The organism is Mesorhizobium sp. LNHC229A00 (assembly GCF_000502415.1).
Taxonomy (GTDB): domain Bacteria; phylum Pseudomonadota; class Alphaproteobacteria; order Rhizobiales; family Rhizobiaceae; genus Mesorhizobium.
Map to the genome: position 1 here is coordinate 115,344 of NZ_AYWQ01000001.1, position 56,257 is coordinate 171,600.

A 56,257-nucleotide genomic window follows, 5' to 3' on the forward strand; every position below is an offset into this window, starting at 1 on the left:
CCGGCTGTCGATCCTTGGCAAGCGGCTGACCTTCACCGAAGGCACGGTCGGGTTCTCAGGTTCGTTGGTGCCTTATCTCAACCTGACGGCGACAACGACGACAACCGGCGCGACCGTCACCATCGTCGTGTCGGGCGAGGCGACCAATCCCAAATTCAACTTCAGTTCGGTGCCGGCGCTGCCGGAGGACGAGGTGCTGGCGCAACTCATCTTCGGGCGGTCGATGTCGAACCTGTCGCCGCTGCAGATCGCGCAGCTGGCCGAGGCCGCCGGACAATTGGCCGGCGTCGGCGGTTCGACGTCTCTTCTGGAAAACCTGCGCAGCGCCATCGGCGTCGACGACCTCGACGTGACCACCGACGACAAGGGCGGCACGGCGGTCTCGGCCGGCAAGTACCTGAACGACCGCACCTATGTGACCATCCAGAAGGGGGACAAGCCGGGTTCCGGCAAGGCGACCATCGACCTCAATGTCGGGCGCGGCGTCAAATTGCGCGGCGAGGCGACGGACGCCGGTGAAGCCAAGGGCGGCATCTTCTACGAGAAGGAATATTGAGGCCCTGGCCTTCATCCTGGCCATAACTGGCGCTGTCGTAACCAGTGCGAATGTCTCAATTTAATTGCTCGAAGAGATTTTGGCGAAATCTGGGCGCACTAGCAATTTTGCGCCAAGACTGTCGCTATCACGCGAACTGCCCCCCTTTCAAAGTTGCACATTCGCTAACATGTTCCCAATCCATGCCGTCTTTGACATCATGGCCCGGATGCGGAATGTTAATCGGCGGAAAGCCAACAATGGGAGTTAGTCATGACAATCTATAAGAGCAACGGCGACAGCGTTCCGGATCACATCCTGGCGATGGCCGAAGAAGCCAAGTCGGGCAAAGTCGATCGCCGCGAATTCCTCGCGCTCGCCAGCGTCTTCGGTGCCTCGACCGCCATGGCCTACGGCCTGCTCGGCCTTGCCGCTCCGACCCCGGCCAAGGCCGAGGACGTCCAGGGCAAGAAGGGCGGCGTGCTGAAAGTGGCGATGTCGGTCAAGGATCCCAAGGATCCGCGTACCGCCGACTGGTCCGAGATTTCCAACGCCCAGCGCCAGGCGCTCGAGCCGCTGGTGAAATACACCAAGGAGTACACATTCGCTCCATATCTGCTGGCAAGCTGGGACATCAACGACGACGCCACCGAGTACACGCTGCATGTGCGGCCTGGCGTCGAATGGAACAATGGCGACAAGTTCACGGCCGATGACGTGATCTACAATTTCACACGCTGGGCCGACAAATCAGCCGAAGGCAACTCGATGCCGGGACGTCTCGGCAGCCTCGTCGACGAAAAGACCAAGAAGTTGCGCGAAGGGTCGATCGTCAAGGTCGACGACATGACCGTGAAACTGAAGCTGTCGAAGCCCGACATCGCCATCATCCCGAACCTGTGCGACTATCCCGGCCTCGTCGTCCACAAGAGCTTCGACGAGAAGGGCGCCAACTTCAAGAACTGCCCGATCGGCACTGGTCCGTTCGAGCTCGTCTCCTATGATGTCGGCCAGAAGGTGGTCTACAAGCGCCGCACGACCGGCAAGTGGTGGCAGGGCGAAGCCTTCCTCGACGGCGTCGAGTTCATCGACTACGGCACCGATCCGGCCGCGACCGTTTCGGCCTTCGAATCGGGCGAAGTGCAGACCAACCACGAAACGACCGCCGACTACGTAAAGATCATCGCGGACGTCGGCGCGCCGCCTTCGGAAGTGGTGACCGCGGCTACCGTGGTGTCGCGCTTCAACGTCAACGCCAAGCCTTACGGCGACCAGAAGGTGCGTCAGGCGATGTGCCTGGCCGTCGACAATTCGGTGGTCCTGCAACTCGGCTACGGCAATGCCGGCACGCCGGCCGAAAACCACCATGTCGCGCCGATCCATCCGGAATATGTCGAACTGCCGAAGATCAAGCGCGACGTCGCCAAGGCCAAGCAGATGCTGACGGAAGCCGGCGTGATCGATTTCGAACACGAGCTGATCAGCAACGACGAGGACTACCACAAGAACACCACGGACGCGATCGCGGCCCAGTTGCGCGAAGCCGGCATCAAGGTGAAGCGCACCGTGCTGCCGAGCTCGACCTTCTGGAACGACTGGACGAAGTATCCATTCTCGGAGACCAACTGGAACATGCGTCCGCTTGGCATCCAGGTCATCGCCATCGCCTACCGTTCGGGCGAAGCCTGGAACGAGACGGCCTATGCCAATCCGGACTTCGACAAGAAAGTCAACGAGGCGCTCGGCGTCGCTGATGCGGAGAAGCGCAAGGTGGTGATGAAGGATATCGAGCAGATGCTGCAGGATTCCGGCATCATCATCCAGCCTTACTGGCGCAAGCTCTACATCAACATCAAGCCCGAGGTGAAGAACCACTCGATGCACCCCACCTACGAGCACGATTTCGGCAAGGTCTGGCTCGACAAGGCGTGACCGCTGCTTGATGAATATGAGGGGCGCGTGTCCCTCGTATTCTCAGGATCGTTGCCGTTGCATTGGATGCAGCGGCGGCGTGACGTCACAAGGTTTTCGTCACAGGGTTGACCATATCTGACCCCAACCCGGCCGGCAGGGGGGCACAATGTTCTCATTCATCATCAGACGCATCGGCACGATACTGCTCACGATGCTGTGCCTGACGCTGGTCGTCTTCTTCCTCGTCAATCTCGAACCCAATCTGAAGAAGCTGGCGATCAGCCAGACCGAAATGCACACATCGGCCGAGCAGCTTGAAAGCTGGCTGGTTAACCACGGCTATCGCCAGAACTTCTTCGTTCGCTATGGCCAGTGGCTCGGCGTCGTGCCCAAGCAGCCGATCACGGATTCGGCGACCGGAAAGACCACGCAGCGCTTCTCCTTCTGCAATGACCCGGCCGTGCCGACATTCTCCGGCGTGATCGAGGGTGATTTCGGCTGTTCGACCAAGTTCAAGACCACGGTCGCGGCCAAGCTATTCCCTGCGCTGGGCGCTACCGGCATTCTGATGCTCTGCGTGCTGGGCGTAATGGTGCCGGTGTCGCTGCTGGTTGGCATCCTTGCCGGCATGCGGGAGGGGTCGCGCACCGATCGCGTTCTGTCGATCGCCTCGATCGCCTCGACGGCGACACCTGAATATGTGTCGGGCGTCATCTTCACCGTCGTCTTCGCCTCCTGGCTCGGCTGGCTGAACGGGTCGGCCGCCTCCGCGAGCCAGGGCATCACATTCTATAATTTCACCCTGCCGGTGATCACGCTGGCGATCTACGGCATCGGCTATATCGCGCGCATGACACGCGCCTCCATGGTCGAGGTGATGACGCAGCAATATATCCGCACGGCACGCCTGAAGGGGCTTTCCTTCAAAAGCGTCGTGGTCAAGCACGCGCTGCGCAACGCGTTGATCGCACCGTTCACGGTCATCATGCTGCAGTTTCCCTGGCTGCTCACCGGCGTCGTCATCGTCGAGGTGATGTTCCGCTACCAGGGCTTCGGCTACACGCTGGTCGAGGCCGCCGGCAACAACGACATCGATCTTCTGCTCGGCTGTTCGCTGGTCTCGGTGTTCATCGTGCTGATCACCCAGCTCATTTCCGACGTCGGCTACGCATTCCTCAATCCGCGCATCCGCGTTCAGTAGGGAGAAGGCGCATGCAAGCTCAATATATCGGCGCCTCCACCATCATCCTCGAAGTGCTCTGGCGCTTCTGGCCGGTCTGGGTCGCCCTCGCCATCGTCATGGGTGCGAGCTTTCTCTACAAGAAGAAGCTGGCGCTCTACGGCCAGTTGTTCGATAGCGGCGTCGGCGTAGCGGGCGTCTTTATCTGCCTGTTCTGGCTGTTCACGGCGATCTTCGCCTCGACCATCTCGCCTTTCGATCCGCTCGGCCAGATCCCGATGATGAAGGACACGCTGCCGGGCGCCATCGAACCGCAATCGGGGCTCGCCTATCTGTTCGGCGGCGACAAGCTGGCGCGCGATGTGTTCTCGCGCATGGTCTATGGGAGCCAGATCGTGCTGATCATCGCACCCGCCGCGACCGGTTTCGCGCTGATGGTCGGCATCACGCTTGGCCTGCCGGCCGGCTACTACGGCGGCAAGATCGATTCCATCCTGTCGTTCCTGGCGAACCTCGTACTGGCCTTCCCGGTGATCCTCTTGTTCTACCTGCTGGTAACGCCCGGCATCATGGACACGCCGATCCCCTATGCGCTGGCCGGCGTCTTCTTCCTGTTTCCGATCATTTTCTTCAGCGTGCTGTTCTGGACGCGCTACAAGAACCGGCCCGACCGGATCTATATCCTGCTTGGCCTGACACTGATCATAGGCGGCTGGATCTACCTCGGCCTTGTCTTCGACAGGGACCCGCTGCACATCGTCCACATCGATCCCAACCAGCTCAACATCTTCGTGGCGGTGGTGTTCGCCTCCAGCCCGGGCGTGTTCCGCATCGTGCGTGGCCTGGTGATGGACATCAAGACGCGCGACTATGTGGCGGCGGCGCAGACGCGCGGTGAATCGCCTTGGTACATCATGCTGTGGGAGATCCTGCCCAATGCGCGCGGGCCGCTGATCGTCGATGCCTGCCTGCGCATCGGCTACACAACCATATTGCTTGGCACGCTGGGTTACTTCGGCCTGGGCCTTGCGCCCGAGAGCCCGGACTGGGGTACGGCGATCAAGGATGCCAGCCGATTGCTGCGTTCCTTCATTCACCCGGCGCTGCCGCCGACGATCGCGTTGATGTCGTTCGTTCTGGGTCTCAACCTGCTCGCCGACTCACTGCGTGAGCAATCGATGAAGGATTGATGGCGGGGTCCCAGATCCCACTTGGCCAAGAATTAGGATTGGAGCGACCCATGAACGAGGCAGTTCGAAATCCGGCACAGCCGATCATCGAGATCGAAAACCTTTCGATCTCCTTCTTCACCCGCAAGGGCGAGATACCGGCCGTCATGGACTTTTCCTGCACGGTGATGCCGGGCGAGGCAATGGGCATCGTCGGCGAATCCGGTTGCGGCAAGTCGACCGTGTCGCTCGGCATCATGCGCGACCTCTCCAACATCGGAAAGATCGTCGGCGGCAAGATCAAGTTCCAGGGCAAGGACATGGGCGAGCTCTCCGACGAGGAGCTGCGCGGCATCCGCGGCAACAAGATCGCCATGATCTACCAGGAGCCGATGGCCAGCCTCAATCCGGCGATGAAGATCGGCCAGCAGCTGATGGAAGTGCCGTTGATCCACGACAAGGTGTCGACGAAAGAGGCCTACTCCAGGGCGCTCGAAATGGTGCGCTCGGTCAAGCTTCCCGATCCCGAGCGCATGATGCGCTCTTATCCGCACCAGCTTTCCGGCGGCCAGCAGCAGCGCATCGTTATCGCGATGGCGCTGCTGTCGAAGCCGGCGCTGCTTCTGCTCGACGAGCCGACGACGGCGCTCGATGTGACCGTGGAAGCGGGCATTGTCGATCTGGTCAAGGGGTTGGGCGAGAAGTTCGGCACCTCGATGATCTTCGTCTCGCACAACCTCGGCCTCATCCTGGAAACCTGCGACCGCATCACTGTGATGTATTCGGGCGAGGCGGTCGAGACCGGCAAGATCAAGGACGTCTTCGACCGGATGCGCCACCCCTATACGCAGGGGCTGTTCCGTTCGATCCCGCTGCCTGGCGCGGACAAGAACTCGCGGCCGCTGATCTCGATCCCGGGGCAATTGCCACTGCCGCATGAACGGCCAAAAGGCTGCAATTTCGGCCCGCGCTGCCACCATTTCGTCGAGGGCGTCTGCAACGCCGCCGAAATCCCGATGATAGAAGTCGCCGGACACGAGGGTCATTTCTCGCGCTGCGTGCGCTTCAACGAGATCGATTGGGAGGCATTGCCGCCGGGCGCCAAGAAGGTGAATGAGCGCGTCGTGCCGGGCGCGCCAGTACTCAAGATCGAGGACCTGCGGAAATACTACAAGGTCGGCGGCAGCGAGGTGTTCGGCTCGAGCGAAGGCCGCGTCGTCAAGGCCAACGAGACGATCTCGTTCATGGCACGCGAATCCGAGACAGTCGCCATCGTCGGCGAATCCGGCTGCGGGAAGTCGACGCTGGCCAAGGTGCTGCTCGGACTGGAAACCGCCAGCTCCGGCAGCGTCACGCTCGGCAACAAGGAAATCCAGTCGACCGGCATCGAGAAGCGCAGCGTCGACACCGTGTCGTCGATCCAGATGGTGTTCCAGAACCCGTTCGACACACTCAACCCCAGCCATTCGGTCGGGTCGCAGATCATCCGGACGCTGGAAAAATTCAACGTCGGCAGGACCGTCGCCGACCGGCGCAAGCGCATGCTGGAACTGCTCGACCTGGTGAAACTGCCGCGGGCGTTCGAAACCCGCAAGCCGCGTCAGCTTTCCGGCGGCCAGAAGCAGCGTATCGGCGTGGCGCGAGCCTTCGCCGGCGATGCCAAGGTGGTGGTGGCCGACGAGCCGGTTTCGGCGCTCGACGTCTCGGTGCAGGCGGCGGTGACGGAACTGCTGATGGATATCCAGCGCAAGAACAAGACGACGATGCTGTTCATCAGCCACGATCTCTCCGTCGTGCGCTACATAGCCGACCGCGTCGTCGTCATGTATCTCGGCTATATCGTCGAGCAAGGCACGACCGACCAGATCTTCGCGCCGCCCTATCATCCCTATACCGAGGCGTTGCTCTCGGCGATCCCGATTGCCGATACCAGCGTGGTCAAGAAGCACATCGTGCTGGAAGGTGACATCCCCTCGGCGATGAACCCGCCGTCCGGCTGTCCGTTCCAGACACGCTGCGGCTACAAGAAGCTGGTGCCTGACAATCTGTGCGAGACCAAGGTGCCGCCGGTCAAGAACCTCGGCGATGGCCATATGAGCCTGTGCTGGCTCTCCGACGACGTGCTCAAGACCATGGAGCCGGTGATCAAGTTCGACAAGGAACATGCTGCCCATGAAGGCGTGCCTGACGACGCGCCCCATGGCGAAGGTCCGGGCTTTGCCGGCGAGCCGCCGAAGCGGCCACATGGCAAGAAGCCGATTTGATATGCATTAAAGCCGGGCCGTCAGGGCGGCGCATTGCCTCTCGAAGCGGCCGGGATATCTTACATGCGTTTGGAGGGCGGACCATATTCCCCCCATCGCCTTGAGTATTTCTCCTTGTTGTCCTATGTGATGCGTGATGCTTGATGCGCGCAAGGAGATAAGTTGTGAGAACGACACTTGCCATCGACGATGATGTCCTCCTTGCCGCCAAAGCCATGGCGCGGCAGCAGGATCGCAGCGTTGGGGAGGTCATTTCCGATCTTGTTCGCCGCTCGCTGCATCGGCCTCAGGCGGGCGATGAGCGCAATGGCATTCCCTTGCTGTCGTCCCAGCCTGGCAGCACGATGGTTGATCTCGAGACGGTCAACAGGCTTCGCGACGAACTGCCGTGACCTTCCTGCTCGACGTGAATGTCTTGATCGCGCTGATCGATCCCAGCCATGTCGCGCATGACGATGCCCATCGATGGTTCGAATCCGTCGGACGCACCTCATGGGCCACAAGCCCTATCACCGAGAATGGTGTCATCAGGATCGTGGGCAATTCCAAATACCCCAATTCTCCCGGCTCGCCTGCGGTCGTTGCGCGGATTGTTGGTAAAATGCACGCACTTCCAGGACATCAATTCTGGCCGGACGACATCAGTCTGGTCGGTTCTGCCGATATCGATACCGGCAAGATCCTGACCTCGGCGCAAGTCACGGATAGTTACCTACTGGCGCTAGCCAGTGCGCGTGACGGCAAGTTGGCGACCTTTGATCGAAAATTGTCGACGGCGGCGGTAAAGGGAGGAAAGTTGGTTCTCCACCTCATACCGACCGAGTGAAATCCGGACTCAGGCCCGGCTCTGACATAGCATCAAAGATGCCGAGTGATTTCGCTGACCCCGGCGGATCAGTTGTTGCACTGCCTTAGCTGAGCGTCATAGTCGCGGGCCATCTTGTCGGTGGCCCGTGCGTAGCCCTGGACGCCGGCATCGCCGCGATTGCCGCGGCCATAGGCGGTCCAGCCGAGATAATAGGCGAGGTAGAGGTTGTAGGTGTCGTTGGGGGCGACGCCGTAGCTGTCCGATGTCTTGGAATGGTACCAGCCGACGAAGTCGACGGCGTCGGCGAATCTCGTGCGCCGCGCCGCCCAGTTGCCGGTTTCGCGCTGATATTGCGACCAGGTGCCGTCCAGCGCCTGCGAGAAACCGGTGGCCGAGGAGACATGTTTCCACGGAATGAAGCCGAGGAGTTTGGTGCGTGGCGGGCGGGCGTTGCTCTTGAAACCGGATTCCTTGCGCACGGTCGCCATCAGCACCGGCACCGGCACACCGTATTTCTGTGAGGCGCGCTCTGCAGCCGACTGCCAATTGTCGAACCAGCCATCGTTCTGATCGAAGACGGCGCAGACATTGTTGATGTGACTGGGTGCCGTCGCGCAGGCCGAAAGTGCCAGCAGCACGCCAACCGCTACAATTTTACTAAAACTCGACCTACGCATTGGATGAGCAATAGGCCGAAATCATAAAAGGAATCTTGCTGTCGCCGTTAACGCCTTGTCGGCACGAGCGGGCAAGAAAATGCCATATAGGTATTCCGACGCTATTTGTCGCCTTTTCTAAAGGGACATCGCATATATGGCGCCTTGGCTAAAATCGCGTCGACAAATGGCGTATTTCCGACAGCTTGACCGCCCTGCCGAAGCTTTGATGCCGACATGAGCGAACCTAGACGAAAGCGCGGCGCCGAGCGCACCAGCAACCGGGGGCCAGCGCCCATCACGCAACTGCCGCCCAGGCGGGTGATCAATCCCTATCCGCCGATGGCGTTGTTGTCACCAGAACAGGTCGAGGCGATCCATCAGGCGTCGATGCACATATTGGAGAATTTCGGCATCGAGGTAATGAGTCCGCGTGCGCTGTCGCTGTTCGAGCAGGCCGGCGCGAAGGTTGATCACGCCTCGGCGAATGTGCGCGTCGATCGCGGCATGATCGACGAGGCGCTGAAGACGACGCGGTCCGGCTATACGCTGACCCCACGCAATGCGGCCAACACAATCCATCTCGGCGGCAACACCATTAATTTCACGCTGGTTGCCGGTCCTCCCAATGTGCATGACATGGAGCGGGGCCGCCGTGCCGGCAATCTGCGCGACTATGCGGATCTGACCAGGCTGGCGCAGCATTTCAACTGCGTCCACATGCTTGGCAACCAGGTCTGCGCGCCGGTCGAACTGCCGGCCAACTCACGCCATCTCGATACATACTTCACCAATCTGACGCTGACCGACAAGAGTTTTCATGTCTCGGCGATCGGCCGCGGCAGGGCGCTGGACGGCATCGAGATGATGGCGATCGCGCGTGGGATGACGCTGGCCCAGATGGCTGATGATCCCGGCATTGCCACCATCATCTCGGTCAACTCGCCGCGTCGCTTCGACGAGATGATGGCCGAGGGGCTGATGACCATGGCCGAGTACGGCCAGTCGGTTGCGGTGACACCGTTCACGTTGATGGGAGCGATGAGCCCGGTGACGCTGGCCGGGGCGCTGGCGCAGCAGAATGCCGAGGCGCTGTTCGGCGTGGTGCTGACGCAACTGGTGCGGCCAGGCGCGCCTGTGATGTACGGCGCCTTCACCTCCAATGTCGACATGAAGTCGGGCGCGCCGGCCTTCGGCACGCCTGAAAACACCAAGGCCAACATTGCTTCGGGACAATTGGCGCGCCGCTATGGCCTGCCATACCGGACGACGCCCGGCTCGGCTTCCAATGCCGCCGACGCGCAAGGCGCCTATGAGACGCTGATGGCGTTGTGGGGCGCGGTGCTTGGCCATGGCAATCTCGTCTACCACGCCGCCGGCTGGCAGGAGGGCGGGCTGACGGCGTCGTTCGAGAAATTCATCATCGACGTGGAGATGATCCAGCACATGATGGAGTTTCTGCGCCCGATCGTGGTCGATGAGGCGGAGCTTGCCGTGGAGGCGCTGGGGGCTGTGCCGACCGGCGGCCATTTCTTCGGCGAGCCGCACACGCTGGAGCGCTACGCCACCGCCTTCTACCAGCCGATGCTCTCCAACTGGCAAAATTACGAAGCCTGGCAGGAGGCCGGCGGCCTCGACGCGACCGCGCGCGCGACGCGGCTGTGGAAGAAGGCGCTGGAGGATTATGTCGAGCCGGTGATGGACATCGCCGTGCGCGAAGCGCTCGAGGCCTATGTGGCCAAGCGCAAGGAAGCGATCGGGCAGGGCGAGCCGTGAATTTCGCGGTGTTGGCGCGCGGCAGGGGAGCCGGGCGCTGTCCTTTCGCATCACTTTCTCTCCCAACTCACTGATATCAGGGAAAAATCGATGAAATCGCATGCAAAGGTCGTAGTCATCGGCGGTGGCGTCGTCGGATGTTCCGTGCTGTTCCATCTTGCCCGTCATGGCTGGACCGACGTCGTGCTGCTGGAGCGCGACGAGCTGACTTCAGGCTCGACCTGGCACGCGGCCGGCGGCATGCACACGATCAATGGCGATCCCAACGTCGCCAAGCTGCAGAAATACACCATCAATCTCTACAAGGAGATCGAGGAGTTGTCGGGACAAGCGACCGGCGTCCACCTGACCGGCGGCGTGCTTCTGGCGGCCACCGAGGCGCGGCTCGACTGGCTGCGCGGCGTCGTCGCCAAGGGCCGTTATCTCGGCATCGAGCTGGAGGAAATCTCGCCGAAGGAGGCGGCCGAACTGATGCCGCTGCTCGATCCCAAGCAATTCGTCGGCGCCGTCCGCAACAAGGAGGACGGCCACCTCGATCCCTCCGGTGTCACCCACGCCTATGCCAAGGCGGCGCGAAAACTCGGCGCCGAGGTGGAGCGCTTCACCAAGGTCGAGGATATCGTGCGCCGTCCCGACGGGCTGTGGCGCGTCATCACCAACAAGGGCGAGGTGGTGGCCGAGCATGTCGTCAATGCCGGCGGCCTGTGGGCGCGCGAGGTCGGCCGCATGGTCGGGCTCGAACTGCCGGTGCTGGCGATGGAGCACATGTACCTGATCACCGAGGACATGCCGGAGGTTGCCGCCTGGAACCAGAAAACCGGCACCGAAATCATCCATGCGGTCGATTTCGACGGCGAGCTCTATCTGCGCCAGGAGCGCGGCGGCATGCTGATGGGCACTTATGAGAAGGCCAACAAACCATGGTCAGAATACCAGACGCCGTGGAATTTCGGCCATGAATTGCTGGCGCCGGATATCGACCGCATCGCGCCGTCGCTCGAGGTCGGCTTCCGGCATTTCCCGGCCTTCCAGAACACCGGCATCAAGCAGATCATCAACGGGCCCTTCACTTTCGCGCCCGACGGCAACCCGCTGGTCGGGCCGGTGCGCGGCCTGCCGGGCTTCTGGGTCGCCTGTGGCGTGATGGCCGGCTTCAGCCAGGGCGGTGGCGTTGGTCTGGCGCTATCCAACTGGATGATCGAGGGCGATCCCGGCGCCGACATCTGGGCGATGGACGTGGCGCGTTACGGCGACTGGGCTGGTATGGCCTACACCAACGCCAAGGTGCGCGAAAACTATTCCCGGCGTTTTTCGATCCGCTTCCCGAACGAGGAATTGCCGGCCGGGCGGCCGCTGAAGACTTCGCCCGTCTATGACCTGTTGTCGGCCAAGGGTGCTCAGTGGGGCGTCGCCTACGGGCTGGAAGTGCCGCTCTGGTATGCGCCGGAAGGCGTCAAGGACGAGTTCTCATGGCGGCGCTCGAGCGACTTCAGCCATGTCGCCGCCGAAGTCGCCACGGTTCGCGCAGGCGTCGGCTTATCGGAGATATCGAGCTTCGCCAAATACAAGGTGACGGGCGAGGGGGCGGCGGCCTGGCTCGACCGGATGCTCGCCTGCAAGCTGCCGAAACCCGGTCGCATGACGCTCGCCCCGATGCTGAAGGAAGACGGCAGGCTGATCGGCGACTTCACGTTGGCCAATCTCAGCCCCCAAGATCGGGAAGAAGGGGGCTGGTTCCTGGCCGGCTCCGGCATTGCCGAGCAATATCACATGCGCTGGTTCGAGCAGCATCTGCCTGATGATGGCTCGGTTCATATCGAAGCGCTGGGACAAAAGCTTACCGGCCTGTCGATTGCCGGCCCCAAGGCCAGGGACGTGCTGGCAAAAGCCACGCGCTCCGGCACATCTAACGAGGCATTTCCCTTCATGGCAGTCGGCAAGATGGACGTCGGCATGGCGCCGTGCATGGTCGGCCGCGTCAGCTACACCGGCGATCTCGGCTACGAGATCTGGGTGGCGCCGGAATATCAACGTGCCGCGTATCAGGCGCTGATGGCGGCGGGGGTGGAATTCGGTATCGGCCTGTTCGGCTCGCGCGCGCTCAACGCGCTGCGGCTGGAGAAGAACTACGGTTCATGGGGGCGCGAATACCGGCCGATCTACGGGCCGCTGGAAGCCGGCCTCGATCGTTTCGTCGCCTACGGCAAGGACGCGGATTTCATCGGCAAGGCGGCGGCTCTGGCCGAGCGCAAACAGGGCGGCAAGTTGCGGCTGCGCGCCTTCATCGTCGATGCCGACGATGCCGATGTCATTGGCGACGAACCGATCTGGTTCGGTGGCGCGGTGCGCGGCTGGGTGACGTCGGGCGGCTATGCCCATCATTCGAAGAAGTCGGTCGCTGTCGGCTATGTGCCGAAGGAGATCGCGGACGAGAGCGACGGCTTCGAAATCGAGTTGCTCGGCAAGCGGCATGCGGCGCGCATGCAGGCGGCGCCGCTGTTCGATGCGAATTTCGAACGGATGCGGGGGTGAACCACCCCCGCACGGGGATCACGCGCTCCGGCGGTTGTCGAGCGCGAAGGCGCCGGCGCCGGCAAAGACCAGATAGAGGAAGATGAAGCAGAACGAGATCGCCGAATCGCCGCTGTTGTTGACCGGGAAAAAGTCACGCGGCATGTGCGCCATGAAATAGGCGATCGCCATTTCGCCGGCCAGAAGGAATGCGACCGGGCGCGTGAAAAGGCCCAGCGCCAGCAGAATGCCGCCGGCGAATTCGAGGATGCCGGCTGCTAACGGCAATCCGCTCAACGCGGTGGCTGCGTGATCGCTGGCAGGGAAATTGAACAGTTTCTGCGTGCCGTGCTCGATGAACTGCAGCGCGGTCATGATGCGCAGGACGCCGAGCGCCTGCGGCTGATATCTGGCAAGGCCATCGAAAAGCTTCATCCAAAACTCCGTTTAGCTTCTCGGATCGGCCATAGGTTATTGCCCGGCGGTGGACCATTCACTTCCCAGGGCCGGCCATCAACAATTAGTGATTGGAACTGTTCCCCGGCCTGACCTTTCATTATGCTCTCGTCTAGGTTGCATTCTTTTCTGTATGGTTGTATTGGTTGTAGTCGCCGATTTGAACGCTCTTGACATGTGGGTCCTCTTGCCATGAAAAAAGCCGCCATCAGCCTGTTCGCGATCCTTGTGAGTACCAGCTTAGCCATGGCCGAGGACGCCGGCTGCGAGGCCTTCAAATGGCCTGTGACGCGCGAACAGGCGCTGTTTGCAACGGCGCCCTCAACGCCGTCCGGAGCGACACTGGCAGTGGGGCAGGCCGCGGATCTGGCGCTGGTACCGGCCGAGAAGGCCGGCTTTCCGGTGCCGCCCGAACGCGCGCCCGCGCAGGGCACGTTCGGCGCTGTCGCCAATGTGGCGGTGCCGCCGGAAGGGACCATCCAGATCAGCCTGTCGGGAGAGGCCTGGGTCGATGTCATCCAGGACGGCAAACCCGTGAAATCGTCCGGCTATAGCGGCGTCAAGACCTGCCCCGGCATCCGCAAAAGCGTGCGCTTCAAGCTCGCGGCCGGCCAAGCCACCGTCCAGTTCAGCGGTGCCAAGAAAGAGACCCTCAAGGTCGCGGTGCTGGCACCGGAATGAGCCGACGCCAGCAAGCATGATATCAGCGGTTGACGCGGGCGCTTATCGCACCGGCGCCATCAAAGCGAAGTGCGCGCCTTGTGGATCCTGGCATTGCACGACCCAGCTGCCTCCGGGGACCTCCATCGGTCCCATCAGGATCTTGCCGCCATTGTCGGTGACGCGTTTTGCGGCCGCGTCGATGCCGGTGACGTTAAAATAGAACTGCCACACCGGCACCGGAATCTGCTCGGGCTTGTTCATGATGCCTCCGCCGGATTCGGGGCCGGCGGTAAAGGTTTGGTAGATGCCCATCGGCCCTATGTCGAATTCGCCGGCATTGGCCCAGCCGAACTGGTCGGAATAGAAATCAAACGCGGCCTTCCAGTCGCTCGTATAAAGCTCATGCCAGCCGATATGGCCAGGCGTGTTGGCTGGCACGACGGGCTGGTCCGGACCATTCGGCTGCAGGAACATGAAGGTCGCGCCTTGCGGATCGGCCACGACGGCAAAGCGGCCGACGCCTGGAATGTCGTCGGGCTGGCGGTGAACGGCGCCACCTGCCTTTTCCAGCGACGCTGTTGCCGCGTCGACATCGCGGGCGTGGATGTAGCCCAGCCAGGCCGGCGGCATGCCCATCTTGGCGGCATCTTGGGGCATCGTCATCAGGCCGGCGACGCCACGCTCGCCGACATTCATGACGACATAGCGCGGCATGCCTGGGACCTTGTCGAAGGGCTCGGCCTTCCAGCCCACCACGGCGGGGTAAAAAGCCTCGGCGGCGTCGAGGTCTGATGTCATCAGTTCGTACCAGAAGAAGGGCATCGGGGATTGTGGCATGGTCGGTCTCCTCACCGTTGTGCACCGATCGTCGTTCGATCCATCCCAGGACGATCTTGACGACGGAAATCCGACATCTGGGCTGGAAATCGGGAACGGCAAGGCGCACCCTCTGGCGATCGTGCGTGTCTTGCGATTTTCGCCTTTGCTTGGCCCCGAGGAGGGGTCGTCGTTCCATGCGGCAGATGTCACTCACAGCCGAGCTTGTCGCACTGTGCCATCGCGAGGAGGCCGATCCCGGGCCCAGCGGCAGCTGGACGCAACTGAGCGACGAGGATTTCCGGGTCCTTTCCGAGCGGCTCGCCGATGAAGCAGATGCGGGGCCGCTATGGGTGTTCGCCTATGGCTCGCTGATCTGGAAGCCGGCTTTCGAGTCCGTCGAACGCAAGCGGGCCACCGCCCATGGCTGGCACCGCTCGTTCTGCATCGACATGGTTCGCTGGCGCGGCAGCGTCGCGCAGCCTGGATTGATGATGGCGCTGGAACGCGGTGGGCGGTGCGATGGTGTGATCTATCGTTTGCCGGAAGGGGAGAAGGCTGCTCGGATCGAAAGGCTGTTGCGGCGCGAGATCGACGATCACGAGAGCGTCGCTTCGGTCAGGTGGGTCCCGGTGCGTACGGCGCAAGGGCATCTGCGGGCGCTGGGTTTCTGGGTCGGGGTGACGGGCAGGGGCACTTCGCTCGGGCAGCCGCTGGAGACAGTGGCACGGGTGCTGGCGCGCGCCTGCGGCCATGTCGGCTCCGGGGCGGAATATCTTTACAACACCGTGAGCCACCTCGAGGAATTCGGCATCCGCGACCGCAATCTTTGGACGTTGCAGCAATTGGTCGCCGACGAGATCAGGTCGATCCACGGCAATGGCAGGGGTGGCGGCCCCATCCCAGCGTCACCGTCATCATAATATGAATAAAATTGTCATATTTTCTTCCGGTCCTTTCAACGGCTTACCCCAAAAATTGACCAATTGATAAAAAAATAAAATGTGCTAGCTTTCTCCAAAACGAAAAGATGGGGAACTGAGAATGCCAGAAGGTCAGTTCAAAGACGGTATTGTCGGCGGCCGGCTTCTGCCCGACCAATACGCCGACAATTTTTCCGACCTGCATCCTCCGCTCGACCATCACGAGGCGCTGGTCGAATCCGACCGCTGCTATTTCTGCTACGACGCGCCGTGCATGAACGCATGCCCGACCTCGATCGACATTCCGCTGTTCATCCGCCAGATCTCGACCGGCAACCCGATCGGGTCGGCCAAGACCATCTTCGACCAGAATATTTTGGGCGGCATGTGCGCCCGCGTCTGTCCCACCGAGACGCTGTGCGAGGAGGTTTGCGTCCGCGAGGTTGCGGAAGGCAAGCCGGTCCAGATCGGTCGTCTTCAGCGCTACGCCACCGATGTCGCGATGAGCGAGAGCAGGCAGTTTTATCCGCGTGCCGAGCCGACAGGAAAGACCGTAGCCGTCGTCGGCGCCGGCCCGGCCGGTCTTGCCGCCGCGCACCGGCTCGCCCGCCATGGCCATGACGTGACCATCCTGGAGGCGCGCCCGAAGGCGGGCGGCCTCAACGAATATGGCATTGCCGCCTACAAGAGCGTCGACAACTTCGCCCAGGCCGAGGTCGACTATGTCACCGCGATCGGCGGCATCGACATCCAGAACGGCAAGACGCTCGGCCGCGACTACCAGCTCTCCGACCTGATCCGCAATTACGACGCCGTCTTCCTCGGCATGGGGCTTGGCGGCGTCAACGCGCTGCGCGCCGATGGCGAGGATGCCGCCGGCGTCACCCATGCGGTCGAATTCATCGCCGAATTGCGCCAGGCCAGCGACCTCTCCGGCTTGCCGGTCGGCCGCCGCGTCGTCGTCATCGGCGGCGGCATGACGGCGATCGACGCCGCCGTGCAGTCGAAGCTGCTTGGCGCCGAGGAGGTGACGATCTGCTACCGGCGCGGCCAGGAGCATATGAACGCCTCCGAATTCGAGCAGGACCTGGCCGCCGCCAATGGCGTCACCATCCGTCACTGGCTGCAGCCGAAGCGGGTGATTACCGAAAGCGGCAAGGTCAGTGCCATCGAACTCGAATACACGGCGCTCGACGGCGAGCGGCTTGCCGGCACCGGCGAGACGCTGACGCTGGTTGCCGACCAGGTGTTCAAGGCCATCGGCCAGAGTTTCGTGCCGGTTGCACTCAACGGCAGCGGGGCGTCGATCGATCTTGAAGCCGGCCGCATCAAGGTCGACGCGCAAGGGCGCACGTCGCTGGCCAAGGTCTGGGCCGGTGGCGACTGCATATTCGGTGGCGACGACCTGACCGTTTCGGCCGTGGCGCAAGGGCGCGACGCGGCGGAAAGCATCCACAGGAACCTGACCCAGGGATAAGGATCATGGCCACGGTGGAACCGGGCATTGCCCGTCACTATGAGATTTCAGCCCTGGAGGAGCGGATTCTTGCCGCGCTTGCCGACACCGGCGTGGAAATTGCCCATTTGAGCGCCGACGATCTCGCAGCGGTCGACGAATTCCACATTGGCGGCATCGCCGCCACCCGGGAACTCATCGACCAGATGGGGCTGAAGCCTGGAGCCCGGCTTCTCGACATCGGTTCAGGCATCGGCGGTCCGGCCCGTTTTGCCGCGACCAATGCCGGCGCCGATGTCACCGGCATCGACCTGACGCAAAGCTATGTCGATATCGCGACCAGCCTGTCGAAGCGGGTGGGAATGGCCGGCAAGACGCGCTTCGTGCAAGGCAGCGCGCTGGACATGTCGTTCGCCAAGGCCAGCTTCGATGCGGCAATGATCCTGCATGTCGGCATGAACCTGCCTGACAAGGCCAAGCTGATGAGCGAGGCCGCCCGCGTGCTGAAGCCCGGCGGCGTCTTTGCCGTCTATGACGTGATGCGGCTCAAGGATGGGGCACTGACCTATCCGCTGCCATGGGCATCCGACGCGACCATGTCGTTCGTCGCCACGCCTGCTGATTATCGAGCGGCCGCGACCGCCTGGGGCTTTTCGGTAACCGCCGAGCGCCCGCGCGGCGCTTTCGCCATCGAGTTCTTCGCCACCATGCGTGCCCGCATGGCCGCCGCGCAGGCCGAGGGAAAAAAGCCGCCGCCAAGCGTCGGCCTCGTCATGGGCGAGGATGCCCGCACCAAGATCACCAATCTCACCGCCGCGCTTGAGGGCGGCAGTCTTGCACCCGTGGAAATGCTCCTTCGTCTCCGTTGAAAGGGACCTGTCATGGCTGACATCAGAAACAATTTCGTCGGCATCAAATCGCCCAATCCGTTCTGGCTGGCGTCGGCGCCGCCGACCGACAAGGCCTACAATGTCATCCGCGCTTTCAAGGCGGGTTGGGGCGGCGTCGTCTGGAAGACGCTTGGCGAAGAGGGGCCGCCGGTGGTCAACGTCAACGGCCCGCGCTACGGCGCGATCTGGGGTGCCGACCGGCGCCTGCTCGGCCTCAACAACATCGAATTGATCACCGACCGCGATTTGCAGACCAATCTTCGCGAGATGAAGCAGGTCAAGATGGACTGGCCCGACCGCGCGCTCATCGCGTCGATCATGGTGCCATGCGTCGAGGAAAGCTGGAAATCGATCCTGCCGCTGGTCGAGGAGACGGGCGCCGACGGCATCGAGCTCAATTTCGGCTGTCCGCACGGCATGTCGGAACGCGGCATGGGTGCGGCCGTCGGCCAGGTGCCGGAATATATCGAAATGGTGGTGCGCTGGTGCAAGCAATATACGCGCATGCCCGTCATCACCAAGCTGACGCCCAACATCGCCGATATCCGCAAGCCGGCGCGGGCAGCGCATGCCGGCGGCACCGACGCTGTGTCGCTGATCAACACCATCAATTCGATCACCGGCGTCGACCTCGACAGTTTCGCGCCGATGCCGACCATCGATGGCAAGGGTTCGCATGGCGGCTATTGCGGCCCGGCGGTGAAGCCGATCGCCATGAACATGGTGGCCGAGATCGCCCGCGATCCCGAAACCCGCGGCCTGCCGATCTCAGGCATCGGGGGCATCACCACGTGGCGGGACGCCGCCGAATTCATGGCGCTGGGCGCTGGCAATGTGCAGGTCTGCACGGCGGCGATGACCTACGGCTTCAAGATCGTGCAGGAGATGATCGCCGGCCTCGAAAACTGGATGGACGAGAAGGGCCACCGGTCGCTCGACGACATCATCGGCCGCGCCACGCCCAACGTCACCGACTGGCAGTATCTCAACCTCAACTATGTCGCCAAGGCGCATATCGATCAGGACGCCTGCATCAAATGCGGCCGCTGCCACATCGCCTGCGAGGACACCTCGCACCAGGCGATCACCAACGTGGTCAACGGGGTCAGGCATTTCGAGGTGATCGAAGCTGAATGTGTCGGCTGCAATCTCTGCGTCAATGTCTGCCCGGTTGACAATTGCATCACCATGGAGCCGCTAGCGGCCGGCGCGTTGGACCAGCGCACCGGCAGACCGGTGTCGCCGGTCTATGCAAACTGGACCACGCACCCGAACAATCCGATGGCCAAGGTGGCGGCGGAGTAGGGGCAACCTTCAAAAGCGGCGTCTCCGGACGTCGCTTTTTCCATTTTGCTATTGCAGATAATTTTTATCCAGGATATGTCTTATCGGTGAATTGGAGACTAGCACTATGAAGCTGGGCGAGGGCGTTGAGGCGGCCATCCACTGCGCGGCGACACTGGCGAGCGTCGACGGCAACAGTACGATGCCGGGCGCGGCGCTGGCGGAATCCTTTGGCCTGTCGCCGAGCTATCTCCTCAAACACCTCAATATGCTGACTGCGTCCGGCATTCTGGAATCAGTGCCGGGTCCCGCCGGCGGCTACCGGCTGGCACGGGCTGCCGAACGCATCACGCTGCTCGACATCGTGCTCGCCATCGAAGGGCGCGAGCCGGCTTTTCGCTGCGGCGAGATCCGCCGTAACGGTCCGATCAAGATCGATGCTTCTGCCTATGTCAAACCTTGCGGCATCAATGCGGCGATGCTGAAGGCGGAGCGCGCCTACCGGGCAGCCCTCGCCGAGGTGAAGTTGTCCGACATCGTGGCGGATTACGCCGCGGAAGGCGACCCCAGATCGTTTGCCGCGAGTTGCGCCTTTGTCGAGCGCCATCAACGGCGGCAAAAACCCAGTTCAACCAACCAAGCCTAAGTTACCTCCCAAGGATGCGAAAGGAAAGACGATGAAACAGAGGCTGCAGTTTTTTGCCAAGGCGCCCGAGATCATGAAGGCTGTGTCGGCGCTCAACAAGGCGGTCGACGAATGTGGACTGGAGGTGAGCCTGCTGCACCTGGTCAAGCTCAGGGCCTCGCAGATCAATGGCTGTTCCTTCTGCGTGGAGATGCACAGCCGCGAAGCCAGGCGCGACGGTGAGACCGAGCAGCGGCTCTATCTCGTCGCCGCCTGGAAGGAATCGCCGCTGTTCTCCGAGCGCGAACGCGCCGCCTTCGCCTGGACCGAAGCGGTGACCCTGATCGCCAGCAACGGCGTGTCGGACGAACTCTACGCCCGCACGCTGGAGCATTTCTCGCAAGAGGAGTTGGTCAAGCTCTCCGTCGCGGTCGGCATGATCAACACCTGGAACCGGCTTTGCATTCCGTTTCACGCCATCCATCCGATGCCGGCCTCCAAGGCGGCCTGACAGTCCGGACATCTATTGGGGCGCCGCGGGGAAAGGCGGCGCCCCTGCTGTTTCAAGGGATGTCGCGCTGAGCGGAGGGTTTCTGACGCTGGTCGCCCAGTCGCTTTAACTCTCCAACGTTTACGCCGCGAACCGCAGGCCCCCATCGCAGGTCAGCACCTGGCCAGTCACGAAGCCGTTGGAGACGAGGAAGGCTATCGCCGAGGCGACGTCCTCGGCGCGGCCGATGCGGCCGACCGGCGTTTTCCCCGCATATTCTGCAAAGACCGCCTGCCGCTGCTCTGCGGGCAGAAAGTCCCACCATGGCGTGTCGATTACACCCGGCGCCACGACGTTGACGCGCAGCGGCTTCAGTTCGACGGCCAGGATCGGCGCGACGGTCAAGAGCATGCCGTTGATGGCGCCGATGCCGGCGACGCCCGGCATCGCGACCTGCGCCGACACCGCCGAGATGAAGGTGACCGACCCCGATTTGTTCAGCGTCGGCAAGGCGGCCTGCAGGCAGGAGAGTTGCGGCCGCACCTTCTCGTCGACGCCTCCGGCGATATCGGTGAGGTCGAGGGTCTGGAACGGGCCGAGGCCCTTGCCACCGCTTGCTGCCAGAACGAGATGGTCGAACGGACCGAGGCGCTCGAAGAATTGGCGCACCTCATCCGGCTTCGAAGCGTCGAAGGCAGCCTTGTCGGCGGCGCCGCCAAGACTTTTCCAGGCGCCGACGAGCTTGTCCTGGTTGCGCCCGGTGATCGTGACCTTCATGCCCGGGCCGAGCAGTTTGCGCGCCGTCGCCAGGCCGATGCCGGATGAGCCGCCGATGATCACCGTGTGTTCGGTTCTGTCGGTCATGAATGCTGTTCCTTCATTTCAGGGAAAGCCAGCCCGACAAGGTCGAGGCTCAGGCTTCGCAATTGTTGTCTTGCCTTGACGTCATAGGCCTGGGCGTCGGCGCGGGATTCCTGCAGGCCGTCGAAATAGAGGCCGCTGCGCCCTTCCAGCGCGGGCGAGGTGGCGAGATTCAAGATAGCCTCGGCGCCGGTCTCGACCGAACTCCAAGGCGTCACGCCCGCCTGGCGGACCATGGTGGTGTTCATGTAACTCGCCGGATGCAGCGCGTTGACGGTGACGCCGCTGCCTTTCAACTGCCCGGCCAGATCGACGGTGAACAGGATCTGGGCCAGCTTGCTCTGGCAATAGGCGCGCACGCCGCTGTAGCCGCGGGTCAGCATGACATCGCCGAAATCGATCGCCTGCTGGCCGGCGGAGGCGACATTGACGATGCGTGCCGGGACGCTCGCCTTCAGCAGCGGCAGAAGCTCCGAGGTCAGCAGGAAGCCGGCGAGATAATTGACGGCAAAGCGCAACTCGTAGCCATCGGCGCTTGTCTGTCGTTCGTCGCTGGCGGTGCCGACGCCGGCATTGTTGATGAGGATGTCGAGCCGATCGGTGCGTGCGCGAACGGTCGCGGCGAGCCGGCGGACTTCGGCCAGCGATGCAAGGTCGGCGGCACAGAATTCTGCCTTGCCGCCGGCGGTTTCGATCTCGGCGATGACGGCGTCTCCGCGTGTGGCATCGCGGCCATGCACCAGCACCCGTGCGCCGGCGGCACCCAGCCTTTGCGCTACCACGCGGCCGACGCCATCGGTCGAGCCTGTGATGAGGACGGTCTTGTCTTTCACTTTCATGTTCAGAGCCTCCTGTTGTTGCTCTGAACGCAAGATGGAGCGCTTCGCCCATGTCAAACAGTTCAAACTTTATCCTGGTATCAATACTGCTATAATGACCGGCATGAACGCTCCCGTTGCCTCCACCCGATCAGCCGACGAGAGCCGCCGGCGCGAACTCGGCGCCTTCTTGCGGTCGCGCCGGGAAAGGCTGGCGCCATCGGCCACCGGCATCGCGACGGGGCCCAGACGGCGCACACCGGGTCTGCGACGCGAGGAAGTGGCGATGATCGCCGGTGTCGGCACCACCTGGTACACCTGGCTCGAGCAGGGCAGGGACGTGCGGCCCTCGGTGGAAGTGCTGGCGGCGCTCTGCGAGGCTTTGCGCCTCGACGCCGTCGAGAAGCGGCATCTGTTCATCCTGGCCGGCCGCCAGCAGCCTGAGCGTCGTGTGGCGGCGCCTGAAAAGGTCGACGCTACGCTGTTGCACATGCTGCAAAGCCTGGTGCTGCAGCCCGCCTATGTCGTTGGCCGTCGTTGGGACGTTCTTGCCTGGAACGACGCGGCCGTGGCGGTGTTCGGCGACTACGGCCTGCTCGAGGGCGATAGCAGAAACATCGTCCACATGGTGTTCACCAACCCGCACCATCGCCGCCTGCTGGTCGACTGGGAAGAACTCGCCCGCGTGGTGCTTGCTTCATTTCGTGCCGAAAGCGCCAAATATGTCGGCGATCCGGATTTCGAACGGCTGATCGCGCTGATGATGAGTTCAAGTCCCGAGTTCCGTGACCGGTGGCCCCGGCGCGACGTGGCGCGCAGGCTGACCGGCGTGAAGCATGTCCGGCATCCCACGGTGGGCTTGATGGCCTTCGAGCATATGAGCCTGTCAATCGACGACGGCTCGGACATGCGGCTGATCGTCTACACACCGCTCGCCGAGCAGAACTCGATCGCCAAACTTCAACAATTGCTCGAGGCGATGCCGGCCGAACGGCGCAGCGCGTGAGCCGTCGTAGGATCAAGCCTTCGGCTTCAGCCCATCGAGGAACAATTGCTCGAGGAAGCGGGCAGCGTCCTCGAAGCGGCCGTCGCCGCCACGGTTCGGCCCCAGCACGGCGCGGACCTGGACATCGAAGTCGGCGTAATGCTGCGTCGTCGCCCAGATCGAGAAGATCAGATGCCAGGGATCGGTCCGGGCGATCTTGCCGGCGCGCATCCAGCCCTTGATGACGGCGGCTTTCTCGTCGACCAGCGTCTTCAACTCGCCCGCCAGCAGCGGCATGATACGCGGCGCGCCTTGCAGGATCTCGTTGGCGAAGAGTCGGCTCTCGCGCGGAAAGTCGCGCGCCATTTCCAGCTTGCGCCTGATGTAGCTCCTGAGTTCGGTCATCGGATCGCCGATGTCGTCGAGTTCCCGCAGCGGCGCCAGCCAGGTTTCGAGTAGCCGTTCCATCAATGTCTCGTGGATGTCTTCCTTGCGGCGGAAATAGTAGAGTAGGTTCGGCTTCGACATGCCGGCGGCTTCGGCTATCTGGTCGATGGTCGAACCGCGGAAGCCGCTGGTGGAAAACACTTCGAGCGCGGCCTCAAGGATCAGTTCGCGTTTTTCCTGCTGGATGCGGGTGCGGCGAGGGGCTTGCGTGCTCGTGGTCACCGTTGCGGGCCCTCGCCTTGCCAAATCTCGCATTCAAGGTCATCTGGACCAATTCTCTGGACCAGTTTTTCCCTAGGCTGTGGAACGCACTTCAGGAGCCGCATTTCCGCTAGTAATCCATTGACCGCCGACATGGCGGTGCTAACGTTTGTCCAATCGGTCAAAATTTGCGTAGCATGAAAGCGCGGCAAAGACCAAGCGTTGGACGCAGCGAAACAGGTTACAAGGGGAAGTCTTGGTCATGTCCAACCGGCTGAAAGTCACGCCGAACGATCTCAGCGCATTCTGGATGCCGTTCACGGCAAACCGGCAGTTCAAGCAGGCGCCGCGCATGTTCGTGTCCGCCAAGGACATGCATTACACGACCAGCGATGGCCGCAAGGTATTGGACGGCACCGCCGGCCTTTGGTGTGTCAACGCCGGCCATTGCCGACCGAAGATCACCGAGGCGATCCAGCACCAGGCCGCCGAACTCGACTATGCACCCGCCTTCCAGATGGGCCATCCGATCGTGTTCGAACTGGCGAACCGCCTGGTCGACCTCGCGCCCAAGGGCATGGACCATGTCTTCTTCACCAATTCCGGTTCGGAATCGGTCGAAACGGCGCTGAAGATGGCGATCGCCTATCATCGCGTGAAGGGGGAAGGCTCGCGCACCCGCCTCATCGGCCGCGAGCGCGGTTATCACGGCGTCAATTTCGGCGGCATCTCGGTCGGCGGCATCGTCACCAACCGCAAGATGTTCGGCACGCTGCTGGGCGGCGTCGACCACATGCCGCACACGCATCTGCCGGAGAAGAACGCCTTCTCCAAAGGCGTGCCGGAATATGGCGCGGAACTCGCCAACGAACTCGAGCGTATCGTCGCCCTGCATGACGCCTCGACGATCGCCGCCGTCATCGTCGAGCCGGTCGCGGGTTCCACGGGCGTCATCCTGCCGCCGAAGGGCTATCTCGAGAAGCTGCGCGAAATCTGCACCAAGCACGGCATCCTGCTGATCTTCGACGAGGTCATCACCGGTTTCGGCCGTCTCGGTGCGCCGTTCGCGGCCGACTATTTCGGCGTCACGCCCGACATCATGACCACCGCCAAGGGCGTCTCCAACGGCGTCATCCCGATGGGCGCGGTGTTCGTGAAGAAGGAAATCCACGACGCCTTCATGACCGGCCCCGAGCACATGATCGAATTCTTCCACGGCTACACCTATTCGGGCAACCCGATCGCCTGTGCGGCTGCACTCGGCACGCTCGACACCTACAAGGAAGAGGGCCTGCTGACGCGCGGCGAGGAACTGGCGCCTTACTGGGAAGAGGCACTGCATTCGCTGAAGGGCGAGCCGCATGTCATCGACATCAGGAACATCGGCCTGATCGGTGCGATCGAGCTGGCGCCGATCGCCGGCAGTCCGACAAAGCGGGCCTTCTCGGCCTTCGTCAAGGCGTTCGAGCGCGGCGCGCTGATCCGCACCACCGGTGACATCATCGCACTGTCGCCGCCGCTGATCATCACCAAGGGCCAGATCAACGAACTGATCGACCATGTGCGTGAAGTGCTGCGGTCGATCGACTGAGGCCTGATGCGGCCACGCTCCCACACAGGAGAGTGGCCGCGAAGCGACTGGTCGGCGCGGCACCGCGCCGGCCTGATCTTTGCCGCAAACGGTCGGAGTCAGGCGGGCCGCGCGCCGATCCCGGTCAGGATTACCCGCTTGATATTGTCCTTGGCTTCCCGCCATTGCCGGTCGGACAGAGGCTTGCCGCCGTTGAGTGTTTCGATCTGGTGTCCGAAATCGGCATAATGCTGTGTCGCGGCCCAAAGCATGTAGAGCAGGTGGCGTGGATCCACCGGGTCCATCTTGCCTTCCTCGATCCAGCGCCTGATGATTTCGACGCGGCCGTCGGTCCATTCGCGCAGCGTTGATTCCATATAGTCCTGAAGCACAGGCGCACCGTGCATCACTTCGGAAGCCCAGACCTTGGAGCCGTCCGGATGGCGGCGCGATATTTCCATCTTGGCGTCGATATAGGCACTGATGCCGTCGATCGGGCCGCGCGCCGCGTCGAAGCAATTGGCCGCCTGTAGCCAGATTTCAAAAATGTTCTGGACTACGGATCGGTAGAGTTCTTCCTTGGTGGCGAAATAATAGTGGAGATTTGCCTTTGGCAGACCCGCCAGATCGGCGATCAACTGCATCGTGGCGCCGCCAAACCCTGCCTCCGCGAAAACCTTTTCGGCGGCGACGAGAATGGTTTTTTCATTCTCCCGGCGGATGTCCTGTCGCCGCATGGGGCGGGTGGGTTCAGCCATGTCTTCCCCAAGATTCTAGTTGACCGGTTGGTCAGGTTGTGTAGTTTAAAAGCTGACCATACGGTCAGGCTGCAATTCACTCAAGGGGCGACAAGACTCCTGGTGTAGATGGGAACTCAAGATGGCCGCACCCGGCGAGAATCTGCGAATCAATTCAGACCGTTTGTGGGATTCGCTGATGGAGATGGCGAAGATCGGCCCCGGCATTGCCGGCGGCAACAATCGCCAGACCGTGACCGACGAGGACGGCGAGGGCCGGCATCTGTTCAAGCGCTGGTGCGATGCCGCGGGGCTCGAAACGGGCGTCGACGAGATGGGCACCATGTTTGCCCGCCGCGAAGGCACCGACCCCAGCCTGCCTCCGGTCTATGTCGGCAGCCATCTCGATACGCAGCCGACCGGCGGCAAATATGACGGCGTTCTCGGGGTTCTCGGCGGCCTGGAGATCGTGCGCTCGCTCAACGACCTCGACATCAAGACGAAACATCCGATCGTCGTCACCAACTGGACCAACGAGGAGGGCGCGCGCTTCGCGCCGGCGATGATGGCATCCGGTGTGTTCGCCGGCGTGTTAGACCAAGCCGATGTCTACGAGCACACGGACAAGAACGGCAAGAAATTCGGCGAGGAACTGGAGCGCATCGGCTGGAAGGGCACCGAGAAGGTCGGTGATCGCAAGATCCACGCCTTCTTCGAACTGCATATCGAGCAGGGCCCGATCCTCGAGGACGAAGAGATCGACATCGGTGTCGTCACCCACGGCCAGGGCCTGAAATGGCTGCAGGTGACGCTGACCGGCAAGGAGGCGCATACCGGCTCGACGCCGATGCCCAAGCGCCGCAATGCCGGGCTCGGCATGGCCCGAGTGATCGAATTGGTCCACGAGATCGCCATGGACTACCAGCCCGACGCTGTCGGCGCGGTCGGCCACATGGAAATCTACCCGAACTCGCGCAACATCATCGCCGGCCGCACCGTTTTTACCATCGACATACGCTCGCCGGAGAAGGAAGTGCTCGACGCCATGGATGGCCGCATCCGCGAAGGCATCGACACGATCTGCGATGCGCTCGACATCCAGTACAAGATCGAGCAGGTAGGCGCTTTCGATCCGGTCACCTTCGACAAGGGCTGTGTCAAGGCAATCCGCGATGCGGCCGAGCGGCTCGGCTACACGCACCGCAACATCGTCTCGGGTGCCGGGCACGACGCCTGCTGGATCAACCGCGTCGCGCCGACCGCCATGGTGATGTGCCCATGCGTGGATGGGTTGAGCCACAATGAGGCCGAGGAAATCACCAAGGAATGGGCCGCGGCCGGCGCCGACGTTCTGTTTCATGCCGTGGTGGAGACGGCCGTCATCGTGGAGTGAACTTAGAGATTTACGTTCAAACGCCGCTCACCAAGAAGCGGGAAGAGAAGAACAAGGGAACAGCAAAATGACCAAAGTCATCAAGAACGGCACCGTCGTCACCGCCGACCGAACCTGGAAGGCGGACGTGCTGATGCAGCACGGCAAGATCGTCGCCATCGGCTCGGACCTGCATGGCGACCATGAGTATGACGCCACCGGCTGCTTTGTCATGCCGGGCGGCATCGACCCGCATACCCATCTCGAAATGCCGTTCATGGGCACCTATTCGGCCGATGATTTCGAATCCGGCACTCGTGCGGCCTTAGCCGGCGGCACCACCATGGTGGTCGATTTCTGCCTGCCGGCGCCGCAGCAATCGCTGCTCGAAGCATTGCGGATGTGGGACAACAAGACCTCGAGGGCGTCCTGCGATTATTCGTTCCACATGGCGATCACCTGGTGGGGCAAGCAGGTGTTCGACGAGATGGCCACCGTGGTCGACAAGGGCATCACCTCGTTCAAGCACTTCATGGCCTACAAGGGCGCGCTGATGGTCGACGACGACGAGATGTACGCGTCGTTCCAGCGCTGCGCCGACCTCGGCGCGCTGCCGCTGGTGCATGCCGAGAATGGCGACGTGGTCGCGGCCCTGTCGCAGAAGCTGCTTGCCGCCGGCAATAACGGTCCCGAAGGACATGCCTATTCGCGTCCGCCGGAAGTGGAAGGCGAGGCGACCAACCGCGCCATCATGATCGCCGACATGGCGGGCGTGCCGCTCTATGTCGTGCATGTCTCCTGCGAACAGAGCCACGAGGCGATCCGCCGGGCACGCCAGAAAGGCATGCGGGTGTTCGGCGAGCCGCTGATCCAACACCTGACGCTGGACGAGAGCGAGTATTTCGACAAGGACTGGGACCATGCGGCGCGCCGCGTGATGAGCCCGCCCTTCCGCAACAAGCTGCATCAAGATTCGTTGTGGGCCGGCCTGCAGGCCGGTTCGCTGCAGGTGGTGGCGACCGACCATTGCGCCTTCACCACCGACCAGAAGCGCTTCGGCGTCGGCAATTTCACCAAGATCCCCAACGGCACGGGTGGCCTCGAGGACCGGTTGCCGGTGCTGTGGACCAGGGGCGTCAATACCGGCCGGCTGACGATGAACGAGTTTGTCGCCGTGACCTCGACCAACATCGCCAAGATCCTCAACATGTATCCGAAGAAGGGCGCGATCGTCGAAGGCGCGGATGCCGACATCATCGTCTGGGACCCCCAACGCAAGAAGAAGATTTCCGCCAAGAAGCAGCAGTCCGTCATCGACTACAACGTCTTCGAAGGGGTCGAAGTGACCGGCCTGCCGCGCTTCGTGTTCTCGCGCGGCGAGTTGTCGGTCGAGGAGGCAGAGGTCAAGGCGAAGCCTGGCCATGGTGAGTTCGTCGGCCGCGAACCGAACGCGGCCGTCAACCGGGCGCTGTCGACCTGGAAGGAAATCACCGCGCCGCGCAAGGTGGAGCGGTCAGGCATTCCGGCGACGGGGGTGTGACGGTGAGGTGCGCGGGGCTCTATCTCACCGCCGTTGTTGTTCTGGCAGCCGGCTCCGCCGTGGCGGCCGGCATCGACCTGTCCAAGCCCTATGGCAACAAGTCCGGCTGCATCAACAAGAACGGCCAGCAGGTCTATGCCGAAGACATGCTGCTGCTGACCGACACCGATTTTATTACCGCGACCAGTGCCTGCACTTTCACGGGCAAACACGGTGAGGCCGATGGTTCGCTGACGGTCAAGGCAGAGTGCGAAGCGGAAGGCGAGGAGGGAAAGTCGCCCGCCACCTTCACGATCAAGCACAGCGCCAAGAATGCCAAGAAATTGGTGATCGCCGACGAGGACGGCAGCGTCATGGGCGAAGTTGCCCGGTGCCGATGAGGGCGGAAGGCTTTCCGTCAGCCTTAGGCGACGAGCGCGTCCAACTCCGGCAGCAGGACGACGCTTTCCTGTTCGTTGGGATCGGTGCGGGCGATGACGGCCGAGGACGGGGCATTGCTCAGATTGGCCGGCAAATGCGGCACGCCTGCGGGAATGTAGAAGAGGTCGCCGGCCTTGACGACGATGTGATGCTCCAGCCGGTCGCCATACCAGGTATGGACCTCGCCGGAGAGCACGTAGATCGCCGTTTCATGGTTCTCGTGCAGATGCGCCTTGGCGCGGGCACCGGGCGGCATCGTGAGCACGTGCATGCAGATGCCGGAGGAGCCGACCGATTCGGTGGCGATGCCGGCGAAATAGGTCAGGCCCTGCTTGCCTTCATAAGTGCTTTCAGGGCGGATAAGATGACAAGTGGGTTTAGGCGACATCGGGGAAACTCCGGGCGTCGATCGAGTGGGACAAACTCAGCAGGACTGGGGCCAATGGGACGGGTCGAGTGGAAAACAACATCACGATAAAAGCAATCGCTTTCGTGCGGCGGAAGGCAGGCAGCAAGCGATGACGGGACCTTCGCCAGCCGTCGTTTCGGCAAGCAAACTGGACCTCACCTTCCAGACCAATGACGGGCCGGTACAGGCGCTGTCCAATGTCGACCTGACCATCGGCAAGGGTGAGTTCGTCTCCTTCATCGGGCCTTCAGGTTGCGGCAAGACTACTTTGCTGCGCGTCATCGCCGATCTGGAAAAGCCCACTTCGGGGACGATCTCGGTCAATGGCATGACGCCGGAACAGGCTCGCGAGCGACGTGCCTACGGCTATGTGTTCCAGGCCGCCGCCCTGTTTCCCTGGCGCACCATCGAGCGCAATGTCGGGCTGCCGCTGGAAATCATGGGCCTGTCCAAGACCGAGCAGGCGGAGCGGATCAAGCGCACGCTCGACCTCGTGAACCTCAGCGGCTTCGAGAAGAAATACCCCTGGCAGCTTTCCGGCGGCATGCAGCAGCGCGCCTCGATCGCGCGTGCGCTGGCCTTCGATGCCGACCTGTTGCTGATGGACGAGCCGTTCGGCGCGCTGGACGAGATCGTGCGCGACCACCTCAACGAGCAATTGCTGCAACTGTGGGGACGGACGAACAAGACCATCTGCTTCGTTACCCACTCCATTCCGGAAGCCGTCTACCTGTCGACGCGCATCGTCGTCATGTCGCCGCGCCCGGGCCGGGTCAGCGACATCATCGAATCGACGCTGCCGAGAGAGCGGCCGCTCGACATCCGCGAGACGCCGGAGTTTCTGGCGATCGCCGCGCGGGTGCGGGATGGGTTGAGGGCAGGGCATAGTTATGATGATTGAGGCGGGTGACAAGCGAGCGGCGTACCGCGCCTTCGTCATCCTAGGGCGGAGCAGGCGTGTAGCAGCCTGCGCAGACCCCAGGATCCATGCCGCGACATTGGCCGAGAGGCGTAAGCAGCTGAGAATACCCGCCCAACAGAGTGGAGCGCAAGGAGCCGTATTCCGCACCGCTGCGGAGCAGAAATGTAACGGCATGGAGCCGAGGGTCCGCGCCGCGTCGCTTCGCTCCTTGCTCCGCCCTAGGATCACGAAGGCGCATGTGACGAAGGCGTGTGCTCCGCGAGACTTCGCCCATGGATAGCTTCCGCTCCAAGATCATCCCCGTAACCTCCATCCTTCTGGGCGTGGTCGTGCTCTGGTACATCTTCGCCGTTATCCTCAACGCGCCGTTCCAGCGCGATCTCGACCGGCGTGCCAACGAAACCTCCACGTTCGGCGAACTCATAGGCAAGACGCTGTCGCAGCCCAAGCCGACGCTGCCGGCGCCGCATCAGGTGGCGGTGAATTTCTTCGAGAACACTTTTCTGCGGCCCATCAACTCGAACCGCAGTCTCGTCTACAACGCCTGGGTGACGCTGTCCTCGACGCTGCTCGGCTTCGCCTTCGGCACCGCGCTCGGCATCGTCATCGCCGTCGGCATCGTCCATGTGGCGACGCTCGACCGCAGCCTGATGCCGTGGATTATCGCCTCGCAGACGATTCCCATCCTGGCGGTGGCGCCGATGATCATCGTCGTTCTGGCGGCGATCGGCATTACCGGACTGATCCCGAAGGCGATGATTTCGACCTATCTGTCTTTCTTCCCGGTGACGGTCGGCATGGTGAAGGGCCTGCGCTCGCCCGAGATCATGCATCTCGACCTGATGCACACCTACAACGCCAGCAACGCGCAGACCTTCTGGAAAGTGCGTGTGCCGGCCTCGGTGCCGTTCCTGTTCACCTCGATGAAAGTGGCTGTAGCGGCAAGCCTCGTCGGCGCTATCGTTGGCGAACTGCCGACGGGTGCGGTCGCCGGCATAGGCGCCAAGCTATTGGCCGGCGCCTATTACAGCCAGTCCATCGACATCTGGTCGGCGCTGGTCGCCGGCTCCATCGTGGCGGCACTGCTGGTGATGGTGGTCGGCATCGCCGGCCGCATCGTCGACCGCGCCATGGGCGGGAGGCCAGCATGAATTGGCTGAAACCTTCCTGGCAGGCCGTACTGGCAATCGTGCTGTGCCTGATCGCGATTGCGCTCGGCGCCATGTCGAAGCCGGAAGCGGCAGCGCTTGCCGATCCGACGGCCAGTATCGGTTACCCCTATCTCGGAATGAAGGGCTTGATGCTTGGCGTGGCCGTGCTGGCGGCGCTGATCTCCATGGTCAGGATTGCGCCCCTGGCGGAGGCCGTGGTGCTCTTCATGGGCGCCCATCTCGTCGCCTGGCTGCTGATATCGGGCATTGCAGGTTTCGAAGGGACGGCGCTGACGCCGTATTTCCTTCTGCTCACGGCTGCCTGGCTGCTTGGCTGGCGTTGTGTGGCGGTGCTTTCGGGATTGCGGCCGAAGGCAGGATGGGTCCGGACCGCACTGCGTCTGGTCATCCCGGCTATCTTCGGCGCCTGGATCCTGATCATCTGGGAAGCCGTCACACGCGGCGCCGGCATTCCTTTCATCCTGCTGCCGCCGCCGAGCGCCATCGGCGCGCGCATCGTCAGTTCGCTGCCGGTGCTCGGCGCCGATGTCCGGCAAACCATCTTCAAGGCGGTGCTCTTCGGCTATGTGGTGGGCAGCGGCGCTGGCTTCATCACCGCTGTTCTCGCCGACCGTGTACCGTTTCTGCGGCGTGGACTTCTGCCGATCGGCAATATGGTCTCGGCGCTGCCGATCATCGGCGTGGCGCCGATCATGGTCATGTGGTTCGGCTTCGACTGGCAGTCCAAGGCGGCGGTGGTGATCATCATGACCTTCTTCCCGATGCTGGTGAATACGGTCGCCGGGCTCGCTGCGTCCGGCCATATGGAGCGCGACCTGATGCGCACCTATGCGTCGGGCTACTGGCCGACGCTCGTCAAGCTCAGGCTGCCGGCCGCCGCCCCCTTCATCTTCAACGCGCTGAAGATCAATTCGACGCTGGCGCTGATCGGCGCCATCGTCGCCGAGTTCTTCGGCACGCCCGTCGTCGGCATGGGATTCCGCATTTCTACCGAGGTCGGGCGGATGAACATCGACATGGTCTGGGCCGAAATCGCAGTTGCAGCACTTGCAGGTTCGGTCTTTTATGGCGTGGTCGCCCTTGTCGAAAGGGCCGTCACGTTTTGGCATCCCTCTGTCCGTGGTGGATAGGGGCGGTGGGTTCAGGGCACTAACTCCAGAGGGTAAAAAAATGAAAAGACTTATTATTCCAGTTCTGGCCGGCGCGATGTCGCTGGCCGCGTTCCAGGCAATGGCCGCCGATAAGGTGACCTTGCAGCTGAAATGGGTCACGCAGGCGCAGTTTGCCGGCTACTATGTCGCCAAGGCCAAGGGTTTCTATGAAGCCGAAGGCCTAGACGTCGACATCAAGCCGGGCGGTCCCGACATCGCCCCCGAGCAGGTGATCGCCGGCGGCGGTGCCGACGTCATCGTCGACTGGATGGGCGGCGCGCTCGCCGCGCGCGAAAAGGGCGTGCCGCTGGTCAACATCGCCCAGCCGTTCAAGAAGGCAGGCATGGAGCTGGTCTGCCCGAAGGATGGCCCGATCAAGACCGAAGCCGACTTCAAGGGTCATACACTCGGCGTCTGGTTCTTCGGCAACGAATATCCATTCTACGCGTGGATGAACAAGCTTGGCCTCAAGACGGAGGGCGGTCCCGATGGCGTCACCGTGCTGAAGCAGAGCTTTGACGTGCAGCCGCTGATCCAGAAGCAGGCAGATTGCATCTCGGTGATGACCTACAATGAGTACTGGCAGCTGATCGACGCCGGCTACAAACCCGAACAGCTGACCGTTTTCAACTACTCGGCCATGGGCAACGACCTGCTCGAGGACGGCCTCTATGCCTCGGAAGACAAGCTCAAGGATCCGGCCTTCGAGGACAAGATGGTGCGTTTCGTGCGCGCCTCGATGAAGGGCTGGAAATACGCGATCGACAACAATGACGAAGCCGCAAGCATCGTGATGGACGGCGGCGGCCAGGACGAGAACCACCAAAAGCGGATGATGAGCGAAGTCGCCAAGCTGATCGACAATGCCGACGGCAAGCTCGACCCGGCGACCTACGAACGAACCGCCAAGGCGCTGCTCGACCAGAAGATCATCACCAAGGAGCCGAAAGGCGCCTATACCACCGCCATCACCGACAAGGCGGTCAAGTAGTCCTCGCAAGCGCGATCAACAGCGCCTGAGACCGGGTCTGACGATAAAAAAGGGGCGGGCGACCGCCCCTTTTTCATGCGCTCCAATCACAAAACCGTGTGCGGGGATACATTGCGCCGTCAAGCCGTTGCATTGAAGCATGCGCGCGTCGGGGAGCCGCGACGCACGCTCTATCCAATTGGAGGTTCTTCATGCGCGCTTACTCCTTCCTGCCGGCGCTATCGGCGCTCGCCATTTCCACCGCTTTCCTGTTCGCATCACCAGCCATGGCCGAGATGGTAAAATACAAGGCGACCCTCGATGGGGGCCAGCAGAGCCCAGCCGTTACCACCAAGGGCAAGGGGACGGCCACTCTCACCTTCGACACCACCAAGAAGAAGCTCAGCTGGAACGTGAAGTATTCCGGCCTCAGCGGCCCGGCGACAGCGGCGCATATTCACGGCCCGGCGGCGGCGGGCGAGAACGCGCCTCCGGTGATCCCGTTCAAAGGCAAGCTCAAGAGCCCGATCAAGGGGTCGGCGACGCTGACGGATGCGCAGGCCGCGGACCTGGAGGCCGGCAAGTATTACGTCAATGTGCACACGGCGGCCAATAAGGACGGCGAGATTCGCGGCCAGATCGAAAAGGCGATGTAGAGCCCGAAGCGCGGCTAACATCTGACGGCCTGCGGGACAGCGCCCCCCTCTGTCCTGCCGGTCCTTAAGCCTTGTCGCGTATCTGCGTCATCGTCCGGGTCGGGGTGATCGCCTCGGGATCGAGCCTGATCTCGACGATCGCCGGCTTGCCGCTGGTTCGCGCGCGCTCGAAGGCAGGCGCGAAATCGGCTGTCTTCTCCACCGTCTCGCCATGGCCGCCATAGGCGCGGGCAAGTGCTGCAAAATCAGGGTTCTTCAGATCGGTGCCGACGACGCGGCCGGGATAGTCGCGTTCCTGGTGCATGCGGATGGTGCCGTAAATACCGTTGTTGACGACGATGACGACGATCGGCAGGTCGTACTGCACAGCGGTGGCGAATTCCTGGCCGTTCATCAGGAAGCAGCCGTCGCCGGCGAAGGCGACCACGGTGCGCTCCGGATACAGCGCTTTGGCGGCCACCGCCGCCGGCGTACCGTAGCCCATCGAGCCCGACGTCGGCGCTCCTTGCGTGGCGAAGCGGCGGAAGCGATGGAAGCGGTGTACCCAAGTTGCGTAATTTCCGGCGCCATTGGTCAGGATTGCGTCGTCGGGCAGTACCTTTTCCAGATAATCCATGATTGGACCCATCCGCACCGCGCCGGGGCCGGTCTGTGGCGGCGTCGACCATTCGAGATATGAGGCATGGTGCCTGGGCGTCTCGGCCGCCCATGATGGCGTTCCGGCCGGCATGCGCCTGGTGAAAGCCTCGACGAAAGCCGCTGGCGATGCATTGATGGCCAGGGTCGGACGGTAGACCCGGCCGAGTTCGCCGGCATCGGCATGGACGTGCACCAGGGCCTGGTCGGGATAGGGGCTCTTCAGCAGCGTGTAGTCGGAAGAGGGCATCTCGCCCATGCGCCCGCCGATCAAGAGAACGACGTCCGCCTGCTTGATAGCCGTTGCCAGCTTCGGATTGATGCCGATGCCGACATCGCCGGCATAGTTTGAATGAAGATGGTCGAACAGCATCTGGCGGCGGAAGGAACAGCCGACAGGAAGCGACCAGGCCTCGGCAATCTCATGCATCCGCGCGACCGCGTCCGCGTTCCAGCGCGTGCCGCCAAGGATGACGAAGGGACGCTTCGCGCCGGCAAGCAGCATTTCCAGTGCGTCGAGTTCGGCTTCGCCGGGATAGGTTTCTACCGGCGTGTGCGGAAGTGCTTCCGGCGCGTCGACGACGCTGGTCAGCATATCCTCGGGCAGCGATATGACGACCGGGCCGGGGCGGCCCGACGTCGCCACGGCAAAGGCGCGCGTGACGAATTCGGGGATGCGCGAGGCGTCGTCGATCTCGACCACCCATTTGGCGATGTCGCCGAAGAACCCGACGTAGTCCACTTCCTGGAACGCCTCGCGCTCCTTGGCGTGGCTGGCGACCTGGCCGATGAACAGGATGAGGGGAACCGAATCCTGCATGGCGATGTGGATGCCGGCCGAAGCGTTGGTGGCGCCGGGTCCGCGGGTGACGAAGCAGATGCCGGGCTTGCCGGTCAGCCGCCCCTGGCAGTCGGCCATCATGGCGGCGCCGCCTTCCTGGCGGCAGACGATGGTGCGGATCGAGGAATCATGCAGCGCGTCAAGCACCGCAAGGTAGGATTCGCCCGGCACGCAGAACATTCGGTCGGTGCCGTTGGCTTCGAGGGCGTCGACGATCAGTTGTCCACCGGTCTTCATTTCCCAGACTTCTCCAGTTCGGCAAGGATTTCGTCAGTGTGCTCGCCAAGGCGCGGCGAGGGGCGTTCATAAGTAAGCGGTGTGCCCGACATCACCATCGGCGCGCGCACCGACGGCAGGCGGTTGCCATGCCCGTCGTCGAGGTCGAGCCGCATGCCGCGGGCAATGGTCTGCGGGTCGTCGAACATCTGGCCGATCGTGTTGATCGGGCTCGCCGGCACGCTGGCGGCTTCGAGCTTCGCCAGCAGCGGATCGCGATCAAAAATCTTCAGCGCCTCGATGATGCGTGCGCGAAGTTCCACGCGATTGGCGACGCGGGCCGGATTGGTGGTGAAATCGGGATTGGCCGGCAAATCGCCCAGCCCAACCGCGGCGCAGAATTTGGCGAACTGGCCGTCATTGCCGACGGCCAGGATGATGTGGCCGTCCCTGACTGGGAGCACTTCGTAAGGGGCGATGTTCATATGGGCATTGCCCATCTGCACCGGAGACTTGCCGGAAACGAGATAATTGAGGTTCTGGTTGCCGAGCGCCGAGATCTGCGTGTCGAACAGCGCCATGTCGATGTGCTGGCCTTCGCCGGTCTGTTCGGCATGGCGAAGTGCTGCCTGGATGGCGATGACCGAATAGAGGCCGGTGAAGATATCCGAGATGGCGACGCCGGCTTTCTGCGGCTCGCGGCCGGGCTCGCCGGTGATCGACATCATGCCGGCCATGGCCTGGATGATGAAATCGTAGCCCGCGCGAGGCGCATAAGGCCCATCCTGACCGAAACCGGTGATCGAGCAGTAGACGAGGCGAGGGTTGATTTCCTTCAGACTGCCATGGTCGAGCCCGTATTTCTTCAGGCCGCCGAGTTTGAAGTTCTCGATCAGCACATCCGCCGTCGCGACCAGCCGGCGCACCGTCTCGGCGCCTTCCGGCGTCGAGAAGTCGATGGCGATGGAGCGCTTGCCGCGATTGCAGGAATGGTAATAGGCGGCCGACAGGTTCTCGCCGTCATGGCTCATGACGAAGGGCGGACCCCATTTGCGGGTGTCGTCGCCGCCGTCGGGGCTCTCGACCTTGATGACATCGGCGCCGAGATCGGCAAGCAACTGCCCGGCCCAGGGTCCGGCAAGAATGCGGGCGAGTTCGACGACGCGGACGCCTTTCAGCGGGGGTTCGGCCATAAATCACCGTGGTTGCTGCAATCATCCCGATCGCTGCGAAAGCAGAGCCTCTATCAAGCCCGGCAGCGGCTGTCACGGTTCTTGCTATGGGCCAAAGCTTCAGGCTTTCAGGACAGCGTCCGCCCAGTTGGCGAAATCGTCCATGACGGTATCCCGGTTCACCTCGTTCAGGCTCTCGTGGCGGGTGCCGGCGTAGACCTTCGAAACCAGATTCGAAAAGCCCATCCCGCGCATGCGGTTCGCGAGATGGGTGATGCCCTTGCCGTAGTCCGAGGCAGGGTCTTTCTCGCCGCCAACGATGGCGACGGGAAGGCCGCGCCGGATGCCGGCAAAGCCTGCATCCTTGCTGCCGTTCAGCGCCATGGCGACCACATCGCGCCACATCGATATGGAGGGATTCCAGCCGCAGAGCGGATCGGCAATGTACTTCGCGACCTCCGCCTCGTCGCGCGAAAGCCAGTCGAACAAGGTGCGATGGTCGGGGACCGCCTTGCCCCAGGCTTGGAAGGTGAGTTTCGGCAGCAGGCGCGACGGGACATCGGAGCCCAGCCGCATTCGCTCCCAGGCCAGGATGCCGAGCGCCACCTGGCCGAGCGAGCCTTGCGAGAAATTGCCGTTCCAGATGGCGGCGGCATGGATCCGATTCGAGTGCCGTAACAAGTAGTTCAGCGCCACGGACGCGCCCATCGAGTGGCCGAAAAGGATCACCGGCAGGTCAGGCTGCTCGCGGGCGATAAGATCGTGCACGGCATCGACATCGGCGATCACCTTGGCCGGTCCGTCCTTGTCGGCGAATCTGCCGAGCGGCGCGTCTGGCGCCCTGGTCGCCCCATGGCCACGGTGGTCATGGACATAGACATGGAAGCCCCGGGTGGCCAGGAAACCGGCGAAGCGGTCGTAGCGCGCGGCATGTTCGGCCAGGCCATGATTGATCTGGACCACCGCACGCGGAGAGCTGTCGGCCTGCCGGATCAACAGATTGAGGTCGGCCTTGGTCGGCGAGCGGACCACGCGCTGCTGGCTGAATGGCATGCCGGCTGGCCTCCCCCTGGTTCCGCCCTTGCAATGTCCAACGTGTGCGCCGGCGCCAGATTTGCGTCAATCGGGCCTGCCGGCTTTTCCGCGACGATCTTTCTTGCCACGGGCCCGCAAAATATCGCAATTCTGACATGGAGACAGCTTCAGTCTGTCGCCCACTTTCCAGCAGGGGATTCTCCATGCGCATTGCTGTTGTTTTCGGATTGGCCTTGCTGGCGGGCTCGCTGGCAGGCGCGGCGCATGCCGACGTCAAGATGAGCGGCACCTTCGTGGCCGACGCTGCCTGTCCCGCGACGCAGGCGATCAAGAACGGCAAGAATCCCGGCAATGTCTCGACCGATGCGGGCAAGACCTATCAATTGCTGGCCGGCAACAAGGATGCTCCGACCCACTACCTCATCCTAGTGCCGGGCGCCGATCCCGAGCGCCGTTGGGTGAAGGTCAGTTGCGGCCATCTCTCGGGCAGCAGTGCCGTAACCGCGCCGGCGGCACCCGGCGGGCAAGGCAAGCCGGCGGCCTCGGGAAAACCCGAATATGTCTTCGCGCTGAGCTGGCAGCCGGCCTTCTGCGAGACCAAGTCGAACAAGACCGAATGCAAGGCGCAAAACCCTGGTGAATTCGATGCCACCAATTTCACGCTGCACGGTCTGTGGCCGCAGCCGAACGGCAATTTCTATTGCCAGGCTTCGGCCAGCGACAAGGCCAATGACAATCCGGCTCACTGGCAGGACCTGCCACCAGTCAACCTCGATGCCGCGACCCGCGCCGAGCTCGACAAGGTGATGCCGGGCACCGCCTCGAAGCTGGAACGGCATGAATGGATCAAGCACGGCACCTGCTACGGCAAAAGCCAGCAGGAGTATTTTTCCGACGCCCTTCATCTGATGCGTGAGGTCAACAGCTCGCCTGTCCGCGACCTTTTCGCCAAAAATATCGGCGGCAAGCTGACCGCGGACCAGATCCGCAGCGCCTTCGACCAGGCCTTCGGCGCGGGAGCAGGGGACCGGGTGCGTGTGTCCTGCCTTATCGATCCGTCGAGCGGCCGGCGGCTGATCGGCGAACTGACGCTTGGCCTTGCCGGCCCGATCGGTCCGAACAGTTCGCTCAAGGATCTGCTGCTGGCCTCAGTGCCGACGAACAAGGCCGGTTGCCCGACCGGCACGGTCGACGCGATCGGGTTCCAGTAACGCACGGGCACGTATTTAGGCAGCTAGGCGGGCTTTCGCTTGCCATGCCTGCTGTTATGTTCGCAGGGCGGTTCATTCAGCGGGGGTTGCAATGAGTGGCATAACGAGCAGCGCGCTGGCGCGGCTGGCTTTCTGGGCCAAGGGCATGGTTGCGATCAACGATGCTCGCATGGAATGGCCGGGGTTTTCCTATAGCCAGCCCTAGTGGGCGCGCATGCGCGCACTGTCCGCACCGATCGGCGCCGGCACCTATCATCTCTTTACGATCATCAACGCGGTGATCTTCATCGCAATCGCCGCGCTCGGCATTTTCGGCGTCTTCCTGCCGCTGGCCACTGTGCTGTTTCCGGTGCCGGCGGAGACCAGCGCGCTGAAGTTCTCGCTACTCCTGGCCGCCTGCGCCTTCCTCATCATCGGCCTCGGCCTGCCGATCTCGATGCGTCTGTCGGCCATGCTCGTCGGTGGCAAGAGGATGCGTGAGACGCTGGTTCCGGCGGCCGGAGACGATGCGCTGGCATCGAAAGTCTCCTGGCAGATCAACCGCATCATGCTGATCATGTGCGGCCTGCTGGTGCCGGGCATCCTGCTTTTCATCGCCCACGACATCCAGGCCGGGCCGATCATCACGGCGCTGAAATGGCTGGCGATCGTGCTGATGGCCGTCTCGACCATGACAGGCATTGCGCGGCACAGGAAATCGTAGCGACAAGGTTAGACCTGGATTGACTTGGCTAGATCTGGGCGGACCTGGTCCAGGCGATATCGGCGTCCGCCTCATGCCCGCCGGGTTCGCCGACGACGCGGTCGCGTCCGGTCGATTTCGCCTTGTAAAGGCGCTGGTCGGCGAGCGCGAACAGGTCAGCCAGGCACTGCGTCGTCTCGCTGACCGTGGAAACACCGGCGCTGACGGTCAATTCGAACCGGCTGGTGGCGGCCGATGCCTTGAGCGCGGTGCGGACGCTTTCGCCGAAGAGCCTGGCGACGGAATGCGGACGCGAACTCAGGATCGCGAATTCCTCGCCGCCGATCCGGAAAACCTGGTCCTCAGCGCCTGCCGCCTCGCAAAGTACGGTTGCGACCGCCTTCAGCACCTTGTCGCCTTCGGCATGGCCGAAACGATCGTTGATCGACTTGAAGTGGTCGACGTCGACGATGAGCAGGCTGAGCGGCCTCGCCGTGCGCAGGCTGGACTGGACGGCTGCCTCGCCATCGGCATCGAAGCGTCCCCTGTGCAGCAGGCCGGTCAGGCCATCGCGGCCGACATGTTCGACCAGCGCCTCGTAGCGTTCGCGATAGGTCAAGGTCTCGAAGATGTCTGTCAGCCCACGCGGCATCTGGACATCCCGGACCTCGAACCATTTGAGATAGGCCACCAGCATGGCGCTGAAGGTCAGTGCCGCCGCCATCTTGGCGAACCAGCCGCCGAAGAAGACCGCGATCGGCGCGCCGGCAACAAAATGGAGCGCGGTGAAGAACCCCGCCTGATCGAACGTCAGCACACAGGCGACGCAAATCAGGATGCGTGCGAACCGCGCCTTGCGCAGGACGCGGCCAAGTTTCTCATAGAGCAGGATGATCAGGATGGCGTCGACGAACAGCAGCGTCGTGCCCCAAACCATCAGCCAGCCCATCTCGTCGATGAAGCCGATGTCCGGGAGCCGGCCATCGGGTAGCGGAGCGATGGCGTGCAGGCGCAGGAGCAGAACCAGACCGATCATCACCGCATTGCCGAGCAGCAGGCCATAGATCGGCTGGCGCACGGTGGCGGCATCCTCCTTCATGTAGAGCAGAAGGAGCATCACCAACTTGCCGGAAAACAGCACCGCCGAGCCCGGCGAGACCATGCCGAACGGCAGCGCGACGTAGAAGACGCTGGCGAGATAGGTTTCCAGGAAATGCATGACGCCGAGTGCGCAGATGAAAACGCCCAGGCCGATGCGCTTGCGGAAGCGGAAAAGTGTCACCATGACGCTGAAGTAGACGATCGCTTCGGCAAGGAGCAGGAAACTGTTCAGCAATGCCGTCGATCCGCTCTCTGTTCGAAATCGCGGCCAGCCAGCGATTCCACTCCGATCCTGTTTTGACGTGGAAGGGTTAACCGGAGATTTCCGCGCGCCATCGACGGGTTGAAAACCTGGCTGTCGGTGCACACTTGTCCGTGTGGTTGGCTTGATATGGCAAAAGCGATTGCCGTTCGGCGCCGCATCGCCTACATAGCGGCCAACCTCCATTCAATTCGACAAATCCAGTCATTTTTTCAGGGAAAGCGCGCGTGGCACGCCAGTTCATCTATCACATGGCCGGCCTCAACAAGGCCTATGGCACCAAGAAGGTGCTCGAGAACGTTCATCTGTCCTTCTACCCCGACGCCAAGATCGGCATCCTGGGCCCAAACGGCGCCGGCAAGTCGACGATCCTCAAAATCATGGCCGGCATCGACAAGGACTGGAGCGGTGAGGCGTGGCTCGCCGAAGGCGCCACTGTCGGCTACCTGGCGCAGGAGCCGGCGCTCGACCCGGACAAGACCGTGTTCGAAAACATCATGGAAGGTGTCGCGGCCAAGACCGCCATCATCGAGCGTTACAACGAATTGATGATGAACTATTCCGACGAGACGGCCGACGAGTCGGCCAAGCTCCAGGACGAAATGGACCGGCTGAACCTGTGGGATCTCGAACAGCAGGTCGAGATGGCGATGGAAGCGCTGGGCTGCCCGCCCAAGGATTCCGAGGTCACCAAGCTTTCGGGCGGTGAGCGCCGCAGCGTCGCGCTCTGCCAGCTGCTGCTGCGTCANGAGTTCAGACGTGTGCTCTTCCGATCTCTGCGCGCCTATCCGGGCGCCGTGATGATCATCACCCACGACCGCTACTTCCTCGACAATGTCACCGGCTGGATTCTCGAACTCGATCGCGGACGCGGCATTCCTTATGAGGGGAATTACACCAAGTACCTCGAAGCCAAGGCCAAGCGCCTCAAGCAGGAAGGCCGCGAGGACGACGCCCGCCAGCGCGCCATCGGCCGCGAGCGCGAGTGGATCCAGTCGAGCCCGAAGGCTCGCCAGACCAAGTCCAAGGCGCGTATCCAGGCGTTCCAGGATCTGCTCGATGCGGCCGACAAGCGGCGGCCGACGGATACGCAGATCGTCATTCCGCATGGCGAGCGGCTCGGCAACGTGGTCATCGACGTCGAGGGCCTGTCGAAAGGCTTCGGCGACACGCTGTTGATCGAAGGCCTCGAATTCAAGCTGCCGCCGGGTGGCATTGTCGGTGTCATCGGCCCGAATGGCGCGGGCAAGACGACATTGTTCCGCATGATCACCGGCCAGGAGAAGCCCGATGCGGGTTCTGTCCGCGTCGGCGAGACGGTCAAGCTCGGCTATGTCGACCAAAGCCGCGACGCGCTCGATCCGTCAAAGACCGTGTGGGAAGAAATCTCGGGCGGCGCCGAAGTGGTCAAGCTCGGCAAGTTCGAGGCCAACACCCGCGCTTATTGCGCGTCCTTCAATTTCCGCGGCGGCGACCAGCAGCAGAAGGTCGGCAACCTCTCCGGCGGTCAGCGCAACCGCGTGCACCTGGCCAAGATGCTGAAGACCGGCGGCAATGTTCTGCTGCTCGACGAACCTACCAACGATCTCGATACGGAAACGCTGGCGGCACTCGAAGACGCGCTGGAAAATTTCGGCGGCTGCGCGGTCATCATCTCGCACGATCGCATGTTCCTCGACCGTCTGGCGACGCACATCCTCGCCTTCGAAGGCGATAGCCACGTCGAATGGTTCGAGGGCAATTTCGAGGATTACGAGCAGGACAAGATCCGCCGGCTCGGGCCCGAAGCCGTCAACCCGCACCGCATGACCTACAAGAGGCTGACGCGGTAAGAGGGCACCCGGGCGGCGAATTCTCAAGACACGAGGAGCTCGGATGGCTGATTGGTCCGCCACCCAGTATCTGAAATTCGAGGACGAGCGCACGCGGCCCGCGCGCGACTTGGTGGCACAGGTTCCGGTCGACTTTCCGCGTCGGGTTGTCGATATCGGCTGCGGGCCGGGCAATTCGACCGAACTTCTGGTCGAGCGCTGGCCGGATGCGCAAGTGAGCGGCTTCGACACGTCTCCCGACATGATCGAGAAGGCGAGGGCGCGCCTACCCAATGTCAGCTTCGACCTCGCCGATGCCTCGACATGGCAGCCGGACGAGCCGGTCAACGTGATCTTCGCCAACGCGGTCTTCCAGTGGCTGCCGGAGCATCCGGCGGTGTTCGAGCGTCTGATGGGTTTTCTCGCGCCCGGCGGCGCGCTGGCCGTCCAGATGCCCGACAATATGGCCGAGGATTCGCATCGCCTGATGCGGGAGACCGCCGCCGAAGCGCCTTTCGCCGCAAAGATCAGGGATGCGGCCCGTGCGCCGCTACCGCCGGTGTCGTTCTACTACGACCTGCTGTCGCCGCTCTCCGCCCGGCTCGACATCTGGCACACCATCTACAACCATCCGCTGGCCCATGCCGAGGCGATCGTCGAGTGGGTGAAGTCGACAGGGCTGAAGCCCTTCCTCGATCAGCTGGACGCGGACGAACGCAAGCTGTTCCTCGACAGCTACACGGCCAAGATCGCCAAGGCCTATCCGAAGGCCGCCGATGGCAAGGTGCTGCTGCGTTTCCCCCGCATTTTCATTATCGCCAAGCAGGCGGGATAGGCTGGCGAAAACCTTGGTTTAAGCCGGCGTAAACCGGCCGAGTGAGAAAAGTGTTGCGCCGAGACGTCTCGGCGCCCACATCAAACCGCAACGCCCGCGGATGGGGACGGACTGAAACATGCATCGCGTCATCATCAGCGGCATCGGCGCTGAAATTCCCAAGCCTGTAATCACGAATGAGGAACTGGTCGCCAGCTTCAATGCCTGGGTCGACACCGAGAACGCGCGGCGCCAGGATACCGGCGAGACGCTGCTGCAGAAATCGGATGCCGACTTCATCGTTCATGCTTCAGGTGTGAAGTCCCGCCACGTGGTCGAGCGTGAAGGCATTCTCGATCCGACCCGCATGGCGCCGCGCATTCCGGCGCGTCCAGACGACGCGCTCTCGCTGCAGGCGGAATTCGGCATCGCGTCGGCCAGGAAGGCGATCGACCACGCAGGCGTCGATGCGTCGGACATCGATCTGGTGATCTGCTCGTCCTCGCATCAACAGAGGCCGTATCCGGCGATCGCCATCGAAATGCAGGAGGCGCTGGGCACGAGGGGCGCGGGCTTCGACATGGGGCTTGGCTGTTCGTCGGCTGCGGCTGCGCTGCACATGGCGGTCAATCTGGTGCGCTCGGGCGCGCACAAGCGCATCCTGGTGACCACGCCGGAAATCATCACGGGCCATCTCAATTTCCGCGACCGGCAGACGCATTTCATCTTCGGGGACGCTTCGGTGTCGATGGTGGTGGAGGGGCTGGCCCAGGGCGAGAAGCGGCCGGGCCGCTTCGAGGTGCTGGACACACGCATCTGGACGCAGATGTCGAACAACATCCGCACCAATCTCGGCTATCACACCCGTACCGCCCAGGACGATCCCTACATGATCGACCTGGAGGGCAACCTCATCAAGCAGGTCGGCAACAAGGTGTTCAAGGAAGTCACCGTGGCCGGACACAAATTCATCGTCGAATTCCTCGCCGAACACGGGCTGACGCCGCAGGCGGTGCGGCGCTTCTGGCTGCACCAGGCCAATGCGCGCATGAATGCGATGATCCTGAAACTGGCGTTCGGCCACGATGTCGGCCATGACCGCGCGCCGATGGTGCTGGAGCGGCTCGGCAACACGGCGGGCGCGGGAGCCATCATCGCACTGTCGGAGAACCATGCCGACATGAAACCGGGCGACCACGGCCTGATCTGCGCCTTCGGCGCGGGATACTCGATCGGTGGCGCGCTGCTGAGAATGCTCTGAAGTGATGCCGCGCTAGGCCGGCGTGAAGGGAACCAGCATCGGGACCCGCTTGGCGTAATCGTCATAGGCGGGTCCGAGTTCGTCGCGCAGGAAACGCTCCTCCAGCTTCGCCTTGATGACGACGCCGATGATGAGCAGGGCCGTACCTGCAATCCCCCACACCGTGCCCTTTGCCGCCATGGTGGCAAGCACAGCCAGCAACAGCCCGGTATAGATCGGATGCCGCACCAGGCGATAGGGGCCGGTGTCGACCACGCGATGACCTGCCTTGGCTGTGACCGTGGCGGACCACAACCGCCCGAGATGGATGCGCGCCCACCACGCGAAGCCGATGCCGACCGCAATCACGGCAACGCAGATCCAGGCTTCGGCAAGGGTCGGCGTCCACAATCTCAGCCTGCCTTGATAGCCGTGCGCTGGAACGAACAGCAGGACGGTGCCGGCCAGCCAGAAGACGCGATAGCGGGCCTCCGCCACGATGGTGGCGCGCTTTTGGACGGGATCAGCCCAGAATGCAGCGACGATCCAGGATACCACCCAGAACAGCCAGAGCGCTGCGATGGCTTGTCCAACCTCCATGCCGAACCTCCTCCCGAGTTGGCGCCGAATATATATCGGTGGCGCGGCGGCAATGGGACGCGCCCGCTGCAACGGGACGCCATTTTCCGGTAATAACGTCGTGATCGGCATCAAACGCAGTGATCGGATCATCAGCGCTTTCGACTGGACCGCATTGTCCGAGGTCTCTAGACCAGCAGCATGCAGGAAACAAACCTAGAGCTTTTTCCAACTGCCGAGCCCACGATCGACATCGTCCCGGGCCGTAAGCTGACGGCAAAGGGAGTGGCGCTCTATGCCGCTCCGTCCGATCATTTCGAGACGAAAGCCGTCGAGGAATTGCATCTTGGCTTCGACGGAATCGCGCATGACTTCCATGCCGGAATGACGCGGCGTTCCGGCGGGCGCGAGCCTTGGTATCCGCGCGGCACGGAGATGCGCAACGAGCGGCAATTGTCGCTGGTCGCCACGGACGAGCTTTCGATCGTCGCCGAGCGCATGGGTCTGAAGGAGATCAAGCCGGAATGGATCGGAGCCAATATGCTGATCGGGGGCGTGCCGCATCTGTCGATGCTGCCGGCCGGCTCACTGATGTTCTTCGAAGGGGGCGTGACGATCAAAATCGACGCGCAGAACAAGCCGTGCCGGGTCGCCGGGCAATCCATCGCCACCCATGTCCATGCACCGGATCGCGATGCAGCCGCGCTGCTCTTCCCGCAGACGGCGAAGCGGCTGCGTGGCCTTGTCGCGTGGGTTGAAAAACCCGGCGTGGTCAGGGTCGGCGAAGAGATTTCGGTGCGGGTGCCGGAGCAATGGATTTACAAGGCATAGCTACTCCGCCCAGTAGGCGGCGTAGCTATTATTTTGGGCGTCAGCCCTTGCGGTTCTTGTGGACGCCTTGCGCCATGACGGAGACGTGGTCCCACTTGTCCCAGGTGGCGAGGCGGTTGGCGTATTCCTGGCGTATCATCGGCAGGCCGCCATCGCCGAAGAACACCCTCAGCGGCGGCTCCGCCGCATCGACGATGGCCAGCATCGCCGGCCCGGTCGCCTCGGGATCGCCAGCAACCGAGTTGGCGCGGCGCTCGGCCATCTTGGCGCGGGCGGGCGCATAGGCCTCGATCGGCTTGGAGACCTTGGCCGATGCTCCCGACCAGTCGGTGGAGAAACCGCCCGGCTCGACCAGCGTGACATGAATGCCAAATTCCGCGACCTCGATGCTGAGCGACTGGCTGAAGGCTTCCAGCGCCCATTTCGAGGCGTGGTAGAGCCCGAGCGAGGCAAAGGCATTGACGCCGCCGATCGACGAGATCTGGATGATGTGGCCGGAGCGCTGCGCCCGCATGATCGGCAGGGCGGCCTGGGTGACCCAGAGCGCGCCGAACACATTGGTCTCGATCTGGTCGCGGGCTTCCTGCTCGCTGACTTCCTCTATGGCGCCGAAATGGCCGTAGCCGGCATTGTTGATGACGACGTCGAGCCGGCCAAAGCGCTTGTGCGCCTCGGCGACAGCGGCATCGACGGCTTTCTTGTCGGTTACGTCGAGCTTTATGGCGGCGATGTTGTCGCCGTATCTATTGACGAGATCGGCGAGCGTGGCTGTGTCACGTGCGGTCGCCGCAACGCGGTCGCCACGCGCCAGTGCGGCCTCGGCCCAGACGCGGCCAAAGCCTTTCGACGATCCGGTGATGAACCAAACCTTAGATGTCATGATGTGGAATCCTTGCCCCTGCGGGCGCAATTTCTGGATGGAAGCGGAGGCTTCTCCGCTTTCGGGCATATACGGCCTGTCCCGTGATTTTCCAGAGGCGAGGGGGAATCTTTTTGAACAAGACTCTTCCCCGTGGAACAAGAAATCGTGTTGATCAGGGGTAGTTCACCTGAGACGACCAGGCCGGGTCGTCATGCTTTTGCCAATAGAGCGCCATCAGCCGGCTGGTGATCGGCCCGACCTTTCCGTCGGCGATGTCAGCGCCGTCAACCTCCGTCACCGGCATGATGCCGCCGGCGGTCGAGGTGATGAAGACTTCGTCGGCCCCACGCAGCGCGGAGACGCTGACGTCGGCGGTCGTTGCGGCAAGACCTGCCTCGGCGCAGAGATCAAAGACCGTGCGGCGGGTGATGCCCGGCAGGACGCCGATGGCTGGCGTCGACAGTCTGTCGTCCTTGACGCAGAAGACGTTGAAGCCCGGGCCTTCGGCGACGTTGCCGTTGAAATCGAGAATGAGGGCCGTCTCGGCGCCACGGTCGTAGGCATCATAGAGGCCGCCCACTAAGTCGAGCCAGTGGTAGTTCTTGATCGCCGGGTCGATCGAAGCCGGCGGAATGCGCACCTTGTCGCTGATGGCGACACGCAGGCCGCGCCGCAACTGCTCGGCATTCGCGACCGAGCCGAACGGCACGGCGAACGCCATGAAGCGATTGATCGCATGGCGCGGGTCGCGGCTGAAGGTCGGCGAGGCGCCGCGCGTGCACAGCATCTCGACATAGGCGGCGCGATGACCCGACAGCGCGACGCAATTGTGCAGGACCTCGGCCACGCCATCGCGATCGAACGGGATAGTCATGCGCAGCTTTTGCAAGCCGAGGAAGAAACGGTCGACATGCAGATCGAGGCGGAAGAATCGGCCGTTCCAGACATGCACCGTATCGTAGGTGGCATCCGAGTGCAGGAATCCCCAATCCAGCACCGAGACCTTGGCTCGCGACATCGGCAAATATTGGCCGTCGAGGAAGGCAATGCCTTCGGGATAGGAATGTGGGTCAATATGGCGATCGCTCACTGCAGGCAGCGGCGGCGTATCCTGTGCGGCTTGGCTCATCGGCAGCTCCTCGCCATGAAGTCATAAGCTATCGGCAACGGGCGGAGCGCATAGGGCCAGTGCTCCGACTTCAGTCGTCCTCGAGGTGAAGATCCGGCAGCAGAGCGCCATCTGCCCGGCAGTGGCCTCATTCCTCCTCGTCATCGGCGTCGAGCAGGCGCGTGGCGCGCCAGCGCGTGAGCATGATGTTGGTTTGCTCGATGACGAAGAACCGGGCGGAGTCGCGGTCATAGCCCTCGGCCAGCAGCTTTTCGTAATCGGTGTGCATGTGGCGGATGTGGGCGATCGTCGCCAGCCAGACGGCGATCGTCGGCGGCAAGGTTTTCATATGGACCGAGCCGGCATCGGTGCGGATCTTCTCCATGTCGGCATAAGGGGCCAGCGGCAGAAGTGCTGTCAAAGCCTTGGCGATAGCGCGGCGGCGGCCGGTTGGTGCCGTCATCGCCCGTCACGCCCTTCAACGGTTGCCTCGGCAATGGCATCGGTCGAGGCGAAATACGGCTTGATGTCGATGACCGGCGTGCCGTCGAGCACGTCGATGGCGTCGAGGTCGACGCGCCCGATGCCAATGTCCAATCCGACGAGTTTGGTCACGTGCAGGCCGACCGGGTTCGGCCGGGCAGGGGAGCGCAGGCCGAATACGCCTTTCGATTCAGCAGCATGGCGGGGTTTTTGCACGATCAGATTCCGCGGCGCATGATGCAGCCAGGACAGGATCACGACGTGGCTGGCGCGCTCCAGCCCGCGCAGGCCCGCACGATAGGGCGCATCGATGGTCAGCACCGCGGGCTGTCCCGCCTCGCGCGCCGCGCGCATGTTCTTCGGGCAACTATCCCGGGTGGTCCACGGCGAGGCAATACGGCCGATGAAGACGATGCCGGCGTCCGGCGGCATCAAGGCCGGATCCTGGTCCAGTCTCTGCTCGCCTTCGCGTACCTCGAACATCTCACGCGGTCCGGTCATTGCCTGTCTCTGTGCTGGTGCATGCCATTGTCTCAAACCGCTAGACGTTCCGGGCTGACCCGGACCGGGAAATCACGCATGCGGCATTTTCTGGTCCGGAAGCGACATAGCGCTTGCAAGGTCGCCAAATTCGACATAAACATATGTTTATATCTTTTTCGAAGAGAATACGCTGATGCATGTCTCGCTCGACACCATGGTGGATACATTGAAGGCGGCGGCCGAATCCAGCCGCCTGCGCATATTGGCACTGTTGTCGCGTGGCGACCTCACTGTTTCCGACCTTACCGAAATTCTCGGCCAGTCGCAGCCGCGTGTCTCGCGCCACCTGAAGCTGCTGCTCGAGGCGGGGCTGATCGGCCGCTACCAGGAAGGGTCGTGGGCGTTCTTCCGCCTGTCGGACGCCGACTCGGCGCGAGACTTCGTGATGAGGCTGGTTGCCGGCATTCGCGGCGCCGATCCGCAGGTCGAGCGCGATCTGGAGCGACTGACCTCGGTCAAGCGCAAGCGCCAGGACCGCGCCACCGCGTATTTTTCGCAGAACGCCGCAAGTTGGGATCATATCCGCTCGCTGCATGTGCCCGACCGTGCCGTAGAGGCCGCGATGCTGAAGCTGGTCGGCAAGCGGCCGTTCCAGTCCATGCTCGATCTTGGCACCGGCACCGGGCGGCTGCTCGAAATCTTCTCGCCGCTCTACCGGCGGGGGATCGGCATCGACATGTCGCGAGAGATGCTGACCGTGGCGCGCGCCAATCTCGACAAGGCCGGCGTTTCGAATGCGCAGGTGCGGCAGGGCGATATCTTCTCGCCGCCGGTCGAGCGCGATGCCTTCGATCTCGTCACCATCCACCAGGTGCTGCACTATCTCGACGATCCGGCCCGCGCCATCCATGAGGCGGCGCGGCTGCTTCGCCCGGCCGGCCGTCTCGTCATCGTCGATTTCGCGCCGCACACACTGGAATTCCTGCGCGATGAGCATGCGCATATGCGGCTGGGCTTTTCCGACCGGCAGATCGGAGAATGGTTCTCCGAAGCCGGCCTCGATCTCGAGGATGCCCAGGAGTTCGAACCGCGCGGCGGCAACGAGGCCAGGCTCACCGTCAAGCTCTGGCTTGGCCGCGACCGGCGCCTGCTGATCGCCGATCCCGCCAATGCCAGCCAGCAGACCAGAGTGAGCTCGATAGGGGAAATCGCCTGATGAACCAGTTTCGTTTTTCCCGCCGGCCCGATATCGGCGACAAGGTCAGGGTTTCGTTCGAGTTCTTCCCGCCGAAGAACGACGAGATGGAGGCAAGGCTGTGGGATACGGTCACAAGGCTCGAGCCGCTGCAGCCGAAATTCGTCTCGGTGACCTATGGCGCCGGCGGTTCGACGCGTGAGCGCACGGCGCGCACCATCGGCCGCATCCTGAAGGAAACCAGCCTGACGCCGGCCGCGCACATGACTTGCGTCGATGCGGCTCGCCATCAGGTCGACGCCGTCATCCAGGAATTCACCGACATGGGCGTGAAGCGCTTCGTCGCCTTGCGCGGCGATCCGGCGGAAGGCGTCGGCGCTGCCTACCGGCCGCATCCGGACGGCTACGCCAACGGCGCCGAGCTGGTCGGGGCGCTGAAGGACGCCGGCGATTTCGACATTTCGGTTTCGGCCTATCCGGAAAAGCATCCGGAAAGCCCTGACTTCGCCACCGATATCGACATGCTGAAGCGCAAGGTCGACAATGGTGCGACGCGGGCAATCACCCAGTTCTTTTTCGACAACGATCTCTACGAGCGTTACGTCGAGCGCGCGCGCCGCGCTGGCATCTACATCCCGATCGTTCCCGGCATCTTGCCGGTGCATAATTTTACCCAGGTCGCCAATTTCTCGGCCCGCTGCGGCGCGCTGGTGCCGGCATGGCTGGCCGAGCGTTTCGACGGCCTGCAGAACGATCCTCAAACGCATGCGCTTGTGGCATCCGCCGTGGCCGCCGAGCAGGTTCTGGACCTGGTCGAGCGCGGCGTGGGCGATTTCCACTTCTACACAATGAACCGGGCCGATCTGGTGTTCGCCGTCTGTCATATGATCGGCATCCGCTCGCATGAGGTGGCGGGCTCCGCTGCTGCCTGAGGGCCAGTCAGGTAAGCAAAAGGCCGGGTAAAAACCCGGCCTTTCGAATCGGTTGGACTATTTGGTGCTGGTCTTCCCCGTCTTGGCGGGTTCAGGGAAGGACGCCCATAATGAGGGCGCCGATGAAAGCAAACGCAGCACAAATCATCAATGCGTTGATTGGCCTCGTAAGTCCCATGACATAGCCTCCTCTTAAAGAGCTATGTCCTGGAGTCTAGGTTCATTTGTGCCACAGGCAAGCGGAAAATGTGCTGCATTGCGACGTGATTGTGGATTTTGCGACTTCGGTTTCGCCGTTAGCCGTTGAAACTCCTTGGCAAAAACCCGCTTCATGCCTGTGAATAAATTATGGCGGTGGCGTGTCGATGCTGTGTCATGGCAGCGCTACCCCCGCGAAAGTCGTGTTCGACTTTCGCGATTGCACATGCCGAATTTTAACGCCGTCCGAACACTCGCCCGTCGATTGTCAGAAGACCAAGTCCGATCAGCACCACACCGCCGATCTCGAACAATTCCAGCCGCTCGCCGAGGAAAAGAAAGCCGAGCAGCATGGCACTGGCCGGCACGATCAGCGTGACCAGCGAGGCGTTGGTGGCCCCGGCCGAGGCGACGAGGTTGAAGTAGAGGATGTAGGCGAAGGCCGTCGACAGAAGCGCCAGCGCCAGCACTGCCGCCCACACCGGCGGCGAGGCGGAGAACAGGCCGGCCGGGCCATGGGCGAAGAGCACGATCGGGATCATGATGATGGTCGAAGCCGTCAATTGCCCGGTGGCGACGACCGACGAGGGCACGCCCTTGCAACGGCGCGCGACCATCAGCGCGATACCATAGGACAGCGAGGCGCCGATCAGCGCGAATTTGGCCCAGACAGGGCCGCCGAGTCCCGCCAGCAGGCCGGGACCGATCATCACGGCCGTGCCGGCGACACCGAGCCCGACGCCGGCGAGCTTGTTCCAGGACAGCTTTTCATCTGATGTCAGCGCGTTGGCCAAAATCAGCGTCCAGAAAGGCGTCGTGGCGTTGAGGACGGAAGCGACACCGGCGCCCAATTGGGTTTGACCGGCAAAGATCAACGAGAAGGGGACGACATTGTTGGTGAAGGCCAGCAGGAAGAACAGCCCGGCATGCGGCAGAGCGAGACGAAAGGACGGACCGCGCAAGCCGAGATAGAGCTGCAGCGCGACCGCTGCGATGGCGACGCGAAACAGCACCAGCACCAGCGGTTGAAGCTCCGCCACCGCGATGCGGGCGAAGAAGAACGAGCCGCCCCAGATGGCGCCGAGCAGCAGCAACTGCCCCCAGTCCCTGAGCGTCATCGGTCCGCGTGATGCAGATGCAGCGCTCCCTGCCATATGAATCCTCCCCCAGACGGCCCGAATGCAAGCTGTCAGGCAGAAGCCATATCGGGTCCGGCGGCAAGGGCCACCCGAAACCCGACCGGCTGCCAAGCCTTTCGGCAAAGGCCAGGTGCCGTGCAGTCAGGAGCACGAGACGCAGAATTGTTTCCTTGCAGCGCCGCGCGTCTCCAGAGACGCGCAAAGGACGCTGCGAGGTTCATTCCTGGCGCATGATCCTTCCGCAAGTCGAAATTAACTTTCGGGGTCATGCGCTAGCCGCTAGCGTGGATTAATTGTGCGAGCTGAAGTCGAGGATTCGTCCATGCAGCGATTCGAGAACGCAAGCGAGGCGGCACTGGCGCTTCGTCCGGATGACCCGGTCTACTGCTTCCGCCCGCAGGTCTTGAAGGCGGATGCGAAGCAGTTCATGGGCATGTTCCCCGGCAAGACCGCCTACGCGGTCAAGACCAATGGCGAGCAGATCGTGCTGAAGACGCTGGTCGAGGCCGGCGTCACCGCCTTCGATGTCGCTTCACCAGGCGAGTTCGCCGCCGTGCGCGCCGTTTCGCCCGACGCGGAGATGCTCTACATGCATCCGGTCAAGGCGCAGTCGGACATCAAGCTGGCTTTGGAGAAATACGGCATTCGCGTCATCTCGCTCGACCATGAGGACGAGATCACCAAGCTGACCCGTGTGGTGCGGGCGCTCGATATCGACCCGGGCGCGGTCAGCGTCTTCGTGCGTGTGCAGACAAAGGGCCATGCCGCCTACGAGCTGTCCAAAAAATTCGGCGCTGGGCCTGCCTATGCGGTCGAACTCGCCGAGCGGCTGAACCGCACCGGCTATAAGGTCGGCCTGTGTTTCCATGTCGGCAGCCAGATCGAGGATCCCGACACCTATGAGCGGGCGCTTGCCTCGGCCGACTGGGTGCGCAACCGGCTGACCTTCGACATTGCCGGGCTCGATGTCGGCGGCGGCTTTCCGGCCGAATACGGACATGATCCCAACCGCAAGCAGATCGAGATGCCGTCGCTCGGCCAGATCATGTCGCGGCTCTCCGGCGACCTGAAGGAATATCAGTTCGACCAGATGCCGCTGGTGGCCGAGCCGGGCCGGGTGATCGTGGCGCGCTGCCTGTCGCTGATCGTGCGCGTGCTGTTGCGCAAGGGCAAGCGGCTCTACATCAATGACGGTATCTGGGCGTCTCTGTCGGATTCGTGGACCGGCAAGATCACGCTGCCGGCGCGGTTTATCCCCGATCCGGCAATCCGCACGCGCAACGGCGACGAGAACAAGATCGTACCGTTCAAGGTGTGCGGGGCGACCTGCGATTCCGTCGACATCCTGTCGCGGCCGTTCTGGCTGCCGGAAACCGTCGACACCGGCGACTGGATCGAAATCGGCCATATAGGCGCTTATTCACTGTCGCTGAGAACCCGCTTCAACGGCTTCTATCCCGACACCTTCGTCGAGGTGACGACGCCTTTCGATGAGGGCGACGCGCCGGTGGGATTCGCCAGCCTGGAGACGATGGCGGATTAGGCAACGCCACCGCCGGCCTGGATGTTCTCGCCGGTCAGCCAACGGGCCTCGTCGCTGGCCAGGAAAACGGCAACGTCGGCGACATCGCGCGGCGCACCGATCCTGCCGAAGGGCGACATGCCGGCCGCCACGGCGCGGTCGCGCTCCGGCAGAAGGTCGGTGTCGGTGAAGCCTGGCGACAGCGCGTTGACGGTGACGCCGCGTGGCCCGAGCTCGCGCGACAGAACGCGCACGAATTGTTCCACCGCGCCCTTGCTGCCGAGATAGAGCGCGGTCTGCGTGAAAAACATCTTCGTTCCGCCAGTGGAGACCGCGATGATGCGGCCGCCGTCACGCACGCGGCGAGCGGCCTCCTGAAGCGTAAAGAAAGTGCCTCTGGCGTTGGTGCCGAAGACAAGGTCGAAATCGGCTTCGCTGGCCTCGACCAGCGGTTTGATCACAGCGACGCCGACATTGGCGACGACGATGTTGAGGTCGCCAAACTGGCTTTCTGCTTCGTCGAACAAACGGCGGATGTCGGAAACATTTGAAATGTCCGCCCGGATGGCGATCGCCTTGCCACCCTTGCTCACGATGGCCGCCACAACGTCGTCAGCGGCCTTGGCATTGCCGACATAGTTGACGATGACCGCGGCGCCGTCGGCCGCGAGCCCTTCGGCAATGGCGCGGCCGATGCCGCGCGAGCTGCCGGTGACGATCGCGGTTTTGCCCTGAAGCGAATGAGACATGATCAATTCCTTTCGGCCGTTCGTGACCGCGCGACGCGGCTTGGTCGAAAATAGGCCGAAGCTATTGATCATATAATGGGCTATTATCTGACTTGCCTGTTAATCCTGGGATACACAATGCGCGGGTCCGAATTTTCCGAACTCAAGGCTTTCGCGACGATCGTGGAGGAGGGCAGCTTCATCCGGGCTTCCGCCAAGCTCAGGATTTCGCCGCCGGCTCTCAGCCAGACAATCCGGCAGCTGGAGGCACGTCTCGGTGTCCGCCTGCTCAATCGCACGACACGAAGCGTATCGCCGACCGTGGCTGGCGACACGCTGTTCACGCGGCTTGGTCCTGTTTTCAGGGAACTGGAAGGCGCGGTCGCCGATATCCATGCTGCGCGCGACCAACCGGCGGGTTCGCTGCGCGTCAACGTGCCGCGCGTGGCCGCCATGCGGTTCATCGCGCCGATCCTGGGCGATTTCCAGCGCGCCTATCCCGATATCGGCCTGACAGTGATCATCGACG

The 56,257-nt window shown here is 62.7% G+C and carries 54 protein-coding genes (2 of these 54 only partly in view); 35 read left to right on the plus strand and 19 right to left on the minus strand.

What is annotated here, in order from left to right; all coding sequences use genetic code 11:
• From X742_RS168950 to X742_RS168920, 7 genes are all read left to right on the plus strand, one after another.
• Positions 1-556 carry the 3' end of a translocation/assembly module TamB domain-containing protein gene (locus X742_RS168950; protein WP_023769591.1) on the plus strand. 5,498 nt of this gene lie to the left of the window's left edge, so only the last 556 of its 6,054 coding nucleotides appear in the window; the start codon falls outside the window, past its left edge; it ends in the stop codon at positions 554-556.
• Between the two features lie 252 nt (positions 557-808).
• Complete coding sequence (locus X742_RS168945; protein WP_023769592.1) at positions 809-2,467, plus strand: ABC transporter substrate-binding protein; 1,659 nt, start codon at positions 809-811, stop codon at positions 2,465-2,467.
• A gap of 148 nt (positions 2,468-2,615) precedes the next feature.
• Entirely contained in the window at positions 2,616-3,650 is a 1,035-nt protein-coding gene (locus X742_RS168940; RefSeq protein WP_023769593.1) for an ABC transporter permease, read from the plus strand.
• Positions 3,651-3,661: 11 nt separating this feature from the next.
• Positions 3,662-4,819, plus strand: a complete 1,158-nt coding sequence (locus tag X742_RS168935; protein WP_023769594.1) for an ABC transporter permease — start codon at positions 3,662-3,664, stop codon at positions 4,817-4,819.
• A 50-nt stretch (positions 4,820-4,869) separates the two neighbouring features.
• On the plus strand, positions 4,870-7,062 hold the full coding sequence (locus X742_RS168930; RefSeq protein WP_023769595.1) for an ABC transporter ATP-binding protein: 2,193 nt from the start codon (positions 4,870-4,872) through the stop codon (positions 7,060-7,062).
• A 164-nt stretch (positions 7,063-7,226) separates the two neighbouring features.
• Positions 7,227-7,454, plus strand: a complete 228-nt coding sequence (locus X742_RS1000000173730) for a hypothetical protein (RefSeq protein WP_023769596.1) — start codon at positions 7,227-7,229, stop codon at positions 7,452-7,454.
• The gene (locus X742_RS168920; protein ID WP_023769597.1) at positions 7,451-7,888 is read left to right on the plus strand and encodes a TA system VapC family ribonuclease toxin; all 438 of its coding nucleotides are present in this window, start codon (positions 7,451-7,453) and stop codon (positions 7,886-7,888) included. The genes X742_RS1000000173730 and X742_RS168920 overlap by 4 nt, the downstream gene beginning before the upstream one ends.
• A gap of 68 nt (positions 7,889-7,956) precedes the next feature.
• Here the strand turns inward: X742_RS168920 and X742_RS168915 are convergent, their stop codons facing one another.
• Positions 7,957-8,547, minus strand: coding sequence for a transglycosylase SLT domain-containing protein (locus tag X742_RS168915; RefSeq protein ID WP_023769598.1), 591 nt, complete (start codon positions 8,545-8,547; stop codon positions 7,957-7,959).
• Between the two features lie 216 nt (positions 8,548-8,763).
• On the opposite strand from X742_RS168915, the gene X742_RS168910 reads away from it, so the two are divergent.
• Both X742_RS168910 and X742_RS168905 read left to right on the plus strand, forming a co-directional pair.
• Positions 8,764-10,302: a trimethylamine methyltransferase family protein gene (locus X742_RS168910; protein WP_023769599.1), complete on the plus strand. Its 1,539-nt coding sequence runs from the start codon at positions 8,764-8,766 to the stop codon at positions 10,300-10,302.
• Positions 10,303-10,392: 90 nt separating this feature from the next.
• Positions 10,393-12,834: an FAD-dependent oxidoreductase gene (locus X742_RS168905; RefSeq protein WP_023769600.1), complete on the plus strand. Its 2,442-nt coding sequence runs from the start codon at positions 10,393-10,395 to the stop codon at positions 12,832-12,834.
• Positions 12,835-12,852: 18 nt separating this feature from the next.
• On the opposite strand, the gene X742_RS168900 is transcribed toward X742_RS168905, so the two are convergent.
• On the minus strand, positions 12,853-13,248 hold the full coding sequence (locus tag X742_RS168900; RefSeq protein ID WP_015317141.1) for a DoxX family protein: 396 nt from the start codon (positions 13,246-13,248) through the stop codon (positions 12,853-12,855).
• 213 nt (positions 13,249-13,461) lie between these two features.
• Here X742_RS168900 and X742_RS168895 point away from each other — a divergent pair, with 213 nt between their 5' ends.
• Complete coding sequence (locus X742_RS168895; RefSeq protein WP_023769601.1) at positions 13,462-13,950, plus strand: hypothetical protein; 489 nt, start codon at positions 13,462-13,464, stop codon at positions 13,948-13,950.
• Between the two features lie 42 nt (positions 13,951-13,992).
• Here the strand turns inward: X742_RS168895 and X742_RS168890 are convergent, their stop codons facing one another.
• Complete coding sequence (locus X742_RS168890) at positions 13,993-14,769, minus strand: VOC family protein (protein WP_023769602.1); 777 nt, start codon at positions 14,767-14,769, stop codon at positions 13,993-13,995.
• Positions 14,770-14,945: 176 nt separating this feature from the next.
• On the opposite strand from X742_RS168890, the gene X742_RS168885 reads away from it, so the two are divergent.
• The 6 genes from X742_RS168885 to X742_RS168860 all read left to right on the plus strand — a co-directional run bounded on the left by X742_RS168885 (position 14,946) and on the right by X742_RS168860 (position 20,437).
• Positions 14,946-15,671 carry a gamma-glutamylcyclotransferase gene (locus X742_RS168885; RefSeq protein ID WP_023769603.1) on the plus strand — a complete coding sequence of 242 codons (726 nt, stop codon included), beginning with the start codon at positions 14,946-14,948 and terminating at the stop codon, positions 15,669-15,671.
• A 121-nt stretch (positions 15,672-15,792) separates the two neighbouring features.
• On the plus strand, positions 15,793-17,148 hold the full coding sequence (locus X742_RS168880) for an NAD(P)-dependent oxidoreductase (protein WP_023769604.1): 1,356 nt from the start codon (positions 15,793-15,795) through the stop codon (positions 17,146-17,148).
• A 5-nt stretch (positions 17,149-17,153) separates the two neighbouring features.
• Positions 17,154-17,996, plus strand: coding sequence for a methyltransferase domain-containing protein (locus tag X742_RS168875; RefSeq protein WP_023769605.1), 843 nt, complete (start codon positions 17,154-17,156; stop codon positions 17,994-17,996).
• Between the two features lie 12 nt (positions 17,997-18,008).
• On the plus strand, positions 18,009-19,322 hold the full coding sequence (preA, locus tag X742_RS168870; RefSeq protein WP_023769606.1) for an NAD-dependent dihydropyrimidine dehydrogenase subunit PreA: 1,314 nt from the start codon (positions 18,009-18,011) through the stop codon (positions 19,320-19,322).
• 106 nt (positions 19,323-19,428) lie between these two features.
• Positions 19,429-19,947, plus strand: a complete 519-nt coding sequence (locus tag X742_RS168865; protein ID WP_023769607.1) for an Rrf2 family transcriptional regulator — start codon at positions 19,429-19,431, stop codon at positions 19,945-19,947.
• A 31-nt stretch (positions 19,948-19,978) separates the two neighbouring features.
• A complete protein-coding gene (locus X742_RS168860) occupies positions 19,979-20,437 on the plus strand; it encodes a carboxymuconolactone decarboxylase family protein (RefSeq protein ID WP_023769608.1) in 459 nt (152 codons plus the stop codon).
• Positions 20,438-20,557: 120 nt separating this feature from the next.
• On the opposite strand, the gene X742_RS168855 is transcribed toward X742_RS168860, so the two are convergent.
• On the minus strand, positions 20,558-21,280 hold the full coding sequence (locus X742_RS168855; protein WP_023769609.1) for an SDR family oxidoreductase: 723 nt from the start codon (positions 21,278-21,280) through the stop codon (positions 20,558-20,560).
• Complete coding sequence (locus X742_RS168850) at positions 21,277-22,116, minus strand: SDR family oxidoreductase (RefSeq protein WP_023769610.1); 840 nt, start codon at positions 22,114-22,116, stop codon at positions 21,277-21,279. Before X742_RS168850 ends, X742_RS168855 begins: the two co-directional genes overlap by 4 nt.
• A gap of 103 nt (positions 22,117-22,219) precedes the next feature.
• Between X742_RS168850 and X742_RS168845 the strand changes: the two genes are divergently transcribed.
• Positions 22,220-23,101: a helix-turn-helix transcriptional regulator gene (locus X742_RS168845; protein ID WP_023769611.1), complete on the plus strand. Its 882-nt coding sequence runs from the start codon at positions 22,220-22,222 to the stop codon at positions 23,099-23,101.
• Between the two features lie 12 nt (positions 23,102-23,113).
• Here the strand turns inward: X742_RS168845 and X742_RS168840 are convergent, their stop codons facing one another.
• The gene (locus X742_RS168840) at positions 23,114-23,749 is read right to left on the minus strand and encodes a TetR family transcriptional regulator C-terminal domain-containing protein (RefSeq protein WP_023769612.1); all 636 of its coding nucleotides are present in this window, start codon (positions 23,747-23,749) and stop codon (positions 23,114-23,116) included.
• A gap of 241 nt (positions 23,750-23,990) precedes the next feature.
• Between X742_RS168840 and X742_RS168835 the strand changes: the two genes are divergently transcribed.
• Positions 23,991-25,319, plus strand: a complete 1,329-nt coding sequence (locus tag X742_RS168835; protein WP_023769613.1) for an aspartate aminotransferase family protein — start codon at positions 23,991-23,993, stop codon at positions 25,317-25,319.
• A gap of 98 nt (positions 25,320-25,417) precedes the next feature.
• On the opposite strand, the gene X742_RS168830 is transcribed toward X742_RS168835, so the two are convergent.
• Positions 25,418-26,056 (minus strand): TetR/AcrR family transcriptional regulator, encoded by a 639-nt coding sequence (locus tag X742_RS168830; protein ID WP_023769614.1) that lies wholly within the window; start codon positions 26,054-26,056, stop codon positions 25,418-25,420.
• A gap of 121 nt (positions 26,057-26,177) precedes the next feature.
• Here X742_RS168830 and X742_RS168825 point away from each other — a divergent pair, with 121 nt between their 5' ends.
• The 3 genes from X742_RS168825 to X742_RS168815 all read left to right on the plus strand — a co-directional run bounded on the left by X742_RS168825 (position 26,178) and on the right by X742_RS168815 (position 29,327).
• Positions 26,178-27,428: a Zn-dependent hydrolase gene (locus tag X742_RS168825; RefSeq protein ID WP_023769615.1), complete on the plus strand. Its 1,251-nt coding sequence runs from the start codon at positions 26,178-26,180 to the stop codon at positions 27,426-27,428.
• Positions 27,429-27,495: 67 nt separating this feature from the next.
• On the plus strand, positions 27,496-28,947 hold the full coding sequence (gene hydA / locus X742_RS168820; protein WP_023769616.1) for a dihydropyrimidinase: 1,452 nt from the start codon (positions 27,496-27,498) through the stop codon (positions 28,945-28,947).
• On the plus strand, positions 28,944-29,327 hold the full coding sequence (locus tag X742_RS168815; protein WP_245273770.1) for a hypothetical protein: 384 nt from the start codon (positions 28,944-28,946) through the stop codon (positions 29,325-29,327). The genes hydA and X742_RS168815 overlap by 4 nt, the downstream gene beginning before the upstream one ends.
• 23 nt (positions 29,328-29,350) lie before the next feature.
• Here the strand turns inward: X742_RS168815 and X742_RS168810 are convergent, their stop codons facing one another.
• The gene (locus tag X742_RS168810; RefSeq protein WP_015317160.1) at positions 29,351-29,755 is read right to left on the minus strand and encodes a cupin domain-containing protein; all 405 of its coding nucleotides are present in this window, start codon (positions 29,753-29,755) and stop codon (positions 29,351-29,353) included.
• A 130-nt stretch (positions 29,756-29,885) separates the two neighbouring features.
• On the opposite strand from X742_RS168810, the gene X742_RS168805 reads away from it, so the two are divergent.
• From X742_RS168805 to X742_RS168780, 5 genes are all read left to right on the plus strand, one after another.
• Complete coding sequence (locus X742_RS168805; RefSeq protein WP_023769618.1) at positions 29,886-30,677, plus strand: ABC transporter ATP-binding protein; 792 nt, start codon at positions 29,886-29,888, stop codon at positions 30,675-30,677.
• Positions 30,678-30,970: 293 nt separating this feature from the next.
• Positions 30,971-31,849, plus strand: coding sequence for an ABC transporter permease (locus X742_RS168795; protein WP_023769620.1), 879 nt, complete (start codon positions 30,971-30,973; stop codon positions 31,847-31,849).
• Complete coding sequence (locus X742_RS168790) at positions 31,846-33,000, plus strand: ABC transporter permease (protein WP_023769621.1); 1,155 nt, start codon at positions 31,846-31,848, stop codon at positions 32,998-33,000. Before X742_RS168795 ends, X742_RS168790 begins: the two co-directional genes overlap by 4 nt.
• A 40-nt stretch (positions 33,001-33,040) precedes the next feature.
• A complete protein-coding gene (locus X742_RS168785) occupies positions 33,041-34,012 on the plus strand; it encodes an ABC transporter substrate-binding protein (RefSeq protein ID WP_023769622.1) in 972 nt (323 codons plus the stop codon).
• Between the two features lie 191 nt (positions 34,013-34,203).
• Complete coding sequence (locus tag X742_RS168780) at positions 34,204-34,647, plus strand: CHRD domain-containing protein (RefSeq protein ID WP_023769623.1); 444 nt, start codon at positions 34,204-34,206, stop codon at positions 34,645-34,647.
• A 64-nt stretch (positions 34,648-34,711) separates the two neighbouring features.
• Here X742_RS168780 and X742_RS168775 read toward each other — a convergent pair whose 3' ends face one another.
• From X742_RS168775 to X742_RS168765, 3 genes are all read right to left on the minus strand, one after another.
• The gene (locus tag X742_RS168775; protein WP_023769624.1) at positions 34,712-36,361 is read right to left on the minus strand and encodes a thiamine pyrophosphate-binding protein; all 1,650 of its coding nucleotides are present in this window, start codon (positions 36,359-36,361) and stop codon (positions 34,712-34,714) included.
• Positions 36,358-37,533: a CaiB/BaiF CoA-transferase family protein gene (locus X742_RS168770; RefSeq protein ID WP_015317168.1), complete on the minus strand. Its 1,176-nt coding sequence runs from the start codon at positions 37,531-37,533 to the stop codon at positions 36,358-36,360. Before X742_RS168770 ends, X742_RS168775 begins: the two co-directional genes overlap by 4 nt.
• A 99-nt stretch (positions 37,534-37,632) precedes the next feature.
• Complete coding sequence (locus tag X742_RS168765; RefSeq protein WP_023769625.1) at positions 37,633-38,565, minus strand: alpha/beta hydrolase; 933 nt, start codon at positions 38,563-38,565, stop codon at positions 37,633-37,635.
• A gap of 185 nt (positions 38,566-38,750) precedes the next feature.
• On the opposite strand from X742_RS168765, the gene X742_RS168760 reads away from it, so the two are divergent.
• The gene (locus X742_RS168760; protein ID WP_023769626.1) at positions 38,751-39,758 is read left to right on the plus strand and encodes a ribonuclease; all 1,008 of its coding nucleotides are present in this window, start codon (positions 38,751-38,753) and stop codon (positions 39,756-39,758) included.
• Between the two features lie 214 nt (positions 39,759-39,972).
• A complete protein-coding gene (locus X742_RS168755; RefSeq protein ID WP_023769628.1) occupies positions 39,973-40,461 on the plus strand; it encodes a hypothetical protein in 489 nt (162 codons plus the stop codon).
• Between the two features lie 28 nt (positions 40,462-40,489).
• Here the strand turns inward: X742_RS168755 and X742_RS168750 are convergent, their stop codons facing one another.
• Positions 40,490-41,776: a GGDEF domain-containing protein gene (locus X742_RS168750; RefSeq protein ID WP_023769629.1), complete on the minus strand. Its 1,287-nt coding sequence runs from the start codon at positions 41,774-41,776 to the stop codon at positions 40,490-40,492.
• A 1,902-nt stretch (positions 41,777-43,678) separates the two neighbouring features.
• Here X742_RS168750 and tam point away from each other — a divergent pair.
• Both tam and X742_RS168735 read left to right on the plus strand, forming a co-directional pair.
• Complete coding sequence (tam, locus tag X742_RS168740) at positions 43,679-44,449, plus strand: trans-aconitate 2-methyltransferase (RefSeq protein WP_023769631.1); 771 nt, start codon at positions 43,679-43,681, stop codon at positions 44,447-44,449.
• A gap of 118 nt (positions 44,450-44,567) precedes the next feature.
• Positions 44,568-45,689 carry a beta-ketoacyl-ACP synthase III gene (locus X742_RS168735; protein ID WP_023769632.1) on the plus strand — a complete coding sequence of 374 codons (1,122 nt, stop codon included), beginning with the start codon at positions 44,568-44,570 and terminating at the stop codon, positions 45,687-45,689.
• 12 nt (positions 45,690-45,701) lie between these two features.
• Here the strand turns inward: X742_RS168735 and X742_RS168730 are convergent, their stop codons facing one another.
• On the minus strand, positions 45,702-46,268 hold the full coding sequence (locus tag X742_RS168730; protein ID WP_023769633.1) for an isoprenylcysteine carboxylmethyltransferase family protein: 567 nt from the start codon (positions 46,266-46,268) through the stop codon (positions 45,702-45,704).
• A 180-nt stretch (positions 46,269-46,448) separates the two neighbouring features.
• Between X742_RS168730 and X742_RS168725 the strand changes: the two genes are divergently transcribed.
• Positions 46,449-47,078, plus strand: a complete 630-nt coding sequence (locus X742_RS168725) for an MOSC domain-containing protein (protein WP_023769634.1) — start codon at positions 46,449-46,451, stop codon at positions 47,076-47,078.
• 40 nt (positions 47,079-47,118) lie between these two features.
• On the opposite strand, the gene X742_RS168720 is transcribed toward X742_RS168725, so the two are convergent.
• From X742_RS168720 to tsaA, 4 genes are all read right to left on the minus strand, one after another.
• Positions 47,119-47,958 (minus strand): SDR family oxidoreductase, encoded by an 840-nt coding sequence (locus X742_RS168720; protein ID WP_023769635.1) that lies wholly within the window; start codon positions 47,956-47,958, stop codon positions 47,119-47,121.
• A gap of 154 nt (positions 47,959-48,112) precedes the next feature.
• Positions 48,113-49,069, minus strand: a complete 957-nt coding sequence (locus X742_RS168715) for a D-amino acid aminotransferase (RefSeq protein ID WP_023769636.1) — start codon at positions 49,067-49,069, stop codon at positions 48,113-48,115.
• A 127-nt stretch (positions 49,070-49,196) separates the two neighbouring features.
• Positions 49,197-49,511, minus strand: a complete 315-nt coding sequence (locus tag X742_RS168710; RefSeq protein WP_015317180.1) for a DUF2293 domain-containing protein — start codon at positions 49,509-49,511, stop codon at positions 49,197-49,199.
• A complete protein-coding gene (tsaA, locus tag X742_RS168705; RefSeq protein WP_023769637.1) occupies positions 49,508-50,032 on the minus strand; it encodes a tRNA (N6-threonylcarbamoyladenosine(37)-N6)-methyltransferase TrmO in 525 nt (174 codons plus the stop codon). The genes X742_RS168710 and tsaA overlap by 4 nt, the downstream gene beginning before the upstream one ends.
• A 175-nt stretch (positions 50,033-50,207) precedes the next feature.
• Here tsaA and X742_RS168700 point away from each other — a divergent pair, with 175 nt between their 5' ends.
• Positions 50,208-51,230, plus strand: a complete 1,023-nt coding sequence (locus X742_RS168700) for a metalloregulator ArsR/SmtB family transcription factor (protein WP_015317182.1) — start codon at positions 50,208-50,210, stop codon at positions 51,228-51,230.
• Positions 51,230-52,141, plus strand: a complete 912-nt coding sequence (metF, locus tag X742_RS168695) for a methylenetetrahydrofolate reductase [NAD(P)H] (RefSeq protein ID WP_023769638.1) — start codon at positions 51,230-51,232, stop codon at positions 52,139-52,141. Before X742_RS168700 ends, metF begins: the two co-directional genes overlap by 1 nt.
• Positions 52,142-52,575: 434 nt before the next feature.
• Here the strand turns inward: metF and X742_RS168690 are convergent, their stop codons facing one another.
• Positions 52,576-53,493 (minus strand): DMT family transporter, encoded by a 918-nt coding sequence (locus tag X742_RS168690; protein WP_023769639.1) that lies wholly within the window; start codon positions 53,491-53,493, stop codon positions 52,576-52,578.
• Positions 53,494-53,800: 307 nt separating this feature from the next.
• Between X742_RS168690 and X742_RS168685 the strand changes: the two genes are divergently transcribed.
• On the plus strand, positions 53,801-55,021 hold the full coding sequence (locus X742_RS168685; protein ID WP_023769640.1) for an alanine racemase: 1,221 nt from the start codon (positions 53,801-53,803) through the stop codon (positions 55,019-55,021).
• Here X742_RS168685 and X742_RS168680 read toward each other — a convergent pair.
• Positions 55,018-55,749: an SDR family oxidoreductase gene (locus X742_RS168680; RefSeq protein WP_023769641.1), complete on the minus strand. Its 732-nt coding sequence runs from the start codon at positions 55,747-55,749 to the stop codon at positions 55,018-55,020. The genes X742_RS168685 and X742_RS168680 overlap by 4 nt on opposite strands.
• 117 nt (positions 55,750-55,866) lie before the next feature.
• Between X742_RS168680 and X742_RS168675 the strand changes: the two genes are divergently transcribed.
• Positions 55,867-56,257, plus strand: the beginning of a protein-coding gene (locus X742_RS168675; protein WP_023769642.1) for a LysR family transcriptional regulator. It continues 512 nt past the right edge of the window; the window shows 391 of its 903 coding nt (coding positions 1-391); the start codon lies at positions 55,867-55,869; the stop codon falls past the right edge of the window.

Excerpts from the sequence above, each read along its gene's own strand:
- X742_RS168885 (WP_023769603.1), top strand. The coding sequence starts at position 14,946 with ATGCGGCAGATGTCACTCACAGCCGAGCTTGTCGCACTGTGCCATCGC.
- X742_RS168915 (WP_023769598.1), bottom strand. The coding sequence starts at position 8,547 with ATGCGTAGGTCGAGTTTTAGTAAAATTGTAGCGGTTGGCGTGCTGCTG.
- X742_RS168930 (WP_023769595.1), top strand. The coding sequence starts at position 4,870 with ATGAACGAGGCAGTTCGAAATCCGGCACAGCCGATCATCGAGATCGAA.
- X742_RS168780 (WP_023769623.1), top strand. The coding sequence starts at position 34,204 with ATGCGCGCTTACTCCTTCCTGCCGGCGCTATCGGCGCTCGCCATTTCC.
- X742_RS168850 (WP_023769610.1), bottom strand. The coding sequence starts at position 22,116 with ATGAAAGTGAAAGACAAGACCGTCCTCATCACAGGCTCGACCGATGGC.
- X742_RS168755 (WP_023769628.1), top strand. The coding sequence starts at position 39,973 with ATGCGCGCACTGTCCGCACCGATCGGCGCCGGCACCTATCATCTCTTT.
- X742_RS168880 (WP_023769604.1), top strand. The coding sequence starts at position 15,793 with ATGCCAGAAGGTCAGTTCAAAGACGGTATTGTCGGCGGCCGGCTTCTG.
- X742_RS168905 (WP_023769600.1), top strand. The coding sequence starts at position 10,393 with ATGAAATCGCATGCAAAGGTCGTAGTCATCGGCGGTGGCGTCGTCGGA.
- X742_RS168805 (WP_023769618.1), top strand. The coding sequence starts at position 29,886 with ATGACGGGACCTTCGCCAGCCGTCGTTTCGGCAAGCAAACTGGACCTC.
- X742_RS168855 (WP_023769609.1), bottom strand. The coding sequence starts at position 21,280 with ATGACCGACAGAACCGAACACACGGTGATCATCGGCGGCTCATCCGGC.
- X742_RS168735 (WP_023769632.1), top strand. The coding sequence starts at position 44,568 with ATGCATCGCGTCATCATCAGCGGCATCGGCGCTGAAATTCCCAAGCCT.
- X742_RS168865 (WP_023769607.1), top strand. The coding sequence starts at position 19,429 with ATGAAGCTGGGCGAGGGCGTTGAGGCGGCCATCCACTGCGCGGCGACA.
- X742_RS168685 (WP_023769640.1), top strand. The coding sequence starts at position 53,801 with ATGCAGCGATTCGAGAACGCAAGCGAGGCGGCACTGGCGCTTCGTCCG.
- preA (WP_023769606.1), top strand. The coding sequence starts at position 18,009 with ATGGCTGACATCAGAAACAATTTCGTCGGCATCAAATCGCCCAATCCG.
- X742_RS168765 (WP_023769625.1), bottom strand. The coding sequence starts at position 38,565 with ATGCCATTCAGCCAGCAGCGCGTGGTCCGCTCGCCGACCAAGGCCGAC.
- X742_RS168720 (WP_023769635.1), bottom strand. The coding sequence starts at position 47,958 with ATGACATCTAAGGTTTGGTTCATCACCGGATCGTCGAAAGGCTTTGGC.
- X742_RS168845 (WP_023769611.1), top strand. The coding sequence starts at position 22,220 with ATGAACGCTCCCGTTGCCTCCACCCGATCAGCCGACGAGAGCCGCCGG.
- X742_RS168725 (WP_023769634.1), top strand. The coding sequence starts at position 46,449 with ATGCAGGAAACAAACCTAGAGCTTTTTCCAACTGCCGAGCCCACGATC.
- X742_RS168680 (WP_023769641.1), bottom strand. The coding sequence starts at position 55,749 with ATGTCTCATTCGCTTCAGGGCAAAACCGCGATCGTCACCGGCAGCTCG.
- X742_RS168825 (WP_023769615.1), top strand. The coding sequence starts at position 26,178 with ATGGCCGCACCCGGCGAGAATCTGCGAATCAATTCAGACCGTTTGTGG.
- X742_RS168690 (WP_023769639.1), bottom strand. The coding sequence starts at position 53,493 with ATGGCAGGGAGCGCTGCATCTGCATCACGCGGACCGATGACGCTCAGG.
- X742_RS168810 (WP_015317160.1), bottom strand. The coding sequence starts at position 29,755 with ATGTCGCCTAAACCCACTTGTCATCTTATCCGCCCTGAAAGCACTTAT.
- X742_RS168830 (WP_023769614.1), bottom strand. The coding sequence starts at position 26,056 with ATGGCTGAACCCACCCGCCCCATGCGGCGACAGGACATCCGCCGGGAG.
- X742_RS168940 (WP_023769593.1), top strand. The coding sequence starts at position 2,616 with ATGTTCTCATTCATCATCAGACGCATCGGCACGATACTGCTCACGATG.
- X742_RS168860 (WP_023769608.1), top strand. The coding sequence starts at position 19,979 with ATGAAACAGAGGCTGCAGTTTTTTGCCAAGGCGCCCGAGATCATGAAG.
- X742_RS168785 (WP_023769622.1), top strand. The coding sequence starts at position 33,041 with ATGAAAAGACTTATTATTCCAGTTCTGGCCGGCGCGATGTCGCTGGCC.
- tam (WP_023769631.1), top strand. The coding sequence starts at position 43,679 with ATGGCTGATTGGTCCGCCACCCAGTATCTGAAATTCGAGGACGAGCGC.
- X742_RS168945 (WP_023769592.1), top strand. The coding sequence starts at position 809 with ATGACAATCTATAAGAGCAACGGCGACAGCGTTCCGGATCACATCCTG.
- X742_RS168790 (WP_023769621.1), top strand. The coding sequence starts at position 31,846 with ATGAATTGGCTGAAACCTTCCTGGCAGGCCGTACTGGCAATCGTGCTG.
- X742_RS168895 (WP_023769601.1), top strand. The coding sequence starts at position 13,462 with ATGAAAAAAGCCGCCATCAGCCTGTTCGCGATCCTTGTGAGTACCAGC.
- hydA (WP_023769616.1), top strand. The coding sequence starts at position 27,496 with ATGACCAAAGTCATCAAGAACGGCACCGTCGTCACCGCCGACCGAACC.
- X742_RS168935 (WP_023769594.1), top strand. The coding sequence starts at position 3,662 with ATGCAAGCTCAATATATCGGCGCCTCCACCATCATCCTCGAAGTGCTC.
- X742_RS168900 (WP_015317141.1), bottom strand. The coding sequence starts at position 13,248 with ATGAAGCTTTTCGATGGCCTTGCCAGATATCAGCCGCAGGCGCTCGGC.
- X742_RS168910 (WP_023769599.1), top strand. The coding sequence starts at position 8,764 with ATGAGCGAACCTAGACGAAAGCGCGGCGCCGAGCGCACCAGCAACCGG.
- X742_RS168835 (WP_023769613.1), top strand. The coding sequence starts at position 23,991 with ATGTCCAACCGGCTGAAAGTCACGCCGAACGATCTCAGCGCATTCTGG.
- X742_RS168710 (WP_015317180.1), bottom strand. The coding sequence starts at position 49,511 with ATGACGGCACCAACCGGCCGCCGCCGCGCTATCGCCAAGGCTTTGACA.
- X742_RS168890 (WP_023769602.1), bottom strand. The coding sequence starts at position 14,769 with ATGCCACAATCCCCGATGCCCTTCTTCTGGTACGAACTGATGACATCA.
- X742_RS168715 (WP_023769636.1), bottom strand. The coding sequence starts at position 49,069 with ATGAGCCAAGCCGCACAGGATACGCCGCCGCTGCCTGCAGTGAGCGAT.
- X742_RS168760 (WP_023769626.1), top strand. The coding sequence starts at position 38,751 with ATGCGCATTGCTGTTGTTTTCGGATTGGCCTTGCTGGCGGGCTCGCTG.
- tsaA (WP_023769637.1), bottom strand. The coding sequence starts at position 50,032 with ATGACCGGACCGCGTGAGATGTTCGAGGTACGCGAAGGCGAGCAGAGA.
- metF (WP_023769638.1), top strand. The coding sequence starts at position 51,230 with ATGAACCAGTTTCGTTTTTCCCGCCGGCCCGATATCGGCGACAAGGTC.
- X742_RS168700 (WP_015317182.1), top strand. The coding sequence starts at position 50,208 with ATGCATGTCTCGCTCGACACCATGGTGGATACATTGAAGGCGGCGGCC.
- X742_RS168775 (WP_023769624.1), bottom strand. The coding sequence starts at position 36,361 with ATGAAGACCGGTGGACAACTGATCGTCGACGCCCTCGAAGCCAACGGC.
- X742_RS168795 (WP_023769620.1), top strand. The coding sequence starts at position 30,971 with ATGGATAGCTTCCGCTCCAAGATCATCCCCGTAACCTCCATCCTTCTG.
- X742_RS168875 (WP_023769605.1), top strand. The coding sequence starts at position 17,154 with ATGGCCACGGTGGAACCGGGCATTGCCCGTCACTATGAGATTTCAGCC.
- X742_RS168770 (WP_015317168.1), bottom strand. The coding sequence starts at position 37,533 with ATGGCCGAACCCCCGCTGAAAGGCGTCCGCGTCGTCGAACTCGCCCGC.
- X742_RS168730 (WP_023769633.1), bottom strand. The coding sequence starts at position 46,268 with ATGGAGGTTGGACAAGCCATCGCAGCGCTCTGGCTGTTCTGGGTGGTA.